22 protein-coding genes are annotated in these 40,872 nt (G+C 71.2%); 13 read left to right on the plus strand and 9 right to left on the minus strand.

The window, feature by feature from the left end; genetic code table 11:
- The 13 genes from tagH to VFH59_RS10635 form a co-directional block, all read left to right on the plus strand.
- Positions 1–739, plus strand: a 739-nt coding sequence (tagH, locus tag VFH59_RS10575; protein WP_325164858.1) for a type VI secretion system-associated FHA domain protein TagH, incomplete at its 5' end; no start/stop codon positions are given.
- Positions 740–900: 161 nt separating this feature from the next.
- The gene (tssK, locus tag VFH59_RS10580; RefSeq protein ID WP_325164859.1) at positions 901–2,238 is read left to right on the plus strand and encodes a type VI secretion system baseplate subunit TssK; all 1,338 of its coding nucleotides are present in this window, start codon (positions 901–903) and stop codon (positions 2,236–2,238) included.
- Positions 2,239–2,266: 28 nt separating this feature from the next.
- Entirely contained in the window at positions 2,267–3,574 is a 1,308-nt protein-coding gene (icmH, locus tag VFH59_RS10585; protein ID WP_325164878.1) for a type IVB secretion system protein IcmH/DotU, read from the plus strand.
- Positions 3,575–3,578: 4 nt separating this feature from the next.
- Positions 3,579–7,091, plus strand: a complete 3,513-nt coding sequence (gene tssM / locus VFH59_RS10590; protein ID WP_325164860.1) for a type VI secretion system membrane subunit TssM — start codon at positions 3,579–3,581, stop codon at positions 7,089–7,091.
- A gap of 2 nt (positions 7,092–7,093) precedes the next feature.
- A complete protein-coding gene (tagF, locus tag VFH59_RS10595) occupies positions 7,094–8,650 on the plus strand; it encodes a type VI secretion system-associated protein TagF (RefSeq protein WP_325164861.1) in 1,557 nt (518 codons plus the stop codon).
- A complete protein-coding gene (locus VFH59_RS10600) occupies positions 8,647–9,372 on the plus strand; it encodes a PP2C family serine/threonine-protein phosphatase (RefSeq protein ID WP_325164862.1) in 726 nt (241 codons plus the stop codon). The genes tagF and VFH59_RS10600 overlap by 4 nt, the downstream gene beginning before the upstream one ends.
- Before the next feature lie 10 nt (positions 9,373–9,382).
- Positions 9,383–11,461, plus strand: a complete 2,079-nt coding sequence (locus tag VFH59_RS10605; protein ID WP_325164863.1) for a serine/threonine-protein kinase — start codon at positions 9,383–9,385, stop codon at positions 11,459–11,461.
- 13 nt (positions 11,462–11,474) lie between these two features.
- On the plus strand, positions 11,475–12,158 hold the full coding sequence (locus tag VFH59_RS10610) for a glycine zipper domain-containing protein (protein WP_325164864.1): 684 nt from the start codon (positions 11,475–11,477) through the stop codon (positions 12,156–12,158).
- 61 nt (positions 12,159–12,219) lie between these two features.
- On the plus strand, positions 12,220–15,924 hold the full coding sequence (locus VFH59_RS10615) for a bifunctional serine/threonine-protein kinase/formylglycine-generating enzyme family protein (RefSeq protein WP_325164865.1): 3,705 nt from the start codon (positions 12,220–12,222) through the stop codon (positions 15,922–15,924).
- Positions 15,921–16,232: a hypothetical protein gene (locus VFH59_RS10620; protein ID WP_325164866.1), complete on the plus strand. Its 312-nt coding sequence runs from the start codon at positions 15,921–15,923 to the stop codon at positions 16,230–16,232. Before VFH59_RS10615 ends, VFH59_RS10620 begins: the two co-directional genes overlap by 4 nt.
- Positions 16,233–16,754: 522 nt before the next feature.
- The gene (locus VFH59_RS10625) at positions 16,755–18,443 is read left to right on the plus strand and encodes a ShlB/FhaC/HecB family hemolysin secretion/activation protein (protein WP_414655881.1); all 1,689 of its coding nucleotides are present in this window, start codon (positions 16,755–16,757) and stop codon (positions 18,441–18,443) included.
- 12 nt (positions 18,444–18,455) lie between these two features.
- Positions 18,456–28,010, plus strand: coding sequence for a filamentous hemagglutinin N-terminal domain-containing protein (locus VFH59_RS10630; RefSeq protein WP_325164868.1), 9,555 nt, complete (start codon positions 18,456–18,458; stop codon positions 28,008–28,010).
- Positions 28,003–29,100 (plus strand): hypothetical protein, encoded by a 1,098-nt coding sequence (locus VFH59_RS10635; protein WP_325164869.1) that lies wholly within the window; start codon positions 28,003–28,005, stop codon positions 29,098–29,100. The genes VFH59_RS10630 and VFH59_RS10635 overlap by 8 nt, the downstream gene beginning before the upstream one ends.
- 214 nt (positions 29,101–29,314) lie before the next feature.
- Here VFH59_RS10635 and tssA read toward each other — a convergent pair whose 3' ends face one another.
- From tssA to ppk1, 9 genes are all read right to left on the minus strand, one after another.
- The gene (gene tssA / locus VFH59_RS10640; RefSeq protein WP_325164870.1) at positions 29,315–30,346 is read right to left on the minus strand and encodes a type VI secretion system protein TssA; all 1,032 of its coding nucleotides are present in this window, start codon (positions 30,344–30,346) and stop codon (positions 29,315–29,317) included.
- 155 nt (positions 30,347–30,501) lie between these two features.
- Positions 30,502–32,598, minus strand: coding sequence for an FUSC family protein (locus tag VFH59_RS10645; RefSeq protein WP_325164871.1), 2,097 nt, complete (start codon positions 32,596–32,598; stop codon positions 30,502–30,504).
- Positions 32,599–32,762: 164 nt separating this feature from the next.
- Positions 32,763–33,326 carry an elongation factor P-like protein YeiP gene (yeiP, locus tag VFH59_RS10650; RefSeq protein WP_325164872.1) on the minus strand — a complete coding sequence of 188 codons (564 nt, stop codon included), beginning with the start codon at positions 33,324–33,326 and terminating at the stop codon, positions 32,763–32,765.
- 80 nt (positions 33,327–33,406) lie between these two features.
- The gene (locus tag VFH59_RS10655; protein WP_325164873.1) at positions 33,407–34,174 is read right to left on the minus strand and encodes an SDR family NAD(P)-dependent oxidoreductase; all 768 of its coding nucleotides are present in this window, start codon (positions 34,172–34,174) and stop codon (positions 33,407–33,409) included.
- 52 nt (positions 34,175–34,226) lie between these two features.
- Complete coding sequence (locus VFH59_RS10660; protein WP_325164874.1) at positions 34,227–35,453, minus strand: patatin-like phospholipase family protein; 1,227 nt, start codon at positions 35,451–35,453, stop codon at positions 34,227–34,229.
- 111 nt (positions 35,454–35,564) lie between these two features.
- Complete coding sequence (gene lpxH / locus VFH59_RS10665; protein WP_325164875.1) at positions 35,565–36,290, minus strand: UDP-2,3-diacylglucosamine diphosphatase; 726 nt, start codon at positions 36,288–36,290, stop codon at positions 35,565–35,567.
- Positions 36,290–36,991 (minus strand): peptidylprolyl isomerase, encoded by a 702-nt coding sequence (locus VFH59_RS10670; RefSeq protein WP_325164876.1) that lies wholly within the window; start codon positions 36,989–36,991, stop codon positions 36,290–36,292. Before VFH59_RS10670 ends, lpxH begins: the two co-directional genes overlap by 1 nt.
- Positions 36,992–37,217: 226 nt before the next feature.
- Positions 37,218–38,762 carry a Ppx/GppA phosphatase family protein gene (locus tag VFH59_RS10675; protein ID WP_325164877.1) on the minus strand — a complete coding sequence of 515 codons (1,545 nt, stop codon included), beginning with the start codon at positions 38,760–38,762 and terminating at the stop codon, positions 37,218–37,220.
- Between the two features lie 31 nt (positions 38,763–38,793).
- Positions 38,794–40,857: a polyphosphate kinase 1 gene (gene ppk1, locus VFH59_RS10680; protein ID WP_325164879.1), complete on the minus strand. Its 2,064-nt coding sequence runs from the start codon at positions 40,855–40,857 to the stop codon at positions 38,794–38,796.
- Between the last annotated feature and the right edge of the window lie 15 nt (positions 40,858–40,872).

A 40,872-nucleotide genomic window follows, 5' to 3' on the forward strand; every position in this document is an offset into this window, starting at 1 on the left:
CATGGCGGACCATTTCCATCCGCCAGGCGTCGCCGGGCAGCGCGAGGCGCTGCCGGAGAACTGGGACCTGACCATGGGCGACTTCGCGCCCAAGGCCCCGGTGCCCGCTCCCGCGCCGTCGATGCCCGCACCGGCACCGCCGCCGCCTGCACCGATGCCACCGCCGCCGGCAGTCGCGCATGTCGTCGCCGCACCGATCGCTGCGGTGACATCCACGGCGGCCTTGCCGCCCGAACTGGACACGATCTTCCGCATCGTGGTTGACGGCGTGATGGACGTGCTGCGCGCGCGCGCCGAGATCAAGAACACCTTCCGCCTGCCGGTCACGCTGATCCAGCGCTCGGAGAACAACCCGCTGAAGTTCGCGCCGACCGCGGACGAGGCACTGCAGAAGCTGCTCGCGCCCGGCAACGGCGCCTTCCTCTCCGGCATCGATGCCTTCCAGGACGCCTTCGACGACATCCGCTGCCACCAGATGGCCATGCTGGCCGGCGTGCGCGCCGGTTTCGAGGCGGTGCTGGCGCACTTCAACCCGGACCGGCTGGAGCAGGAAGTCGATGGCGGCAAGCGCTCGGCGTTCGGCGGCAAGGGCCGCTACTGGGAGCGCCACCGCGAGAACTTCGAGGCGCTGGCCAAGGACCCGGACGAATGCTTCCGCCGCCTGTTCGGTGACGAGTTCGCGCGTGCCTACGAGGAGCAGCTGGCACGGCTGAAGTCGGCGCGGGCACGGCAGCGATGAGCGCGCATGGCGCTTTTCACCTGAAAAACACGCACTAGAGGAAGGGCCCGGCGCTTCGGCCGGGTTCCGCAGGAGCGCCCTGGGCGCGGCGGGGGTTACCAGGTCGCGCCCCCGGGCGCCCCTGCAGGACGCCCATGGCAACTCGAGCAGACAGGTCGGTCATGACGCAAAACAACAAAGTGGTATGGAGCGAGGGCCTGTTCCTGCGCCCGCAGCACCTGCAGCAGCAGGAGCGCTACTTCGAGCGCTTCGTCGAGCTGCGTGCCGGCGCCCTGCGGCCCTACGCCTGGGGCTTCCAGGAGCTGGAGCTGGAGCCCGACCTGCTGGCCATCGGCAAGCTCGGCATCCGCCGGGCGCGCGGCATCTTTCCCGACGGCACGCCGTTCTCCATGCCCGGCGACGACCCGCTGCCGCCGGCGCTCGAGGTCGACGCCAACTGGCGCGACCAGACCGTCTACCTGACCCTGCCGCTGCGCTCGCCCACGCAGCCGGAAAGCGGCCGGCCTGAAGCGCCGGCCGAACGGCTGTTCCGCTACCGCGTGCGCGAGACCGAAGTGCGTGACAGCTCCGGCAGCGTCGAGGGCCTGACCCCACTGGAAGTCGGCGGCATGAGCACGCGCCTGCTGCCGCAGTCGCAGCCGATGGAGGGCCTGGCGCAGATCCCGGTCGCGCGCATCGTCGAATGCCGTGCCGACCGTCGCGTGATGCTGGACGAGACTTTCATGCCCTCGGCCTTGAGCTGCCAGGCCGTACCGCGGCTGGTGACCTTCCTCACCGAGCTGCTCGGCCTCCTGCACCAGCGCGGCGAGGCGCTGGCCAGCCGCGTCGCGCTGACCGACCGTGGCGGTGCGGCCGAGATTGCCGATTTCCTGATGCTGCAGGTGGTCAACCGCTACCAGCCGCTGGTCGCGCACCTGGCCGAGGCGCCGCTGGAGCACCCCGAAGCCTTCTACCGCACGCTGGTGGCGATGGCCGGCGAGCTCACCACCTTCACCGCGCCGGGCAAGCGTCCGCCGATGTTCCCGCCGTACCGCCACGAGCTCTTGCGCGAGAGCTTCGAGCCGGTGATCGTCTCGCTGCGCAACGCGCTCAGCGCGGTGATGGAGCTGACCGCCACGCCGATCCCGCTGCAGCAACGCAAGTACGGCGTGTGGGTGGCGGTGGTGCCCGACCTGACGCTGATCGACACCGCCGCCTTCGTGCTCTCGGCCAAGGCCGACATGAAGTCCGAGGACCTGCGCCGGCAGCTGCCCGCGCACGCCAAGATCGGCCCGACCGAGAAGATCCGCGACCTGGTCAACCTGCAGCTGCCCGGCATCGCGGTGCAGCCGATGCCGGTGGCGCCACGGCAGATTCCCTACAACGCGGGCTACCTCTACTTCGAGTTCGACAAGCACTCGCCGATGTGGCGCGAGCTGAAGACCTCCGGCGGCATCGCGTTCCATTTCGGCAGCGAGTTCGCCGGCCTCGACCTGCAACTGTGGGCCATCCGGAGCTGATGCCATGAGCGGTCCCTTCGACGAGGACATGCGCGACGCCACCGTGGTGCGCCCGCGCGGCGCACCCGCACCGGCCGCGCCCATGGCGCCGTCGCCCGCCGCCCACGTGCCGCCGCCGGCCGCGTACGGCGCCGCGGCCCAGCCCGCGCGCGAGGAGGACATCAGCGGTTTCCTCGGCGGCGGCATGAACCCGCTGGTGCAGGCAGCCAGCCCCCTGCTGCTGCTGGCGGTGCAACTGCGCCACAGCGCCACGGCGCCGGACGCCGCGCGCCTGCGCGAGCAGGCGACCGCCCAGGTGCGCCGTTTCGAAAGCCGCGCGCAGGCGGCCAACCTGCCGCAGCAGACCGTGCTCGCCGCGCGCTACGTGCTGTGCACCATGCTCGACGAGTCGGTGCTCAACGCGCCCTGGGGCGAGCACAGCGGCTGGGCGCAGCAGACCCTGCTGGTGGCGTTCCACAGCGAATCGTACGGCGGCGCCAAGTTCTTCCAGATCCTCGAGCGGCTGTGTGCCGATTTCTCCAGGCATATCGACCTGATCGAACTGATGTACATCTGCCTGGCGCTGGGCTTCGGCGGCCGCTACCAGATCGAGGCGGGCGGGCGCGCCAAGCTGGCGGACATCCAGGAAGACCTTTACCGGCGCCTCAAGGAGCAGCGTGCGCCGGCGGCACAGGAACTGGCGCCGCACTGGCGCGGCGTCGAGGATCGACGCAACCCGCTGGTGCGCTACGTGCCGCTGTGGGTGATCGCCACCGCTGCCGCCTGCGTGCTGCTGGCGGCTTTCCTGTTCTTCTACACCCGACTCAACGATGCCGCTTCGCCGGTCAATGCGCAGCTCGCGCGGATCGGACTGGAGGGTGCGACGCCGCCGGACACGGCGCACCGTCCCGCCCCCGAGCGCAAACGGCTGAAGCAACTCCTGGCACCGGAAGAACAGGCCGGGTTGCTGAGCATCGACGAGCAGCCCGACGGGCAGGCGATGCTTCGGCTTTCCGGCAACGCGATGTTCGCCTCCGGCGGTGTCGACGTGAACGAGCGCGAGTTGCCGCTGCTGCACAAGATCACCGCCGCGCTCAACCAGGTGCCCGGCCGCGTGATCGTGATCGGCCACACCGACGACCAGCCGATCCACTCGCTCAAGTTCAAGGACAACTTCGCGTTGTCGGCGGCACGGGCGCAGTCGGTGCGGCAGATCCTCACGCAGGGGCTGGACAACCCGGGCCGCATCGAGTCCACCGGCGCCGGTGCCTCGCAGCCGATCGCGCTGCCGCCGGATCTGCCGGACAACCGCACGCGCAACCGCCGCGTCGAAATCAAGTTCATCCCGGAGGCCTGACGCCGTGGCGAAGTTGCTGAGCCTTCTGAAATCCGCCTGGTTCGTCACCCTGGTCGGCGTGCTGCTGCTGTCGGTGCTGGTGTGGCTCGGCGGTCCCTACCTGGGCATCGGGGATGCGCAGCCGCTGGCCAGCCCGGTCGCGCGGCTGCTGCTGATCATGCTGATCGTGCTGGCCTGGGGCGCCTGGCTGCAGGTGCAGGCACTGCGTGCGCGCGGCAAGGCGAACAGGATGTCCGGCGAACTGGCCGGACAGGGGGGCGCAGCGCCCGCCGAAGGCGGCGACACCCGCGGCGCGGGCGAGCGCACGCAGCTGCAGAGCCGTTTCGCCGAGGCGGTCGAGATGCTGCGCAAGCGTCGCCGCGGCAACCTCTATGCGTTGCCCTGGTACGTGGTGATCGGGCCGCCGGGCTCGGGCAAGAGCACGCTGCTGCAGAACTCCGGACTCAACTTCCCGCTGTCCGAGCGCTTCGGCAAGGAAGCGCTGCGCGGCGTCGGCGGCACCCGCAACTGCGACTGGTGGTTCACCGACGAGGCGGTGTTCCTCGACACCGCCGGCCGGTACACCACGCAGGATTCGGACCGCACGGCCGACGGCAATGCCTGGGGCGAGTTCCTCAAGCTCCTGCGCCGCTACCGCAGGCGGCGGCCGATCAACGGCGTGATCGTGGCGATGAGCCTGTCCGACCTGATGGTGCTGGACGACGCCGCGCGGCAGGACCATGCGCGCGCGATCCGCCGCCGTCTGGACGAGCTCTCCGAGCATCTGAAGATCGGCGTGCCGGTCTATCTGGTGCTGACCAAGTGCGACCTGGTGGCCGGCTTCGGCGAGTTCTTCGACGACATGAACCCGGAGCTGCGCAGCCAGGTCTGGGGCGTGTCCTTCCCGCTCGGCAAGACCATGGACGGCAGTGCCGCCAAGGCCTTCGCCGACGAGTACCGGCTGCTGCTGGACCGGCTCAATACGCGCACGCTCGACCGCCTGCATGCCGAGCGCGACCGCGGCCGTCGCGCCGCCGTGCTGTCGTTCCCGCAACAGCTGGCGGCACTGGGCGAGACCGCGCGGCAGTTCGTCGAGGGCGTGTTCGGTGCGCATGCCTACGGCACGCCGCCGCTGCTGCGCGGCGTCTATCTCACCTCCGGCACCCAGGAGGGCACCCCGATCGACCGCATGATGGGCGCGGTGGCGCGCACCTTCGGGCTGGACGCCGCGCGCGTGCATGCGCCGGGCGCGCAGCGGCGCACCTTCTTCGTCGAGCGGCTGCTCAAGGACGTGCTGTTCCGCGAGTCGGGCCTGGCCGGCACCAATCCCGCGATCGAGCGGCGCAAGGTCGCCGTGCAGCTGGCCGCCTACGCCGGCATGGCCTTGTTCACCGTGCTGCTGTGCTCCGGCTTCGCCACCAGCTACGCGCGCAACCGCGCTTACCTGGGGCAGGTGCAGGATGCGCTGAAGGGCTACCCGGCCGGCGTGGACCTGCCGGCCAGCGCGACGCCGAAGGAGTACTTCGCCAAGGTGCTCGACCGCCTCGAGGCGCTGTCCGCCGTACAGCAGACGGCCACGCCCGAAGGTGGCGTGCCGATGTCCATGCGGCTGGGCCTGTACCAGGGCAAGGCGGTCGGTGAGGACCTGCACGCAGCCTACCTGCGCGAGCTCAACGCGCTGCTGCTGCCCGGCGTTGGCGCGCAGTTCCGCGGTGGCCTGGCCGCCAGCGCGTCCGACCCGCAGGCGCTGTACTACTACCTCAAGGGCTACCTGATGCTGGGCGAGCCCAAGCACCTGGATGCCGATGAGCTGGTCGCGCTGGCCAACCTGGAGTGGCGCAAGGTGTTCCCCGACGAACCGGTGCTGCAGCAGGCGCTGGCGAAGCACTTCCAGGCGCTGGTCGAGGAACCCGGCCAGTTGCGCGCGCTGCCGCTCGACGCCGCGCTGGTCGAGCAGGCGCGCACCACGCTGCGCACGGCCGACCTCTCCACGCTGGTCTACGGCAGCATGAAGCTCTCGGCCGAGAACGCCGGCAAGCCGCTGCAACTGGACAAGGAGCTGGGTCTGCTCGGCAACGTGTTTCGCCGCCAGAGCGGCAAGCCGCTGTCCGAGCCGCTGCCGGCGCTGTACACGCAGCCGGTGTTCGCCATCGAGGCGGACAAGGGCGTGGGGGAAGCGGTCAAGCAGTTCGCCGCGGACGACTGGGTATTCGGTGGCGAGCCGATCGATGCGCTGGCGCAGGCGCGGCTCTCGCGGCAGGTGCTGGCGCTCTACGAGACCGACTACATCAAGGCCTGGGACGCGCTGCTGGCCGACCTGCAACTGCAGCCGGCGGCGAGCATCCAGGACGCCAGCACCATCGCCGCCAAGCTCTCGGGCCCGAGCTCGCCGCTGAAGGCGCTGCTCAGGCTGGTGCGCGACAACACCAGCGACATGCTGCGCGCGCCGGCCTCCGACGCGGGCGACAAGGCACTGGACGCGGCCAAGGACGCGGCCGCCAAGAAGGCCACGCAGAACGCGCTGGGCCGCGCGCTGGCCAAGGTCGGCGGGGGTGCCGCCGCCGCGGACGAAGCCCCGCCCGGCAGTGCCATCAGCGCGCACTTCGACACGCTCGACAAGCTGAGCGAAGGCGCGCCCGGCGCGGCGCCGATCGACCAGACCCTGGCCGCGCTCGACCAGCTCAGCAAGACCCTGCTCACCATGACCGACTTCAGCGACGCGGCCGGCCAGCCCAACCCGCAGTTGCTGATGGCGCAGCAAGCCGCGGCGCAGTTGCCGCCGCCGGTGTCCGGCTGGGTCGCCTCGCTCACCGGCAAGAGCCAGGCGCTGGTCGCCAGTGGCACCAAGGGAGCGCTGGACGAGCAGTTCCAGCAGGCCGCCGCACAGGACTGCGCGGCGTTCACCCAGGGCCGTTTCCCGTTCTCGCCGACGAGCCGCAACGACATCCCGGTGCAGAACTTCGCCGAGGTGTTCGGCTACGGCGGCCGCTACGACGGCTTTTTCAAGCAGACCCTGGCCAAGCTGGTCGACACCAGTGGCCGCACCTGGCAGTGGAAGAGCGGGCCGGGGGCGGTCAGCGGCTCGGCCTCGATGCTGGCGCAGATGCAGCTGGCCGACAGCATCAAGCAGATGTACTTCCGCGCCGGCAGCCCGACGCCGGAGGTCGGCTTCACGCTGCTGGCGCCGGTGCTCGCGCCGGGCATCGGCCACTTCGCCATCGCCATCGACGGGCAGACCTTCGACTACAAGCCCGGCGGCACCACCAGCATGGCGATGAAGTGGCCGGGCCCGACGCCGGGGCAGGTGAAAGTTTCGGCCTGGGATACCTCGGGCAACCTGCTCAGCAGCTACGACTACCAGGGCGACTGGGCGTTCTTCCACGCGCTGCAGGCGGCACAGCTCGCCCGCCAGTCGGACCTGCGCTACCAGGCGCATTTCGACTTCGGTGGCCAGGCGGTGCAACTGGTGGTGCAGGCGAGCAATCTGAAGAATCCGTTCCTGAACACGCAGGTCCAGCGCTTCCGGTGCGGGGGCTAGCCATGTCCGGACCGACGGGGGGCGGGACGGCGAGCGTGGGTTTCTTCGGCAAGTTGCCGGGCGCGGGGGACTTCGTGCAACGGCGCCTGCCGACGGCGTTCGTCGAGCGCTGGGACCGGCACTTCGAGCAGGCCGTGTTCGCCAGCCGCGAAGAGCTCGGCGAGGAGTGGGCGGCGGCCTATCGAGCCAGCCCGACCTGGCGCTTCGTGCTGTCGCCGCAGGCGTGCGGCGAGGGCGCCTGGGCCGGCGTGTTCGGCCCGGCCGACGACCGCGTCGGCCGCAGCTTTCCGATGGTGCTGGCCGCGCCGGTCACGCCGGCCCAGGTCGAGCCGCTGCTGCGCGAGGGCGCCGGCTGGTTCGACGCGCTGGCGCGCGTGCATGCGCAGGGCCAGCGCGGCGCGCCGGTGGATGCCGAAGGCTTCGACACGCTGGTGGCGGCGCTGCCGGGTCCGTCGACCGTCGCTCCGCTGCCGGCGGACCTGTGCGATGGCATCGACTTCAGCCGCGCGACCCATTGGCGCCTGCCGCTGCCGGCGCGGGCGATCGACACCGGCGCGTTGGTCGCGTTGTGGCGACGGCTCGCGAGCCATGGCGGTCCCTGGTGCCTGTGGTGGAGCGAGGGTGCCGGCCGCGTGCCGGCCGGGATCCTGGCCACCCGGGGCCTCCCCGCGGCCGAGGCCTACGCAAGCTTCCTCGACGCGGCCCGCACCGGCGCATGGCAGACGCCGGCGGGCACCGCTGCGCCACTCGCCCGGCCGGCGGCACCGGCCATGGCCGAATCCGTGCCGGCACCGCCTCCGGTGGTGCTGCGCGAGCCGGACGACGACGTGACGGTCCCGGGCTACATGCGCCAGGCGCAGATGTCGGCGGCGGCCGTGGCAGCACCGGCCGTCGCGACCGAGTTGACCCTGCAGACCGCGCCCGGCGCGGCCGTGGTACGCCACCCGGCGTGCGCGCTCACCCTGGTGGCGGCCGACATGGGCCTGGCCGATCCGCGCCGCCGCGCCGCCGCCGCGGCGGCCAGCGTCGCCGCGGAGATGAGCGCGACCGACGAGGCCGCCCCCGGCACGCATGCGCTGCGCGCCCGGTTGATGGCGCTGCATCCGCTGTTGCGCCACGGCCGCGTCGGCGAGGACGGTGCGGTGGTGGCCGCCCGCGTGGCCGGCACCCAGGCCGGGTTGCTGCGCGTGGGCGCCGCGGGTGCCTGGCACTGGCGCGGCGGAAGGGTGCGTCCGCTGTTCGCTGCCGCCCCGGCGCAACCCCCGCTGCCCGGCGGCGGCGACCTGGACGACCTGCTGTTCGGCGGCAACGACGCCTCCACTGTGCCGGGCCTGGGTGCCGAAGGCACGCCGAGCTGCGAGCAGATCGCCTGCGAGCTGCTGCCCGGCGACCGCCTGGTGCTGCTCGCAGGCGTCGCCCATACGCAGCTCCCGCTCGCCACGCTGGCCCAGGCGCTGGCCGCCGCCACGCCGGAGGACGCCCAGTCACGCCTGGCCCGGGCGCTGGGTCCCACCCACTCGCGGCCCTGGCCGCTGGCCGTGATCGAGGTGCAGCCATGACCGTGCGCTACCTGTCCGCCGGGCATACCCATACCGGCAAGGTCCGCAAGCACAACGAGGACGCCATCCTGATACGCGAGGACGTCGGCCTGTGGGTGGTCGCCGACGGCCTCGGCGGACACTCGGCCGGCGACTACGCCAGCGGGCTGATCGTCGAGCGGCTCGGGGCACTGCAGCGTACCGGCGACGTGTTCGAATTCATCGAGTCGATCGAGGACACGCTGGCCAGGGTCAACACCGAACTGCGACAGGTCGCCATGGCGCGCGGTGTGGACCTGATCGGCTCGACCGTGGTGCTGCTGGTGTACGACCCGGAGTTCATGCTGTGCGGCTGGGTGGGCGACAGCCGGGCCTACTGCTTCGAGGACGGCCACCTCCATCAGATCACCCGCGACCACGTGCACGGGATCAAAGAGGAGGTGACCCAGTTCGCCGGTGGCCCGGCGCCCGCGCGGCCGCAGCCGAGCGCCGGCGTGCTGACCCGCGCGATCGGCGCGGAGGAGCGTCTGTTCGTCGACTGGGTGGTCGCCGGCAACCGTCCCGGCATGCAGTTCGTGCTGTGCTCCGACGGGATCAACAAGGAAATGTCCGACGAGGAGATCGACGCGCAGTGCGCGCGCCCACAGTCGCCGGCCGACCTGCTGCAGGGGCTGTTCTCGCTGGCCATGGCCCGCGCGGCGCGCGACAACGTGTCCGCCGTGGTCGTGCGGCTGCAGGGCTGACGCGACGACCATGGCCACCCCCTCGCTAAGCGCCCTGATCGAGGCTTACCAGGCCGGGGAGCTGTCGTTGCCGGCGTTGCTGGTCGATGCGCTGGCCGAGCGCGGGGCGGTACCTGCGGACCAGCACGCGGCCGACTTGCAGTGGCTCGCGCGGATGCGCGAGGACGGCAGCCTGGACGCCGGCGTCGCGCAGCTGGTGGCCGAGCGCCTGGAAACGCTGCGTCACGCCGGCGAGCAAGAGGCCCCGGTGGTGGCGATGGCGGATGCCCGCGAGGCTACCTGCGTGGCACCGATGGGGCCTCCGGGACCCGACCCCGCAGCAGCGGACCAGGCGACCGTGGTCAAGCCGGCCTCCGCCCGCCCGGAGGCGAGCCGTACCGGCGTTACCGGTCGTCATACCGCGGGCGGCACAGCCAGCGTCGACGCCGCCGGCTGGCAGCAACTGGCCGATGTGGCGGGCGGTGACCAGGCGACGATCGGCAGGCTGCTCAAGGGTCGCTTCCTGCTCGAGCGCGAGATCGGCCGCGGCGGCATGGGCGTGGTGTTCCTGGCGCGTGACGAGCGCAAGGTGGAAGCGCGCGACCGCGATCCCTACGTCGCGGTGAAGGTGCTCAACGACGAATTCCGCCGCCATCCCGATTCGCTGATCGCGTTGCAGCGCGAATCGCGTCGCTCGCAGCAGCTGGCGCACGACAACATCGTGCGCGTCTACGACTTCGACAAGGACGGCACCATCGTCTTCATGACGATGGAATACGTCGACGGTTCCGACCTCAAGACGCTGATCCGCGAGAGCGCGTTCCGGGGCCTGCCGCTGGCCAGGGCGAGGCCGCTGATCGAGGGCATGGCGCGCGCGCTCAAGCGCGCGCACGACGCCGGCGTGGTGCATTCGGACTTCAAGCCCGGCAACGTCATGGTCACGCGCCAGGGCACGCCCAAGGTGTTCGACTTCGGCATCGCCCGCGCCGGCAAGCAGCCGGGCGAGCCGGACGAGGACCAGACCGTGTTCGACGCGGGCCGGCTGGGCGCGCTGACGCCGGCCTATGCCAGCCTGGAAATGATCCAGGGCAGGCCGCCGCAGCCCGCCGACGATATCTACGCGCTGGGCTGCGTGGCCTTCGAGCTGCTCACCGGCAGGCACCCGTTCGACAGGGTGAGTGCCGAGGTGGCGGTGCGCGAGGGGCGCAAGCCGCCGCCAGTGCCGGGACTCACCCGGCGGCAGTACAGGACGTTGTGCGACGCCGTCGCCTTCACGGCCGACAAGCGTCTGAAAGCCGCGGACCGGCTGGTCGACGGATTGCGCGACGTCGGCCTGGGCGAGCGCCTCGGCCGGCCGCTCGCCTGGACGCTGATCGGCATCCTGCTGCTGGCGGCAGCCGGCTGGGGCGCGCTCGGGCAGTGGCGCGCGCACCAGGTGGCCGGGGTCGCGGCACGTTTCCAGCCAGCCGACCCGCGGCACTTCGCCGACGAGGGAGCGATGGCGGCCGCGCTCGAGCCGTTGGGCGAGGACGGGCGCCGACGGTTGATGCTTGACCAGGGCGAGCAGGTCCAGCAATTCCTGCTCGACCGTGTCGATGCCTACTGGAACCCCGCCCGCGGCCGGCGCGATTACGCCTCCGCCGAGCGCGTGTTCGAGCTGCCCGCGCGGCTGCACCTGTTCCTGCCGCGACTGGATCTCAAGCGTGCGGCCGTGGAAAGGGAAAAGCAGGAGCTGGACCGGTCCCTCGCGATGCCGACGCCGGCACCGGCGCCAGCGCCGCCGGCACAGGGCATGCCGGTGCCCGTTCACGAGCCGGACGCGACGGCCGCGCAGCCGCCGTCGCAGGCCTCGGCCCCACCCGGGACGGCGCCGACCGAACAGCATCAGGCCGTCCCGCCGCCCACCGGTCCTGCCAGCCGCATGCAGGAAGTGGCGGCCGGCCTGCTGCGCGAAGGCGAGCGCAACTTCGCCCAGCAGAACTACTCGGCCGCCATCGCCAATGCCAGGGCCGCGCTGCAGGTGAACCCGGGCGACGCGTCCGCCGCACGACTCCTGCGCCGCGCCCGGCAGGCGCAGCAGCAGGCCATGAACAGCATCTCGATCAACTGAGGAGGGACTCGCCATGCATCACGGATTCCGCGGTACCAGCCTGTTGGGTGCAGCCTGCGTGCTGGCCCTGAGCGGTTGCGCGCAAATGGGCGGACTGGGCATGCCGGCTGCCGACGCGGCCCCCACCCGCACCGGCGAACCGGCCTCGCCCGAATGCAATCCGGCCCTGGGCGGAGCCCTCGGTGCGCTGGCCGGGTCGATGTTCGGCAAGGGCAAGGGCCATCTGGCCGGCGCGGTCATCGGCGCCGGCATCGGCGCGTTCGCCTGCATCGCCTACAACTACCACGCGCGCAAGGTGCGTGACGCGCGCTCGGTGGAGGACCAGTACCGGCACGACCGCGGCACCCTGCCGGCGAGCAACACCATCAGCGCCTATCAGACCGCGCTGCTGCCCGGCGAGACGATCCGTTCCGGCAGCAAGGCCGCGATGCAGTCGCGCGTCACGCTGGTGCGCGGCACCCACGACGCGGCGCCACAGCTGAAGGAGCAGCTGACCCTGTTCGCGCCCGACGGCCGCCAGCTGACCACGGTGACCAAGGACGCCACCGCCATCGACGGCACCGGCGAGTACGAGACGAACTTCGACTTCAACCTGCCCAAGGGCATCCAGGACGGCCGCTACACGATGCGTTCGGCGCTCTACATGGACGGCCGGCAGGTGCGCACCAACGAAGTACCCATGCTGGTGGTCAGCTGACCGGGCGAGAGCCCGGCCATCGGCGCAACCGTGACTCCGACGCACCGACGAAGAGCCTTGCATGAACACGCTTGACGAACTGATCGCCGCCTTCCGCAATGGCCACCTGCCGCTTCCGGTGCTGCTCGATGCACTGGCGCGGCGCGGCTCCGTGCCCGCGGATCGCCACCGCGACGAGCTCGCACTGGTGCGCCGGCTGCACGACGGCGGCGAACTGGATGCGGAGGTCGGCCGCGTGCTGCTGGAGCGGCTGATGGTGGTGCAGGCCCCGGCGACCGAGGACCTGGCGTTCGACGACGCCACGAGGGTGGCGCCCCGCGCGGACGCCGGCCTGGCAGTGGTGGACGCGGAAGCCACGAGGGTGGTGCCCACGGCCATCGCCCGGGCCCCGTCCGGGGAGCCCGGCGACGCCACCTTGGTCGTGCCGGCGACGCGTCCGGCGGTGGCCGCCGTCCCGGCCGGCGACGCGACCGTGGTGATGCCCGCCTCGCACGGGCGCGCCGCGGACGATGCCTCCTCGACCGGAACCGGGTCCGGTCCGCACTCGGGCAACAGCGCCAGCTGGGAACGCCTGGCGGGTGTCGAGGGCGGCGACCACGCGCACGTCGGCATGCTGCTCAAGGGCCGCTTCCTGCTCGAGCGCGAGATCGGCCGCGGCGGCATGGGCGTGGTGTTCCTGGCGCGCGACGAGCGCAAGGTCGAGGCACGCGACCGCGATCCCTACGTCGCGGTGAAGGTGCTGAACGACGAGTTCCGCCGCCACCCCGACTCGCTGATCGCGTTGCAGCGCGAATCGCGCCGCTCGCAGTCGCTGGCGCACGACAACATCGTGCGCGTCTACGATTTCGACAAGGACGGCACCATCGTCTTCATGACCATGGAGTACGTCGACGGCTCGGACATGAAGGCGCTGATCCGCGAGCGCGCCTATAACGGCATGCCACTGGCCAAGGCCCGTCCGCTGATCGAGGGCATGGCCTGGGCGCTCAAGCGCGCGCACGCCGCCGGCGTGGTGCACTCGGACTTCAAGCCCGGCAACGTGATGGTCACGCGCGAGGGCGTGCCGAAGGTGTTCGACTTCGGCATCGCGCGCGCCGGCAAGCACATGGGTGAAGCGGTCGGCGAGCAGACCGTGTTCGACGCCGGCACGCTGGGTGCGCTGACCCCGGCCTACGCCAGCCTGGAGATGATCCAGGGCAGTGAGCCAACCCCCAGCGACGACATCTACGCATTGGGCTGCGTCGCATTCGAGCTGCTTACAGGCAAGCACCCGTTCGACAAGGTGAGCGCCGAGGTGGCCATGCGTGAAGGGCGCAGGCCGCCGCCGGTGCCGGGGCTCACCCGTCGCCAGTACAAGGCGCTGTGCGATGCGGTCGCGTTCCGCGGCGAGGAGCGCCTGCGCAGCGCGCAGGAGTTCGTCGAGGGCCTGCGCGAGGTCAGCCTGCGCGAGCGCATCGGCCCGTACCTGGCCTGGAGCACCGGCGCGCTGGTGGTGCTCGTCGCCGGCGGCTGGGGCGGCACCCACTACCTGCACCAGCGCAAGGTGGCCCAGGTGATCGCCCGCTTCGCGCCGGACGACGCGCACCGCTACGCCGACGAGGCGCAGGCGATGGCCGCGCTGGACACGCTCGGCGACGAGGAACGCAAGCGTCTGGTGCTGGACCAGGGCGACCTCATCCAGCGCTTCCTGCTGAGCCGCCTGGACGCCTACTGGAATCCCGCGCAGGGTCGCTACGACTACGCCCACGCGCAGCAACTGTTCGCGCTGCGCGACCAGCTCAAGCTGTACTCGCCCGAGCTCGACATCCGCCGCAGCACGATGGAGCAGCAGAAGAACGAGCTGCTCAATAGCCTGGACACGCAGCTCGCCCAGCGCATCGAGGCCGGTGCGATCTTCGCCGACCAGCCGGACAATGCCATCGAGACGCTGGGCAGGATCCGCGCGATCGACCCGACCAGCAGCCTGCTCCGGAACGCCGAGCTGGAGCTCAAGTACGACATCGCGATCGGCAACACGATGGCGCAGCACCACGGCGACCAGGCAGCCGCGCACCTCAAGCAGGCACTGGCCCTGTTCCCCGACTCGGCACGGCTGCAACGCCGCCAGGCGCAGCTGCAGGCGATGGGCGCCGGCACGGTCGAAGCCGCGCCGGCCGCGGCGGCGGCGACCAGCCTCCCCGAAGCGCGCACCGCCCTGGCCGGGCTGCTCGCCCATCCGGAAGCCACCGCCGACTGGCAGCGCCAGGTCGCCGCCGCGATGGCGCCGCTCAGGGGCGACACCTCGCCGCAGACCCGCGCACTGGTCGACCAGCTGGCCGCCGCCATCGCCAGGGCCGCCGACCAGCAGACCGACGCGCTGCACTTGCCACAGGACGTGGCGCTGGTCGAATTCGGCCTGACCGTGGCGCCGAAGTCGGCCGCACTGCATACCGAGCACGATCGCCTGGCCCTGCTGGACAGGCAGCAGCAGGATCGCCTGGCGCAGGAGAGCGCCGCGGCCGAAGTCACCGCGCGCATCGAATCGGTCAAGCGCGCGGCCGCGGCGGGCGACACCGCCAAGGCGCAGGAATCGATGGCGCGCATCCGCGCGCTCGCGCCGCAGCATCCGTTCCTGGCCGGCGAAGGTCCGCAACTGCTCGCCGACGCCTATCTCGGGCAGGCGCGCGAGGCGTTCCGCAAGGGTCGCTACCAGGCGGCCACCGACGTCCTCGCGCGGGCTACCAGCCTGCTTGGACAGCGCCCGGATCTGGGCAAGGCCAGCGCCCGCTACGGGCTGGCGGCCGACCTGGTCAAGGCGCGAGGCCAGGCCGTCGCGCCGGCCGAACTGGAGCGCCTGCGCCGGCAGTTGGCGCAGGTGCGCCACGCGGACGCCGATGCCCTGGCCGCGCTCGAGGCGGACATGAAGTTGCGTGGCCAGCTCGGCGAAGGGTCGCTGGCCGCGCTGCTGGATTCGCTCACGGCCGCTGGCGCCGAGCCAGCCCCGGAACGGCCGACCGCCGCGGCCACTCCCACCGACGGGAACACCGCGCCGCCGCCCCCCGCGCATGCGCCGGCGACGGCCCCGCCTGCGGACGCCGCGGCAGGGAGGGGCAGCGCTGCCGTGGTCCGCCCGGCGGCGGCCATCGCCACGGCTGGCCCGTCGGCCGATCCGTGCGCCGCGCCCGACCTGGTCGGCGCCGGACGGGCCTGCTTCGACACCGTCGAGGGCAAACCCGGCCCCGCGCTGGTGGTGGTGCGTGCCGGCGGCAGGACGCTCGCCATGACCCGTTCGGAAATCACCGTCAACGAGTACAACCGCTACTGCGTGGCGAGCGGCAAGTGCAGCGCCATCGTGCTGGAGGACCGCTTCGCGGGCAGCCTGCCGGTGAGCAATATCAGCCTGGCGCAGGCGCGCGCCTATGCGGCGTGGCTGGGCCGCGCCAGCGGCCACGTCTACCGCCTGCCGACCGACGCCGAATGGGTCGCTGCCGCGCGTGCCGGCGGCGGCTGGAAGCAGGCGCCGGACAGCAACTGCATCCCGCCCACCGCGGGCGCCGACGACGGCAGTGGCGCACCGATCGCCGCGCGCGGGCGCAGTCCCAACCCGTGGGGCCTGATCAACCTGACCGGCAACGTCTGGGAGTGGGTCACCGACGGCGCTGGCACGGCGGTACGCGGCGGCAGCTTCACCAGCTACTGGTCCGACTGCACGGTCGACAGCCATCGCGCCGACAGCGGCGGCGCGCAGAAGGACGTCGGCCTGCGCCTGGTGAGGGAAGTACCGTGAACGAGCGCGAGCGCATCGTCAACCGCGACCTGAGCCTGCTGGACGAGGCCCATTACGGCGGCCGCATCGCGCGCGCCGAATACCGCGCGCGCCGGCGCAACGTGCTGTCCGTGCTGCGCGACAGCCACGGCATCACCGCGCGCAACGTGCTGGCGCCGCCGGTCCGCGCGGCGGACGGTCCGCCCGGCGACGAGATGTTGCCCGTGTTGCTAGGCGCGGGGCGCTCGAGCCGGACCTGGCTGATGGTGTTCGCGGCCGGCGCGCTGGTCTGCGCCGTGCTGCTCGGCCTGCTCTTTTTCGCCGCGTGAAATGTGAACGATCGATGAGCAAAGCGTGAACGGAATGGCCCGTCGGTGGGCAGTTTTGTTGACGCAGTTCGCACTACAGGGTGGGGCCGCGTGTTTGCACGCGACCCGCCAGCGGCCGGGTCCGGAAACCCGGCCGTTTGCGCGCCGAGTGGCGCCGGCAACCGGCACCACGCCAGGGAAACGGTCAAAAGGGGAAATGTCGTGCGGATTGCTTGCCTCGCAGCAGCGGTGGCCCTTGCCCTGGCGGGCGGGGACGCCTGGGCCCAGGCCTCGCCACCGGCGCCGGCCGCTCCCGGCCTGCCTGCGCAGGACATCCTGGTCAGCGGGGTACCGACCGACGGACCGCAGGCTGCGCGGGTGCAGGGGCTGATCCAGTCCGAATACCAGCAGGCACTCGCTGCCGCAGGCACCGCCTCGCTCGACGCGGAGCAACTGCAGGCCGCCGCCGTGCTGATCACCGCGCGGTTGCACCAGGCCGGCTATCCGGATGCCCACGCCTACCTGCCCGGGCAGGTGCTGGCGGTGCACCTGGGGGCCGGCGCGCCGTCCGCCGCGACCGTGGCGCAGGCGCTGGCCACGCCCGCGGCACCCACACCCGCAGCCATACCCGCGGCCGCGGTGCCGCCGCTGCGCGAACGCGAAGCCGCCGCGGCGCAGGAGCAGACCCTGGCCGTGCGCGGTTTCCGCGTGCAGGGGGTGGGCGCGCATGTGGAAGACGGCATCACCCCGGCCACCGTGCAGGCGCTGGCCGACGAGCAGTTCGCCACGCTCTCCGGCGGCACCGGCAAGTCGGTGCAGGCCAACTTCAGCCAGCTGCAGCAGGTCGCCGACCGCATCACCGACCGCTACCGCAAGGCCGGCTACATCGTGGCCACCGCCTACGTGCCGGCGCAGGACGTCGGCCAGGATGGCATCGTGCGGCTGGAGGTGCTCGAAGGCACGATCGGCAAGGTCGTGGTCAAGGGCACCTCGCGCTACCGGCCGGGGGTGATCGCCGCGCCGGCCGAGCAGCTGAAGGGCCAGCCGCTGCGCAAGCAGGACGTCGACTCCGCGCTGCTGTACGCGCGCGACCTGCCCGGGGTGGCGGTGTCCTCCACCTTCCAGCCCGGCGCCAGGACCGGGCAGACCGACCTGGTGATGGTTGCGCACGAGGCCCGCCGGCCGTTCACGTTCACCCTGGGCGGCAACAACTACGGCACGGAGCTGACCGGCCGCTACCGCGCGCAGGCGGGTGTCGCCTGGAACAGTCCGCTGGGCATCGGCGACCAGCTCACCGCCAACGTCGACTACGCCCTCGATCCGCACAGCAACGTCTACTACGCGCTTGGCTACCGCGCGCCCACCGTGGTGGTGCCTGGCCTGAGCGGCGTGATCGGCGCCACCCGCAGCGAACTGCAGATCAACAGCGGCGCCTTCGCCGACCTCAAGGTGCGCGGGCCGACGTCCTCGACCTTCGCCGGTGCGGACTGGAAATTCGTCAACACCGACGACCTGTCGGTGCAGGGCTCGCTGCGCTACGTCCGCGAGAAGTCGCAGTTGGGCGCCCTCGGCGTGAAGCTCTCCGACGAGCGCTTCGACGTGGCGGAACTGGGCTTCGGCCTGCAGCGCACCGACCAGCGCCTGCGCGGCCTGGACGTGTTGCAGGGCAGCCTGCGCAAGTCGATCCGCGACGACTCGCTCGAGCCGGACCTGGTGAGCCCGGACCACGACAGCAACTTCCTGCTGGCACGGTTCTCCTACACCCGGCTGCAATTCCTGACCCGCTCGCAGCGGTTCTATTTCAAGCTCGGTGGCCAGTACACGCGGGACGCGCTGCCGCCGCTCGAACAGTTCGTGATCGGCGGCCCGGACAGCGTGCGCGCCTACCCGATCGCCGACGCGCTCACCGACCGCGGCTGGTACACCTCGCTGGAGTACCACATCGACGCGCCCGGCCTGGGTGACCGTGTCTCGCCGTTCTACGACCGGCCGTGGCGCGAGCTGCTGGAAGTGGAAGTGTTCTACGACTTCGGCCGCGGCTACGCCTCGCGCCACCGCGACGGCAACGACCCGGTCGAGACGCTCCAGGGCATCGGCGCGGGACTGATCTTCCGCATCCCGCGCTTCCACCACTTCGAGTTCCGCCTGGACGGCTCGGTCCCGGCCGGCGGCCGCGACGCCTCGGACAAGCGCGGCTACCACGTCTATTCGCGCTTCGGCTTCACCTTCTGACGGGCCCATCCCATGCACACCACCCGCGCGACCTCCCGCAAGGACTCCCTCGCCAGCCTGCGCCGCAAGGCCTTGCCGCTGAGCCTGTCGGTGCTGCTGTGCGGCGCGCTTGCCAGCGCGCCGGCCCGGGCCGGCAGCATCGGGAGCGCCACCACGCCCACCGGCGGCACCGTGATCGGCGGCAGCGGCAGCATCCTGCAGGATGGCGCCAAGGTGGTGATCAACCAGGCCAGCAACAAGCTGGTGCTGGACTGGCAGAGCTTCAACCTGGGCCAGGACGCCTCCGTGCGCTTCAACCAGCCCGGCACCTCGGCGGTCGCGCTCAACCGCATCCTCGACCAGAGCCCCAGCCAGATCTTCGGCCAGATCAGCTCCAACGGGCAGGTCTTCCTGATCAACACCCACGGCATCATCTTCGGCAGCACCGCCCGGGTGAACGTGGGCGGGCTGGTGGCCAGTACGCTGGACCTGACGCCCACCGATTTCCTGTCCAGCCACTTCAACCTCAACGCGGTCGGTGGCGGCGCCGGCATCGTCAACCACGGCATCCTCGCCGCGGCCAGCGGCGGCTCGATCAGCCTGATCGGCGGCAGCGTGAGCAACGATGGCGTGATCCTCGCCAACTATGGCCGGATCAACCTCGACGGCGCCGATCATGCGGTGCTGGACTTCGACGGCAACGGGCTGATCAACGTCCAGATCACCGGCGAGCTGAAGCAGCGCCTGGACGCCAAGGCCGCGGTGAGCAACGCCGGCACGCTGCAGGCCGACGGTGGCACCGTGGTGCTCGAAGCGTCCGCGGCGCGCGACCTGTTCACCAACCTGGTCAACAACACCGGCGTGATCGACGCCGGCGCGATCAGCCACGATGGCGGCGTGGTGCGCCTGGTCGCCCGTGGCGGCGACACCGTCAGCAGCGGCACGATCGATGCCGCCGGCACGCACGGCGGCAGCGTGCAGCTGCTGTCCGACCGCAACGTGGGCGTGACCGGCGGCAGCATCGATGTCTCCGGCACCGATGGCGGCGGCGACATCCGCGTCGGCGGCGGCTGGCAGGGCGGTGAAGGGCTGCCGACCGCCAACGCCGTATACGTGGCGGGTGACGCCACGCTCAAGGCCGACGCCACCGGCAACGGCAACGGCGGCTCGGTGGTGGTGTGGGGAAACCAGGTCAACAACTTTTACGGGAGCATCAGCGCGCGGGGGGGCGCCAGCGGCGGCGACGGCGGCCGCGTGGAGACCTCCTCGCACGAGGGCCTGAACGCACAGGGCCACGTCGACGCCTCGGCGGAGCGAGGCGCGATGGGCAGCTGGCTGCTCGATCCGTACGACGTGACAATCGGCAGCGCCGCCGACAGCAAGGTATCGGCCGGCCCGATCTACACCCCGAGCGGCAACAACTCGGTCGTCAACGCGGGTGGTATCGGCACCGCACTGACCGGTGGCACCAGCGTCTACGTCTTCACCAACACCGCGGGTGGTTCGCAGAGCGGCGACATCACGGTGGATGCATCGATCACCGCGACCGGGGCGGGCCAGCTTTACCTGCAGGCCGCCGGAAGCATCCTTGTCAACAAGGACATCACCGCGGCAGCCAGCGAGATGCTGGACGTCCACCTGTGGGCAGACTATGCCGGCACGGGCGGCGCCAACACCTACACCAAAGGTTCGTGCACCGCTTGCCTCGTCACCATCGGCAATACGGGCGCGGCCACGATCGACACCCATGGCGGGCTGGTGGACATCCAGGCCTCCGGTGCGGTGAAGATCGGCAACAACGGCAACACCGCAGTCATCAAGGCCGCCACGCTTAACATCGGCAGCGTCACCAACAAGGTCGGCTCGATCAGGGAAGGCGGCAGCGGCAGCATCGTCGCCGACACAGTTACTGCGCGCGCGACCAACGGCATCATCCTTGCCAACGGTGGCAACCAGATCGGGCGGGCCGACCTCTACGGTGGCACCACGCAGATCACCGACAGCACCGACTTGGTGTTGGGCACGGTGGCGACCGGCAACCTGACCGCCACCAGCGCGGGCACGCTGGGCTTCGGCGGCGGCACCGTCAGCGGCAACCTGACCGCCACCAGCAGCGGCGACATCGGCCAGACCGGTGCGCTCACCGTCACCGGCATCTCGAACTTCAGCGCCGGTACCGGCGCGATCACGCTCACCCAGGCCAACAACGACTTCCAGGATGCGGTGAGCCTCAGCGGCGGGGCTGCCCAGGTCACCGACAGGAACGCACTGGTACTGGACGCGGTAAATACCGACGGCCTGGTCGCCATCAGCACCGGCGCGCTCACCCTGGGTACCGGCACGATCGCGGGTGACCTCGCCGCGACCAGCAACGACGGCGCGATCACCCAAGCCAGCGGTGGCCTCGCTGTCACGGGCACCGGCGCGATCGACGCCGGCACCGGCAACGTCACGCTCACTGACGCCGCCAACGACTTCAGCGGCGTCGTGACGCTGACCGGAGGCACCACGCGGCTCGACAGCAGCGGTGCGCTCTCCCTGGGCACGCTGGGCACCGGCGATCTGACGGTCGACAGCGGCGGCACGCTGGCCTTCGCCGGCGGCAACGTGGATGGAAACCTCACCGCGACCAGCGCGGGCGACATCAGCCAGAGCGGCGCCCTGGCCGTCACCGGCGCCTCCAGCTTCGACGCCGGCAGCGGCGCCATCACGCTGACCCAGTCGACCAATACGTTCGGTGGGGCAGTGAGCCTGGCGGGTGGCGCGACGCAGATCACCAGCGGCGGCACGCTGGCGCTCGGCACGCTCGCGACCGGCAACCTCACGGCGATCAGCACCGGCGCGCTCGACCTGGGCCAGGGCACGGTGGGGGGCACGCTTGCGGCCACCAGCAACGGCGGTGCGATCAGCCAGGACGGCGCACTCGCCGTGACCGGCACCAGCACGCTGGCCGCCGGCGCGGGCGCGATCACCCTGGCCGATGCAGGCAACGATTTCACCGGCGCGGTGAACGCCACCGGCAACGACGTCTCGCTGCAGTCTTCCGGCGACCTCACCGTGGCCGCGCTGGCCAGCGGCACGGACGGATCGGTGAACCTGGTCGCGGGCGGTTCGCTCTTCCTGCCGGCGGCGGCGATCGATACCGGGCTGGGCGATCTCACGCTCGCCGCCAACGGCGGCAGCCTGGGCATCAACGGCACCCTGCGCGGTGCGAACCTGTCGCTGACCAGCAGCGACGGCCTGATCCTCGCCTACGACGTCACCGCCAGCGGCACGCTCAGCCTGGCCAGCACCACCGGTGCCATCAGCCAGACGGCAGGCGCGCTCGGCGTGGGCGGCGCCAGTACGATCGACGCCGCCGGCGACATCACGCTCACCGGCGGCGCGAACGATTTCCTGGGGGCCGTGAACCTTGGCGGCGTCACCGTGCAGATCACCGATGCCAACGCGCTGGCACTCGGTTCGCTGGCGACAGGGGACCTCACGGTCACCAGCATGGGCAACCTGACCCTGGGGGCCGGCACGATCGGCGGCAACCTCGTCGCCACCAGCGGTGGCGCCATCGACCAGGCCAGCGGTGGCCTCGCCGTCAGCGGCGCCGGCAGCTTCAATGCGGGAACCGGCACCATCACGCTGACCGATGCAGGCAACGACTTCGGCGGTATCGTGGACCTCACCGGCGGCACCGTCGCCCTCACCGACAGCAACGCGCTGAGCCTGGGCACGCTCGCCACCGGCGCGCTGACGGTCACCAGCGCCGGCGCCCTCGACCTCGGCCAGGGCACGATCGGCGGCAACCTTTCGGCGTCCGGCAACGGCGGCGCGATCAGCCAGACCGGTGGTCTCACCGTCAGCGGTTCCAGCGTCATCGACGCCGGCACCGGCGCCATCACGCTCGACAACAGTGCGAACAGCTTCACCGGCGCGGTGAGCCTGACCGGCGGCAACACCCGCATCATCAACAGCGGCAACCTCGCGCTCGGCACGCTCGCCACCGGCGACCTCACGGTGTCCGGCGCGGGCACGCTGAGCTTTGCCGGCGGCACCGTCAGCGGTAACCTTGACGCGACCAGCGCGGGCGACATCAGCCAGAGCGGCGCACTCGCCGTCACCGGCACCTCGCGCTTCGACGCCGGCACCGGCGCCATCGCACTCACCCAGGCCAACGACGATTTCGGTGGTGCGGTCAGCCTGACGGGCGGCAGCACGCAGATCGTCGACCGCAACGCCCTGGTGCTGGGCACGCTGGCCACCGGCAACCTGGCCGCCACCAGCCACGGCAGCCTCGAGCTGGGCACGGGCAGCACCAGCGGCAACCTCGTCGCCACCAGCAACGGCGGCGCAATCAGTCAGGCCACCGGCGGGCTCGCGGTCGGCGGCAACGCCACGATCGACGCCGGCAGCGGCGCGATCACCCTGGACGACGCCGCCAACGATTTCGGCGGTACCGTCAACCTGGCCGGCGGTGCCACGCGGATTACCGACAGCAACGGGCTGACGCTCGGCTCGCTGTCGACCGCGAACCTGACCACGATCAGCCATGGCGCCCTGGTCCTTGGCAGTGGCACCGTCGCCGGCAACCTGGCAGCGACCAGCAACGACGGCGCGATCAGCCAGTCAGGCGGGTTGACCGTCAACGGCACCAGCGCTTTCGACGCGGGCAACGCGGGCATCGCGCTGACCGGCCCCGGCAACGACTTCGTCGGGGCCGTGGGCCTGTCCAACAGCGGTGCCAGCAACGTCGCGCTGGACAACGGCACCCACGTCCTGGTGCTGGGGACTTCGACCGTCGGCAGCGGCACGCTGTCGCTGGCGGGCAACGGCATCAGCCAGACCGGTGCCCTGACCCAGGCGGCGGGCGCCGGCGAGGTCACGCTGACCGCCGGCAGCGGTGCGCTGGTGCTGGACGATGCCGGCAACGACTTCACCGGCACGGTCGACGCCCAGGGCGCGTCCGTTTCGCTGCGCACGCTCGGCGACCTGCATGTCGTGGGCATGGACGTGGCCAGCAACGGCTCGCTGAGCCTGGTCGCCGGCGGCGTGCTGGACCTGGCCTCGTTCGGTGCACTCGACACCGGCACCGGCGACCTGACCCTGAGCGCGGGCGCCGGTCTTGCCACCAGCGCCGACCTGAGCGGCCACGACGTGTCGCTCACCGGCGGCGCAGGCCTGACCCTCAACGGCAACGTCAGCGCAAGCGGCACCCTTTACCTGGGCAGCACCGATGCGGCCATCAGCCAGACCGCCGGCGTGCTTTCCGCGGCCGGCACCACCACCGTCGACGCCGGTACCGGCACCATCACGCTGGCCAGCGCCGGCAACGATTACCAGGGCGCGGTCAGCCTTGCCGGCGGCACGACGCAGATCGTCGACGCCAATGCGCTGACCCTGGGCACGCTGGCGACCGGCAATCTCACCGTCGCCAACAACGGGAACCTCGACCTCGGCAAGGGCACGGTGGCCGGGACGCTGCTGGCCACCAGCAACGGCGGTGCGATCAGCCAGGCCAGCGGCGGACTGGCCGTCACCGGCGCCAGCACGCTGGACGCCGGCAGCGGCGCGATCAACCTGGCCGACGGCAACAACGACTTCGGCGGCACGGTGGACCTGAGCGGCGGCGACACGCGGGTCACCGACCGGAACGCACTGTCCCTGGGCAGCCTCGCCACGGGTGCGCTGACCGCCACCAGTACCGGCGCGCTGAGCCTGGGCGCAGGAAACATCGGCGGCGACCTTGTCGCCAGCAGCAACGGTGGCGCGATCTCGCAGGGCGGTGCACTCGCGGTGAGCGGGAGCAGCAGCCTCGATGCCGGCAGTGGCGGCATCGTGCTGACCAGTGCGGGCAACGATTTCACCGGCGCGGTCAGCCTGGCCGGCGGCGCGACCCAGCTTGTCGACGCCAACGCGCTGACCCTGGGTACGCTGGACACGGGCGCCTTGACCGTCACCAGCACCGGTGCGCTCGACCTCGGCAGCGGCGCGGTCGCCGGCAACCTTTCGGCGACCAGCAACGGCGGCGCGATCGGCCAGACCGGCGCGCTGAGCGTGACCGGCAGCAGCACGCTCGCCGCCGGTGCCGGTTCGATCACGCTGGCGAACGCGGGCAACGATTTCCAGGGGAGCGTGGGCCTCACCGGCGCCGGCCTGTCGGTGCGCGACGCCAACGACCTGACCATCGACACCCTGACCGCCGCGGCAAACACCGGCGTCAGCCTGGTCGCGGGCGGCTCGCTGGTCCTGCCGGTGTCCGCGATCGACACCGGCAGCGGCGACCTGGTGCTGGCGGCCAATGGCGGCACGCTGGTGACCCAGGGCGTGCTGAGCGGCGCCGATGTGTCGCTCGGCGGGCGCGACGGACTGACCCTGGCCGATGACGTGAACGCCACCGGCACGCTCACGCTCACCAGCACGGGCGGCGCCATCACCCAGACCGCCGGCGTGCTCAGCACCGCCACGCTGACCGGCAACGCGCTGGGCAACGTCACGCTCGGCTCGGCCAATGCGGTCGGCACGCTGGGCAGCTTCAGCGCCAACGGCTTCCTGCTGCGCACCGTCGGCGACCTGACCGTCACCGGGGCCGTAGCCGGCGGTGCCGGCGGGGTGGACATCGGCAGCGGTGGCTTGCTCAAGGTAACCGCCGGCATCAGCGGCGACGACATCGTCCTGCAGGGCGCCGGCATCAGCCAGAGTGCCGGCAGCATCGATGCCGGCACCGGCCAGGTCGAACTGACCTCCAGCGCCGGCATCACCCAGACCGGTGGCTCGATCACCGCCGGCACGCTGACCGGCAGCGCCACCGGCGACGCCAGCCTTGCCGGCGCCAACCACCTCGGCAACCTGGGCAGCTTCAGCGCGACTGGCCTGTCGCTCGCCAACGCGCAGGACCTGACGCTGGTCGGCCCGGTGGCGACCAGCGGGACGACCGCGTTGACGGTCGGCGGCAACCTCGCCATCAACGGCACGCTCAGTACCGCCGGTACGTCGCTGGACGTGGATGGCACGATCAGCGAAGGCACCGGGGGCGACATCGTCACCGGCACGTTGAGCGGCCAGGCGGGCGGCAACGTCAGCCTGACCCAGGCCAACCACGTCGGCACGCTCGGCAACTTCACGGCCGCCAATTTCGCCCTGACCGATGGCCAGGCGCTCGCGGTCAACGGCAGCCTCGACGTGGGCACGGGCAGCATCGCACTGACCACCACCGCCGGGGCGCTCGGCATGAACTCCGCGCTCAACGGTGGCAGCATCGCGCTGGACTCGGCCGCCAACCTCGTGCTGGGCAAGGCCATCAAGGCATCCAACGTCAGCCTGAAGTCCGCCGGCTCGATCACTCAGACTGCCGCGGGCCTGATCACCGCCGGCACGCTGAGCGGCCAATCGGTCGGCGCCACCACGCTCGACCAGGCCAACGCCATCTCGACGCTTGGCAATTTCAGCGCCGGCGGCCTGAGCCTCACCAGCACCAGGGCACTGACGATCGCCGGCGCGGTTCACGGCGGCACCGGCACGGCGATCGCCGCGGGCGGCAACCTGCGTGTCGATGGCACGGTGACGGGCGATGCCACATACCTGTCGGCCGCCGGGACGATCAGCGAAGGGGCGGGCGGCAAGATCGTGGCCGATACGCTGAGCGGGCAGGCCGGTGGCGCCGTCACGCTCACTGGTGCCAACCACATCGGCACGCTGGGCAACTTCCAGGCCGCCGGCTTCCGCCTGCACGACGCGCAGGACCTGCGCGTGTCGGGCACTGTCGATGGCGGCGCCAGCACCACGCTGGACACCGCCGGCAACCTGGTGATCAGCGGCACCGTCAAGGGCGCCAGCACCAGCCTGGACGTGACCGGCGCGCTCAGCGAAAGCGGTGGCGGCCGCATCGTCGCCGACGTGCTGGGGGGCCACGTCACCGGCAGCGCCAGCCTCACCGGCGGCAACGCGGTCGGCAGCCTCGGCACCTTCGACGCGGCTGGTCTCCGTTTCACCAACGCCAAGGCGCTTACCATCGGCGGGACCGTCAACGGCGGCGCCAGCACCACGCTGACGACCCAGGCCGGTGGCCTCACCATCGACGGCACCCTGGCCGGCACCAGCACCACGCTCGCCATCGCCGGCGGCATCGACCAGTCCAGCCACGGACGCATCAGTGCCACCACGCTGGCCGGCCACGCCGGCGGGGACGTCGCGCTGGACGGCGACAACCGCATCGATACCCTGGGCAGCTTCAGCGCGCACGATTTCGCCCTGAGCAACGGCAAGGCGCTGGCAGTGAACGGGCCGATCGCCGCGAGCGGCGGTGACATCGCACTTGCCACCACGGCCGGCCAACTGTCGTTGAACACCGCGCTGACCGGCGACACGATCGCGCTCGCTTCCGCGGGCGACCTGGCCTTGGACCAGGCCATCCACGGCGGCACGGTGACGCTCGCGTCCGGCGCCAGCATCAGCCAGACTGCCGGCGGGCTCATCACCGCCGACAGCCTCAGCGGCCATTCGGCGGGCAGCACCACGCTGGACCAGGCCAACGCGATCGGCGCCCTCGGCAACTTCAGCGCCGGCGGGCTGACGCTCACCACCACGCGCGCGCTCACCGTGGCCGGCATGGTCGACGGCGGCGGCAGCACGACGCTGACCGCCGGCGGCAACCTGGCCATCGACGGTACGCTCACCGGTGACACCACCATGCTCGCGGTCACCGGCAACATCGGCCAAGGCAGCGCCGGCAGCATCAACGCGCACACGCTGACCGGCCATGCCACGGGCGCCGTCGTGCTCACCGGCGGCAACCGCCTCGACGCGCTCGGCGGGTTCACCGCCGCCGGCTTCGCGCTGAGCAACGGCCCCACGCTGACCGTGACCGGCCCGCTCGACGGCGGCGCCAGCGTGAGCCTGGTCACCACCCGCGGCGACCTGCTCATCAATGGCGCGATCAGCGGCACCACCACCACGCTGGCGTCCTCCGGTGCGATCATCGAGGGGCAGGGCGGCAGCCTCGTCGCGGACACGCTCTCCGGGCAGGCGGGCGGCTATACCCGGCTGGGCACGGCGAACAGCCCGCTGGCCAACTACGTCGGCACGCTGGGCGGATTCGCCTCGCCGGGAGGCTTCAGCCTCACCAACGCCCAGACGTTGACGCTGGCGTCGGTCGGCGGCAGCGCCTACACCGTCGATGCGGGTACCTCCTCGCTGTACCTCGGCGTGACCGGTGGCGACCTGCTGCAGATCGGCAAGACCTGGCTGTACGACGGCGAGGGCACGTTCGCCTCGACCGGCCGCATCGGCACCTCGGACGCACCCATCTACGTCACCGGTACCGGTCCGCAGGCGGTCGCGATGGTCGGCATGCCGCCGGCTTACTTCTACGCGGTGAACGCCAGCGGCAACCTGCTGCCGCTGACCGGCGGCGACAGCGTCAACGTGCCGACTTCGCTGTTCACCAGCCGCGCGCAGAACGCCAACAACCACACGGACGTCTATATCGATCCGAGCGTGATCTCGGCCAACTACCGCTCGTTCGGCATCGTGCCCTCCGGCATCCTGCTGCCCGCCGACCAGCAGGCCTGCGATCCGGAGAGGGAGGAATGCGATGAGTAACGCGCGGCGCCTCCCGCGCCAGGTGGTCGGGCTCGGGCTTTTGCTGGCCTTGGCGGCGCCGGCCGGGGCGCAGTTGCCACCGCGGTTGACCCCCGGCAGCGTTGCCGACCAGCTCGATGTCGCGCGGCAGCGGTTGGCCGGCCTGCCGGCGGCCGTGACGACCGCAGCGGAGCTGGAGACGCTCGCGCAAAACCTGCGGAGCGCGTTGGCCAGTCAGCTCGCGAAGCCGTTGACCGCACTGGATGACCGAGCGCGCGGCATGGTCCTGCGCGCGCACGCGGCCGCGCAATGGGCCACCGACTATGCCGACGGCGCAGCGGGTTGTCGTGAGGGCGAGACTGTGGCCATGGCGCAGGCGCTCGCCTGGTCGGTCCATCGCCTGGTGCAGGCGCCGGCCGACGGCAAGCCGATGCAGGCCACCATCGACCGGGTGGAGACCGCCGACCACGCGGCACTGCTCGCGCTGCGCATGGCGGGCAAACCGGTGGCGCTCGCGCTGGTCGGTAGTGAACTCCAGGATCCGCAGTGTCCCGATCCGGGGCTGACCGCCACCGACGCCAACGGCACGCCACTGCCCGTGCAGCCGCGCATCACGGGCGTGTCGCCCACGCGCATCGAGTTCGAGTGGCCGGGAACCGCCGCACTCATCCCCGGCAGCTACGTGCTGCACGCTCGGCCCCAGCACAAGGCCTTCCTGGTCGGCTGCAGCGCGCAGCCGGAGGCTGCCGTCGCGCTCCAGGTCGTGCCCTCTCCGAAGTTCACCGTTGGCTATGCACTGGACGCGGTGTGCGGCCGCGAGGCGCCGCGCACGGTGGCGCTGGGTGAGGGAACCCTGCCGCCGCTGGAGGGTTACGGGGCGACCGTGTCCCAGGCCATCGACACATCGGCCTGCGCTGATGCAGTCGCCTACCGGATCTCCGCCACGGTTGCCTATGCGGATGGCGCCAGCGCCAAGGCGGGCCCCTTCGAGCAGAGCGCGGACGCCAACGCCACGGTGGGTCTTCCCGGCGGCTTGTCGCTGAGCTGGGATCCGGCGGTGCGCCAGCTGTTCGTGCACTCGGGCGCGCCGTTGTGCAAGGGCGTGCGCTGAACTGACCGCCCGCCGAGGCCCGCTCCCTCTCCAATCCGGGGAGAGCGGCGGCGTGAGGGGGCGGGCTCGCGGAAGACGCCCGCAGAAACGGCGTAGCCTCTCGTCTTGCCGGGTTCTTCTGCAACCTGGCCCACCCGCGGCGGGGGATGCCCGCCCGCAGAGTGCCCTTCGCTCCGTCTCCCGGAGGGGGGCGGAGCAGCGGCGACGTGGCGGGTTATTCCTCGCCCGGGCCGGAAATCACTTCCATCTCGCTGACGCCGCCGGGCGCCAGGTCCTTGAGCAGGTCGAGGAAGTTCTTGCCGACCAGGCGCTGGGCACGACGTAACAGCAGCGGAACCGGGCTGGAGGGTTCGCTGCGGGCGTAGTAGTCGCAAATCTCGTCGATCCGGCGCATCACGTCCTGGGGTGTCTCGATGCGGCCCGGGACGCTGGCGCGCGTGCCCGCGGCGGACGGCTCGCCACCCTCGGCTTCACCTTCGCCCTCTCCCGCGGCCGCCGGATTGCGCCGGGCCACCTGCGACTCGACGAATTTCTTCAGCTCGTAGCTGTCGCTCAGCAGCGGCTTGAGATCCGGGCCCGCGGTGCCGATCCGGTCGTTGAAGATCCGGTCGATCGCCTTGGCCTCTTCGAGGACCCGCGTGAGCGCATCCAGCGTGGCGGCAAGCTCGTCCTCCGGGCAATCCAGGCAGCACGCCTCGATTTCGGTCATGCTCGGCAGGGATTCGTCGCCGGCATCGATTTTCACCGTACCGTTGGCGATGCGCAGGTCGCGCAGCGAAAAACGTCCCAACCGCGGCGATTGCACGAACGGGGTGTGGCGGAAGTAGCCCAGCAGGCCCAGCGGATTGGCGATCGCGGCGACCGCGTTGACCCGCGCGGTCGGGTCGTCGTCGTCCTCGGCATCCAGTTGCGGATGCACGCCGTCCCAGTGGTTTTCCAGCAGGCCGCGGATCAATGCCAGGCCGCCCGCCCATCCGGACATCCCGCCGGTGCGCATCCAGGCGGTGGCCAGGTGGGTTGCCACGCGCAGGTCCCGCGAGCGCTGCAGCAGCCCGGTCGCGAGCGCGTCCACTTCATCCCAGTCCGGCTCCTCGGCCGCTTTCACGCTGTCGCCCATGGCGCGTTCGGCGCGGGGCGCGGCAGCGCGTTCGAGGGCGAGGAAATCGGGGTCGTATTCGAGATCGCTGCCGGTGGGCGAGTCGCCGTCGAGCGGATCGAGAAAGGCTGCCGGATCGTAGCGCGTCATCGTAGGTAAATCCCCTGTGGTACCCGCTCGGATAATACAACAGGGATAATCGGAAAAAGGATTCGACGGCGACGGAAAAGAGCCGTGACTAAATCCATCTTCCGTTTACGCAATACGGCCTCTCGATAATCGAGAGTTAATCCCTCGCCATTACCTCAGGGATGCACGTGCCGCCCGGCCGACTGCGCGGCGGGCTCCTGCGGGCAGCGCCCGACCACATGGGCGAGCGTATTGACGTTGTCGACCAGACGGTCGGTTAGGCGGGCGACCTGGTCGGCGCCGGCCTGGTCTTCGGACATCGCCAGCAACGCGCCGAGACTGCGCTGGAGCAGGCGCAGGTCCGGCAGCTCGAGGATCGCGCGCTGTTCGCGCAGCGCCCCCGCGATACCGTGCAGGGCGGTCGCGGTGTGGTCGACGAAGGCGCTTACCTCGGCCTGCTCGGGCAGGCTCGTGCGGTGCTGCAGCAGGGCCTCGAGCGTCATCGCCGTGCGGGCCAGCCGGTTGCCGTTGGCGAACAGGGCCTGCGCCAGGTCGACCAGCGCGGCTGGTGTGGCCGGTTCGGCGCGCATGCGCTCGAGCGAGGCCAGCGCGTTGGTGCGTGCGGTGCGCGCCGCCGTGCGCGTCTCGCGGTGGGCACCACGCCGCTGCGGGCGCCCCAGCGCGCGCAGGTAATCGGCATAGGCATCGAGCATGTCCGCCAGCGCCGCGCGGGCGCGGCCGTGCTCCCAGGTCGGCCACAGCACGTAGGCCAGCAGCGCCATGCCGCTGCCCAGGGCGGTGTTGATGACGCGGTCGGTCACCGCCACGCCGGGGGCGACGCCTTCGAACGAAAGCAGCACCACAACGGTGCCGGTCAGCGCCGCCACGGCGATGCCGTAGTGCGCGGTCGCCAGGTAGCGGAACGCCATGCACAGCACGCCCATCAGTGCCAGGTGCGCCCACGGCTGGTCCGGGATCACGTGCAGCAGCGCGGTGGTCAGCAGTAGGCCGAGCACGGTGCCGACCACGCGCAGCAGGCCGAAGTTGAAGGTGGCGGCGAAGTCGGGGCGCAGCACGATCGCGACCGTCATCGGCAGCCAGTAGCCGTGCGGGAGCTGCAGTGCTCGCGAGAGGGCCAGCGCCAGGCTCAGTGCCACGGCCGAGCGTACCGCGTGGCGGAACGCCACCGAGTGCGGCGTGAGGTTCGCCAGCAGCATCGCACGCGTCGAGCTTTGCCGCAGCGAGGCGGGCAGGCGCAGGTCCGCGGCTTCGGCGCGCTGTTCGCCGCGGCTGCCGGCCCAATTGGCATTGCGTACGGCGGCAGCGAGCTGCCCGGCCAAGGCGTGCACGTGCAGGGCACGCTGCGCATGGGTCTCGGCGGCCTGGCGCTCGAGCGAGCGCAGCGCCCGCAGGGCGCGCTCGGCAGCGACGGGCGTGGCGCCTTCCTCCAGCGCCTCGGCAATGTAATCGAGCACCCGGGCGACGCGAGCGCGGAAGCGCAACGGCACCGCACTCGCCGGCGAGGCGTCGGCCAGCGCGGTGAGCTCCAGGCGGATCCGCTCGGCCAGTTCGAGCATCACGCCGAAGGCTTCCATCGCCCGGCCACGGGCGTGGTACCGGCCCAGCAGGGTCTGCTGCAGGGTGGTCATCGCGCTGCTGAGCGCCGGCTCGTCCTCGTCGTCCTGGGCGCGCTGGCGGGCGACCGCGGCCAGGCCCCGGTAGACCACGGCCAGCGCCTGCCGCTCCGGCCGGTAGCGCTGCAGCGGCCAGGCGGCGACGGAGAACAGCATCATCAGCAGGCCGCCGGCGAAAATCAGCGCGGCGCCCGCCGCCGCCGGTCCCGGCGACGTGGGGTAGGCGGCCGTGACCACCAGCAGGATCATGCTGGTCATGCCCACGCGGGCCAGGTCGGTGCCGAACACGACCAGCATGCCGCCGCCGAAACCGACCAGTGCGGTGGCCAGCAGCATCGCGGGCAGGTGCCCGCCGATCAGGAAGCCGGCGAAGGCGGCCAGCCCCGCGGCAAGCGAGGCCAGCAGCAGTTGCCGCACGCGCTGGCGGTACGGTCCCGGCTGGTCGGAGAACATCGTGTCCAGCGCGCCGGCGGCGATGCCCAGGCCCACCGCCGTGTAGCCGCAGGCCATGCCGATCGCCAGCGGCAGCACCACGGCCAGCGTATTGCGCACGACCACCCGCAGCGGCACGTCCGGACGCTTGGTCCGGGTCAGGCTTTCCAGCACGTTGGCGCGTAGCGAATAGACGCTGGCGGACATGGCCGAACCGCAGGGTGGGGAACGGCGATTCTGCACGAGGGCAGTTGAACGGAGCGCGACAGCCGGCACGTCCGGTCGCGTGCCGCCGCGGAAATTTACGCCGCCTTGACCATGCCGCGTATGCCGGCGACCGGTTGCACTGCGGCGACCGGTCGCCGTGGGGGTCAGGCCCGACCGGCGAATTCGCCGGTGACCGTGTTGACCCACACCTTTTCGTCGTTGGTGATGTACTCGGGCACCTGGATCTCCACGCCGGTGTTGAGCCGGGCCGGCTTGGTGCGCTTGGTGGCGCTGGCGCCCTTGAGCTCGGGGGCGGTGTCGACCACGGTGAGCGCCACGCTGGTGGGTACCTGCAGCCCGACGGGCGCGTCGTCGATCAGCTGCACGTAGTAGCCCTCGGTGTCTTCGACGATATAGCCGGCGCTGTCGCCGACCAGCTCGGGGCCGAGCATGTACTGGGTGTAGTCCTCGGCATCCATGAACACGAACGCCTCGCCGTCCATGTAGGAGAAGTTGGCCGCACGGCGCACCAGGTCCATCTCCTTCAGGTCGTCGTCGGCACGCAGGCTGAGGTCGAACTTGCGCCCGCCGGGAATCGAATACATGGTGAAGCGGAAAGTCACGTTGCCGCCGCGGGCGGTGGGCGCGCTGCGCTCGATGTCGCGCACCTGGTAGACGGTGCCGTCGTGTTCGACCACGTTGCCTTTCTTGACGTCGGAAGCTTTCATGGGGACCGGGATTTCGCAGTTGGAAAGGGGCGAGTACCACAAGGGGCGGTCCTGCCGCCCCCGGTTGCACTCGGTGGCGCTTACTTCGGCTGCAGGCGCACCGCGCCGTCCAGGCGGATGGTTTCGCCGTTGACGTAGCGGTTGGTGAGGATGAACGCCACGGTCTGCGCGAACTCCTCGGGCTTGCCCAGGCGCGAGGGGAACGGAATCGAGGCGCCGAGCGATTCCTGCACCTGCGGCGGCATGCCGTCGACCATCGGGGTCCAGAAGATGCCCGGCGCGATCGTCGCCACGCGGATGCCGAAGCGGGCCAGCTCGCGCGCCATCGGCAGGGTCATGCCGACCACGCCGCCCTTGGAGGCGGAGTAGGCGGCCTGGCCGATCTGGCCTTCGTAGGCGGCCACCGAGGCGGTGTTGACGATGACGCCGCGCTCGCCGTCCGCGCCGGCTTCGTTGGCCTGCATCAGCGCGGCGCCGGCCTTGGCCACGTTGAAGCTGCCGACCAGGTTGACCATCACGGTGGCCTGGAATTGCGACAGCGCCATCGGGCCTTCCTTGCCCAGCACGCGGCCGGCGCCGAGGATGCCGGCACAGTTCATGACCACGTTGAGCCCGCCCATTGCGTCGCGCGCGGCAGCCATGTTGGCCGTCACGCCCTCTTCGGAGGTGACGTCGGTGCGGTAGAAGCGGGCCGCCTCGCCCAGTGCCTGTGCGGCCTGCTGGCCCTTCTCCTCGTTCACGTCGAACAGCGCCACCCTGGCGCCGAGCGCCACCAGGTGCTGCGCCACGGCGTGGCCGAGTCCGGAGGCGCCGCCGGTGATGACGGCCTTGACCTGGTCGAGCTGCATATGTCGTCCCTCGAGTGCGAAGCGAAACGGCAATGGTAGCCGAGCCGTGCGATCAGGGCGCGGGCGCCGGACACGCGACCGGGGCGCCGGGCGCGGGCTGTGGCGAATCCAGGTTGCGGTGCAGCGATTGGGCCGGAGTCATCCAGAGCCGTCCCTGCGCGGCGCAGGCGGCGGCATAGTCGAACAGTGCGCGCAGGTGACCGGGCCGGAAGTCGATGAAGCTGCCGAAGGGGTAATCGCCGGGGATCTCGCTGATCCGCAGATGCATGCCGTAGCGGTCGGCAAAACCGAACGTAAGCGCCAGCGTCTCGCGCGTCTTGTAGGTGGTCTGCGCGGCGAAGCTGCGCTCGAGGATCGCCGGCGTGCTCAGGCGCGTGGTGGCGGGCGCCGCCACCAGCTGGCCGTTGATGATCACGTACAGGTGCGCGCCGCGCAGCAATCCGAGGTCGGCCGGCAGAATCTGCGCGATCAGCGGTGCGGCGAACAGCGGGGTGGTGACGCCGCCGTCGACATGCATTTCCTCGTAGTGCCGCGCGCCTTGGTGGACCGGGATGAGGACCGGTGGGAACACGCCGGGCACGCTGGCCGAGGCGACCAGCACGTCGCGGAACAGCTTGCGGGCCGCCTCGCCACCCCGCATGGCGATCGCGCCCATGTCCCACAAGACGGTTTCCTGCTTGTCCAGGTCGGTGGTGGCCACGATCAGCCGGCGGCCGCGGGCGTACTCGCGGGCCACGGCTTCGATCATGGCGTCGGTCACGTAGTGGTCGACCAGCGCGGCCAGCGGGTCGTGCCGGCCGAACCCCTGCGGGAACAGCAGGCGACTGGCCACGCTCATCAAGGGGGAGCGCTGCAAGGAGGCGCTGGCCTGGCCGGTGAAGGCACGGGTCAGTTGCGCATCCCACCCGGATCCGAGGAACGCGAACGGTGCGATCAGGGCGCCGGCGCTCACGCCGGTGACCAGCTCGAAGGTCGGTCGTGCATGGGCGCGTCCCAGGCCCACCAGCGCGCCCGCGCCGAAAGCGCCTCCGGCACCGCCGCCGGAAAGCGCCAGGATGTCCAGGCTGCCGTCCGCGGCCCGCCGGATGCTGCGCAGCAGGACGGGCGATTCCCGCAGGAAGTGCTTGCGGTCGATGCTCAGCAGGCGCACGTCGGTGGCGAAGCCATCCGGCACCGCTGTATCGATCAACCGGTGCGGAGCCGGTTGGCGCGGTGTGGTCACGCAGCCGGCAAGCAGGGCGAATGCAAGCGCCAGCAGAAGCGGTTTGCCGATGCGCATGGAGGAGTCCTCCTTGCCGGCCGGGGTGGCCGGCGATAGCTCCCGCGGCCTCCCGGGAAGCTGCACGTGATGCGGCCGGTTCACCGTGCCGCGTCCGGCACGGCGACGCCCTCAGCGCGGCAACGCGCGCAAGTCGGTCCCGTCCGGCGCCACGTGAAGCACGGAGCCCTGTTCGTACCAGTCGCCCAGCACGATGCGCTGCGCGTCCTGCCCATCGAGTGCGAAGTCGTGGATGGCCGGCCGGTGGGTGTGGCCGTGGATCAGGCGGGTAACGCCGGCGCCGCGCATCGCCTGGGCGACCGCGTCGGCGTTGACGTCCATGATCGACTCCGTGGTCGCGCCGGTGTGGGCGCGGCTGTCGGCGCGTGCCTTGGCGGCGAAGGCACGGCGTGCTTCCAGCGGCATCGCCAGGATGTTGGCCTTCCATTCCGGCGTGCGCACCTGGCGGCGCACCGTCTGGTAGGCGACATCGTCGGTGCACAGCGTGTCGCCGTGCATCAGCAGCGTGGGGCGACCGTACAGGTCGTGCACCACGCCGTCCTGCAGCAGGGTCAGGCCGGCGCGGCCGGCGTAGTCCTCGCCGAGCAGGAAGTCGCGGTTGCCGGGCATGAAGTAAACCGGCACGCCCGCCGCGCGCACGGCGCGCGTGGCGCGGGCGATGCGGGCCGGCAGCTCGGCATCGTCGTCGTCGCCGATCCAGGCCTCGACCAGATCGCCGAGGATGTACAGCGCATCTGCGTTGCGCACGTCGTCGCCGGCGAGGTAACGCTCGAACAGCCCGGTGATGTGTGGGCGGCTGTCGTCCAGGTGCAGGTCGGCGATGAACAGGCTGGCCATCAGCCACCCTTCCTGCCGGTCGGCCTGACAGGCCTGGCGGCGCTGGTGGCCCTGGCCGGTGCCTTGACGCTGGCAGCGGAGGCGGGCGCCTCCTCGCCGATCACGCGCGCGCTCAGGATCACCGGCAGGGGATGGGGCACGTCGGCTGCGAACGGGCCCTGGGCGCGGGTGGGCAGCGCGGCGATCTTGTCGACCACATCCATGCCGCCGGCCACCTGGCCGAACACGGCGTAGCCCCAGGTCAAGCCGCTCTGGTTGCCGGCGTAGTCGAGCCGGCGGTTGTCGACCAGGTTGATGAAGAACTGCGCCGTGCCCGAGTTCGGGTCGGCGCCGCGCGCCACGGCCACGGTGCCGCGCAGGTTGGACAGCCCATTGTCGGCCTCGCTGGCGATCGCCGGGTGCGTGCGCTTGGGCTGGAGGTCGCGCGTGTACAGCCCGCCCTGGACCAGGTAGCCGCTGATGGCGCGATGGAACACGGTGCCGTCGTAGAAACCCTCGTGCACGTACTGCAGGAAGTTGGCCACGCTCTTGGGGGCCTTGTCGGGAAACAGTTCCAGCGTGATGTCCCCGACGCTGGTGTGCAGCAGCACCTTCGGGCCGGGCGCGGGTGGCGTCGCGCTGGTGCTTGCCGGTGGCGGCGCGGCCTGGGCGGCGGCGCCCAGGGGCAGTAACAGCAGGAGGGCCAGCAGGAGTCGGGGCATGCGTGCGTAACCTGTGTGGATTGCCCGCATGATACGCGGTGGCGTTGCGTGGGCTGAAGCGTGGTGCGTCTGCCTCCTCTTTCCGCCGGGGGAGGCGAGTGGATCGGAGCCTCGCTCGATGGCCGTTCCACGCGGGCCCGCCCTTCACCTCGATCCTCTCCCCGCAGAGGGTGCGAACGTAGAGAGCCGCACGTTCGATTCTCCTCCCGCAGCGAGGAGGGCGAGGTCACGTGCGCTGGATTTCCAATGTCAGTCCGAGCTCGGCCATGGGCCCCTGTTCCTGTTCCAGGTCCGCCTCGGTGAGCGGATGCTGGTCCAGCCAGTCGGCGGGAATCGCCAGGCGCAGGCGATGGCTGGTGGCGCTCAGCCTGAAGGGCGGCAGCGACTCGGCACGGCGCCCGCGGCGGAACAGCACGGCCAGCCGCAGCAGCGCGGTGATGTGCCGTGCCAGCGCGCGGTAGCGCTGCGGCAGTACCGAGATCAGCGCCTTCGCCGGCTTGCGCCGGTGCGCCTCGATCACCGCCGAGAGCAGTTGCTGCTCCTGCCGCGAGAAGCCGGCCAGGTCGGCATGGCGCAGGATGTAGGCGCCGTGGTGATGGTGCTGGCTGTGCGCAATCGCCAGCCCGATCTCGTGTACGCGTGCGGCCCAGGAGAGCCACTCGCGTGCCTCGGCGTCCAGCTTCCAGGGACGGGCGACCTGGTCGAACAGCCCCAGCGCCGTCTGTTCGACACGCCGCGCCTGCGCGCGGTCGACCCCGTAGCGGGTGGCCAGCGCGTCGATGCTGTCGGTGCGCGGGTCGCGGCCACCGGCACGGCCGAGCAGGTCCCACAGCAGGCCTTCGCGCATGGAACTCTCGCACACGCGCATGTGGCCGATGCCGAGCGCCTCGAACGCGGCCTCGAAGATCACCACCGCGCCAGCGAATACCGGCGCGCGCTCCTCGGTCAGCCCGGGCAGGCGCAGCAGGTCCATCTGGCCCTGCTCGAGGATCGCCTCGCGCAGCTCGGCGAGGGCGTCCAGGGTGACGCCATCGTCGGTCAGCCCCATAGCCTGCACGACGGCATCGACGGCCTTGGCGCTGCCGGAGGAACCGTAGGCGTCCTGCCAGCCGGCTTCGCGGAAATCCTCGGCGAACTGCTGCAGCAGCACGCCGACCTCGCTGCGCGCGCGCTGCCAGCGTTTGGCGGTCAGCCGGCCACCGGGGAAGAAGCGCAGCGTCGTGGCGATGCAACCGGCCTGCACGCTCTCGGTGTGCAGCGGCGCGAGCCCGCGGCCGATGATGAACTCGGTACTGCCGCCGCCCACGTCGATGACCAGTCGCGGTTCGCGCGAGGCGGGCAGGTCGTGCGCCACGCCCAGGAAGATGAGCCGGCCTTCCTCGCGACCGGAGACGATCTCGACCGGGTGGCCCAGCGCATCCTCGGCCGCGCCAAGGAAATTCTGGGGCGAGGACAGGCGTCGCACGGTGTTGGTGGCGACCGCGCGCACGTTGGCCGAAGGCAGGCTTTCGATGCGCTGGCCGAAGCGCGCCAGGCTGGCCAGTGCGCGGGCACGGTGGGCGGCGTCCAGCGTGCCGTCCGAGCGCAGGCCGGCGGCCAGGCGCACGCTGTCGCGCAGGCGGTCGATCACGCGGGGCTCGCCGTGCTCCATGCGCGCGACCACCATGTGGAAGCTGTTCGAGCCCAGGTCGACGGCCGCGATCAGCTCGCCATCCTTGATGGGTACGGGCTCGGTGCTCACGCGGGGGTTCCAGGCTGGCGGAGCGCGCATTCTGCCACGCGGGAGTTCGGCGCCTCCGCGGTCATGCGCAGATCTTGTCCAGCAGCGTCTGCTGCGCGCTGTGCGGCGGCTGGTCGCCGGGCGTGGCGCGGGTGTAGTGGCCGTCGCTCTCCAGCAGCCAGGCCTGGGTGTTGTCAGCCAGGCCGTTGGCGAGGGTCTCGTCGAACACGCGCTCGGCCAGCACCGGGTCCAGGATCGGGAAGGCCACCTCGATGCGGCGCATCAGGTTGCGCTCCATCCAGTCGGCGCTGGCACAGTAGATCTCCGGGTGGCCGTCGTTGGCGAACCAGTACACGCGGCTGTGCTCGAGGAAGCGCCCGACGATCGAGCGCACGCGGATGCGCTCGGAGATGCCGGGCAGGCCCGGCCTGAGGGTGCAGGCACCACGGACGATAAGGTCGATCTCCACCCCCGCCTGCGAGGCGCGGTAGAGCGCCTCGATGACGTGCGATTCGTTCAGTGCGTTGAGCTTGGCGACGATGCGCGCCGGCTTGCCGGCGCGGGCGTTGGCGGTCTCGCGCTCGATCTTGGCCACCACGCTCTTGTACAGCGTGAACGGCGAATGCAGCAGGCGCTTGAGGCTGATCACCGACCCCAGTCCCGAGAGCTGCTGGAACACCTTGTGCAGGTCCTCGCCGATCTCCGGGTTGGCGGTCATCAGGCCGATGTCGGTGTACATGCGGCTGTTGGCCTGGTGGTAGTTGCCGGTGGAAAGGTGCACGTAGCGGCGCAGCGTGCCAGCCTCGCGGCGCACGATCAGCATCATCTTGGCGTGGGTCTTGTAGCCGACCACGCCGTAGACCACCTGCACACCGGCTTCCTGCAGCCGCGTGGCCAGGCGGATGTTGGCCTCCTCGTCGAAGCGGGCGCGCAGCTCGATCACCACGGTGACGTCCTTGCCGTTGCGCGCAGCCTCCACCAGCAGGTCGACCAGCGGGGTGTCCTCGCCGGCGCGATAGAGCGTCTGCTTGATGGCCAGCACCGCAGGGTCGGCGGCGGCCTGGCGCAGCAGGTCGACCACGGCGGCGAAGCTCTCGTACGGATGGTGCAGGAGCAGGTCGTGCTGGCCGATCAGGTCGAACAGGTTGGTGCCCGGCTCGATCGCCGCCGGCAGGCAGGGCACGAAGCGGGCGAACTTGAGCTCCGGCCGGTCCACCTGCTCGTAGATGCCGCCGGCGCGGATGATGTTGACCGGGCCGTCGCAGCGGTAGACGTCCGACTCGTCCAGCTCGAAATTGGCCACCAGCATCGCGGTGATTGCCTTCGGGCAGTCGTTGGCGATCTCCAGGCGCACCGGGCGCGCGTAGCCGCGGCCGAGCAGCTCCTCGCTGAGGGCGCGGGCGAGGTTCTCCACCTCGTCCTCCTCCACGATCAGCTCGCTGTTGCGGGTGACCCGGAACTGGTAGGAGCCGACCACCTTGAAGCCCGGGAACATCAGGTCGACGAAGGCCTGCAGCAGTTCCGCCAGGAACACGAAGTCGTCGCCACCGCCGCCCACTTCGGCCGGCAGCCGGACGATGCGCGGCAGCGAGCGTGGCGCGCGCACCAGCGCCATGTGCCCCTCGTGCCCGAACGCGTCGCGGCCCTGCAGCACCACCGCGATGTTCAGCGTCTTGTTGAGGATGCGCGGGAACGGATGCGCCGGGTCCAGCCCCAGCGGCGAGAGCACCGGCAGCACCTCGTGCTCGAAATAGCCCTGCAGCCAGCGCCGCTGCACCGGCGTCCACTGGTGGCGGGTGAGGAAGCGGATGCCCTCGGCGTCCAGCTGCGGCCGGAGCTGCTCCTGCCAGGTCGCGTACTGCTCGGTGACCAGGTCGAGCACGCGCGCGCGGATGCGCGTCAGCAGCTCGCCGGAGGAAAGCCCGTCCGGGCCCGGCGCGGCCGAGCCGTAGGCGTGGTGGTGCTTGAGCATGGCCACGCGTACCTCGAAGAACTCGTCGAGGTTGTTGGCCACGATGCTCAGGTAGCGCAGGCGCTCCAGCAACGGCACGTGCGCGTCCCGCGCCATGGCAAGCACGCGGAAGTTGAATTCCAGCGCGGCCAGTTCGCGACTCAGGTACAGCTCCGGCGCGGACAGGTCGGCGATCGCGGTGGCGGTTTG

It is taken from the genome of Frateuria sp., assembly GCF_035695185.1.
Lineage (GTDB): Bacteria > Pseudomonadota > Gammaproteobacteria > Xanthomonadales > Rhodanobacteraceae > Frateuria_A.

Excerpts from the sequence above, each read along its gene's own strand:
- VFH59_RS10675 (WP_325164877.1), bottom strand. The coding sequence starts at position 38,762 with ATGCGCGCTCCGCCAGCCTGGAACCCCCGCGTGAGCACCGAGCCCGTA.
- VFH59_RS10660 (WP_325164874.1), bottom strand. The coding sequence starts at position 35,453 with ATGCGCATCGGCAAACCGCTTCTGCTGGCGCTTGCATTCGCCCTGCTT.
- VFH59_RS10645 (WP_325164871.1), bottom strand. The coding sequence starts at position 32,598 with ATGTCCGCCAGCGTCTATTCGCTACGCGCCAACGTGCTGGAAAGCCTG.
- VFH59_RS10655 (WP_325164873.1), bottom strand. The coding sequence starts at position 34,174 with ATGCAGCTCGACCAGGTCAAGGCCGTCATCACCGGCGGCGCCTCCGGA.
- icmH (WP_325164878.1), top strand. The coding sequence starts at position 2,267 with ATGCGCGACGCCACCGTGGTGCGCCCGCGCGGCGCACCCGCACCGGCC.
- VFH59_RS10610 (WP_325164864.1), top strand. The coding sequence starts at position 11,475 with ATGCATCACGGATTCCGCGGTACCAGCCTGTTGGGTGCAGCCTGCGTG.
- tssK (WP_325164859.1), top strand. The coding sequence starts at position 901 with ATGACGCAAAACAACAAAGTGGTATGGAGCGAGGGCCTGTTCCTGCGC.
- yeiP (WP_325164872.1), bottom strand. The coding sequence starts at position 33,326 with ATGAAAGCTTCCGACGTCAAGAAAGGCAACGTGGTCGAACACGACGGC.
- lpxH (WP_325164875.1), bottom strand. The coding sequence starts at position 36,290 with ATGGCCAGCCTGTTCATCGCCGACCTGCACCTGGACGACAGCCGCCCA.
- tagF (WP_325164861.1), top strand. The coding sequence starts at position 7,094 with ATGTCCGGACCGACGGGGGGCGGGACGGCGAGCGTGGGTTTCTTCGGC.
- VFH59_RS10605 (WP_325164863.1), top strand. The coding sequence starts at position 9,383 with ATGGCCACCCCCTCGCTAAGCGCCCTGATCGAGGCTTACCAGGCCGGG.
- VFH59_RS10670 (WP_325164876.1), bottom strand. The coding sequence starts at position 36,991 with ATGCCCCGACTCCTGCTGGCCCTCCTGCTGTTACTGCCCCTGGGCGCC.
- VFH59_RS10635 (WP_325164869.1), top strand. The coding sequence starts at position 28,003 with ATGAGTAACGCGCGGCGCCTCCCGCGCCAGGTGGTCGGGCTCGGGCTT.
- VFH59_RS10615 (WP_325164865.1), top strand. The coding sequence starts at position 12,220 with ATGAACACGCTTGACGAACTGATCGCCGCCTTCCGCAATGGCCACCTG.
- tssA (WP_325164870.1), bottom strand. The coding sequence starts at position 30,346 with ATGACGCGCTACGATCCGGCAGCCTTTCTCGATCCGCTCGACGGCGAC.
- VFH59_RS10630 (WP_325164868.1), top strand. The coding sequence starts at position 18,456 with ATGCACACCACCCGCGCGACCTCCCGCAAGGACTCCCTCGCCAGCCTG.
- VFH59_RS10600 (WP_325164862.1), top strand. The coding sequence starts at position 8,647 with ATGACCGTGCGCTACCTGTCCGCCGGGCATACCCATACCGGCAAGGTC.